Origin of the sequence: Halarchaeum nitratireducens (assembly GCF_017874695.1) — an archaeon.
In the GTDB taxonomy this organism is placed as follows: Archaea; Halobacteriota; Halobacteria; order Halobacteriales; family Halobacteriaceae; genus Halarchaeum; species Halarchaeum nitratireducens.
The window spans coordinates 1-53,035 of record NZ_JAGIKY010000002.1; the positions used below are offsets into that span (position 1 = coordinate 1).

The following is a 53,035-nucleotide window of genomic DNA, read 5'->3' on the forward strand; positions in this document are numbered from 1 at the left end:
ACGGAAGTTAAGCTCACCTGCGTATTGGGTAGTACTGGAGTGCGCGAGCCTCTGGGAACACCGATTCGCCGCCTCGCTATTCATAATCGGAGAGTTGGTGGGATGAGGGCGGATTCCACCGACTCGTTCATTCGGTATTCGTTTGCCCGGAGAGCCACAGCGCTCTTCACCCGTTTCGGGGTGGATCGCTACGTTTAAGCGCGCCTGCCCGCTACGGTGAACCGCGCCAAGGTGGCAGAGTCCGGCCTAACGCAGCGGCCTGCAGAGCCGCCCATCGCCGGTTCAAATCCGGCCCTTGGCTTCTCACCTTTTACCGTGGGCGGAAACCGGGAGTCGCGCTGCTCACTCGCTCGGCTGTTCGGGCGTCCCACGGAGGATTCCGCGGAGCCCGGTGAGCGGGTCGCCGATCTTGATCCCGTGTTGCGTAATCTCGAACTCGCGGAGGGTTCGCTGGAAGTCGCTGGTGCGTTTCTTGAGGACGCCGACGACTTTCCGTAGCTCGCCGTCCATCTCGATGTAGCGGAGGAAGACGATGTTGTCGGCCAAGTAGCTGATTTCGCCTTCGGTGGCTTGGAAGTCACCGGTAACGGAGGCGATCTCCTCGATGAGGACGACGGTGACGCCCATGTTCTTGAGGTACCGACAGAGCCGGTGGATCTCGGAGCGGAAGGTGTGCTCGTCGCCGCGGATGGAGAGTTCGTATCCGTTGATACCGTCGATCATCACGATCTGCGTGCCAGCTTCTTCGACGTCTCGGCGGACGGTGTTGGCGAACTCCTGTGGTGTGTATTCGAGGGCTTCGATCTCCTCGATGGCGAGGGTTTCGCGCTCGATCATCCGATCGACGGGGATGTTGACGTCGGTGCAGCGTTCGAGAAACGTGCGTTCGTCCTCCTCGAAGAGGTAGATCGCGGAGCGTTCGCCGCGACCGGCGGCTTCCTTCATGAACTGCGCGCCGGTCGTCGTCTTCCCGACGCCGGTCGGCCCGGAGATGATGGTGACGGTCCCGCGTTCGATTCCGCCGTGGAGTTGCTCGTCGAACTCCGGGATACCGGAGGGGATGGATTCGGACTCGAACGGCCGGTGATGATTCGGATCGAGTTCGGGGTAGACGCTGAGACCGCTATCGCGGATCCGGAGCGTGTGCGTGCCGCCGCGCGTTTTGGACCCGCGGAACTTGGGGACAGAGATCGTTCGCCCGGTTTCGCCGTTGTCGATCTCGATGACGCCGTCAGCCATGAACTGGAAGTCCTCGTCGCTGTGATCGCTGGTCGCCTGCGTCGTGAAGACGAGAGTCGCGCCGACCTGTTCGAGGAAACGGGTGAGCGCGAGGATCTGCTTTCGGAGCTGGTACTCGTCGGGCGCGAGGTATCGTAACTGCGTCATCGGATCGATGACGACGCGGGTCGGCTCGACCTCACGGACGCGTTGGGTGATGGTCTCCGTGAGCGAACGCTCCTCGACGGTCCCGGGATCGAAGACGTCGTACGTCCCGTCGTCGGTGAACGCGCTGGATTCGGGCGTGAGATCGAGGACGGTGATCCCCCCGATGTCGAGGCCGACGGCTGCGGCGTTGCGCCGGATGTCGGCCTCGGTCTCTTCGAGTGCGACGAGGAGGCAGTCTTCGCCCCGTTCGACGCCGTCGATGAGGTACGCGAGCGCGAGGAGTGATTTCCCCGTCCCGGGCCGGCCGCGGAGCATGTAGCTTCGCCCGGGGATGAAACCGCCGTCGAGGACCTCGTCGAGACCGGCTATCCCAGTGCTCGTGCGACCGTCACGGTCGTCGGTCGGTGACACGTCCCTGTATGAGTGGACGGCTCGAATAGCTCTTACCCCGCTTCGGTCGCGTTCAGGTGGATCGTGACGGTGGGGTGGTCGTCGCTCGCGTCGACCTCGAATTCGCCGCTCGACTGTTCGACGGCCCAGCGGAGCAACCAGAGTTCGAGCCGATCGAGGTGGTCGAGTGGCGTTTCGGCGTCACGGGCGACGATCTCGACGCCGTGACGCCGTAGCGTGCCGCTCCGGTCGGTGGCGGTGAGACGCACTTCGCCGTCGCGCTCACGGACCGCGACGTCGAGATCGATCTTCGAGACGTCCTCGAAGAGGGAGAAGAACCCGCGGAGAGCGGCGCGTAACGACGGATGTCCGGAGACGACCGCCCGGTCGGGGAGGTCGGTGACGACGTCGGCGCGCGGGACCTGTCTTCTGAGCGCGTCCGCCTCGTTCTCGACGATCTCGACGACGTCGAACGATTCCCCCTCGGCGTCGCCGTCGGCGACGAGGGTGTCGAACTCGTACATCTGGGTGCCGATCTGGAGGAGCTCGTCGGCGGCCCGACGGATCCGCTTTGCGTCCTCGGACGTGCTTTCCCCCGCTTCGATCCGCTCTGCGTACCCCTTGATCACCGTCATCTTGTTCCTGAAGTTGTGTCGGAGGACGCGATTGAGCACGGAGAGCCGGAGCTCGTGGCGCTTGCGCTGGGTGACGTCCTGCTGGAACCCGAGGTAGTGGGTGATATCGCCCTCGTCGTCGCGGATGGGGACGATGTCGAGTCGGTTCCAGAACGGCGTTCCGTCCTTTCGGTAGTTGAGGATCTCGGCGGAGACCGGGGCGTTGCGCTTCATGGCCTCGCGGATGGTCTCGACGGTCGATTCGTCCGTGTTCCGCCCTTGGAGGAAGCGGCAGTTCCGCCCGATCACCTCGTCGGTGTCGTAGCCGGTGATCCGATGGAAGGCCTCGTTCGCGTAGATGATGGGCGTGTCGTCCGCCTCCGCGTCCGCGATCGTGATACCTTGGGAGGCGGCTTCGATCCCCCGTCGGAAGAGTCGGAGGCGCTGTTCGCGTTCGGCGAGGCGAAGCGAGGCGCGACGCGTGCGGAGGTGGTTCTCGATGCGGCGGTGCAGTTCGTCGCGTCCGACCGGGAGCGACACGACGTCGTCAACGCCCACCACGTCCCAGACGCTCTCGTCGTCGCGGGTCGTCAAGAGTACGTGCGGGAGATAGACGGGGTCGGCGTCGCGGCTGTGTTCGACGATGGACTCCCGGTCCGATCGAAGCGCCCGATCGTCGAGGAGGCAGATGTCGTATTCGGCGGGGAGGCCGCTCGCGTCGCTCGCGGATTCGACGGCGTAGTCGGCGGCGTCTTCGAGCCAGTCGGCGAGTAGCTCGCGGTCCCGGCCGGGCGACATGAGGAGGATCACCCGTTCCGTGACGTCTGGCTCGTGAAACACCCCCGTCGCCGCGTCGTCCATGGCTTTGTTTTTGTCCCCCTGATACTTCTCTCTGTGGCTCGCCGGGCGTCCGCGGTGGGATCAGACCCCGCTGACGGTCTCCCGGTAAGCTCGGATCGACGCGAGCGCGTCGTCGACGGCCGCGGCGATATCGTCGTCGTCCGCGTCCGACGCGATGTCTTGAAGCGCGTGCGTGTGTCGTGCGAGGCGGCCGTGGTCCGGCCCCTGATCACGCGTCGCGAGCGACGCGAGCGCGTCGGCCTGCGTGGCCAGCCGTTCGCGCAGGTCGTCGTCGTCGCAGTCGTTCGCGGCGGCTTCGAGCGTCTCGCTCGCGTCTCGGAGTTCGTCGATCACCATACCCGAAACTGAGCGAACGACCGCCTAAACGTTTCGACGCGTTCCCGGCACGCCACTTACGTAGCCGCGTCGCCAAACGCGTCCAATGAGTGACGCCGGCCCGCTGCAACCGGATCGCCCGGACGCCGAACGTGAGTTCCGCGTCGACGCGCCCTTCGACCCGGCGGGGGATCAACCGGACGCGATCGAGGCGCTCGCGTCGGGGTTCGAGGCGGGGATGGACGCCCAGACGCTCCTCGGCGTGACGGGCTCGGGGAAGACGAACACCGTCTCGTGGACGATCGAGGCGCTTCAGAAACCCACGCTCGTCATCGCGCACAACAAGACGCTCGCGGCGCAGCTCTACGAGGAGCTGAAGAACCTCTTTCCCGACAACGCCGTCGAGTACTTCGTCTCCTACTACGATTACTACCAGCCGGAGGCGTACGTCGAGCAGACGGACACGTACATCGACAAGGACGCCTCGGTGAACGAGGAGATCGACCGCCTCCGCCACTCGGCGACGCGCTCGCTTCTCACGCGCGACGACGTGATCGTCGTCGCCTCCGTCTCGGCCATCTACGGCCTCGGTGACCCGTCGAACTACGTCGACATGTCGCTCTCCGTCGAGCGCGGTGAGACCATCGAGCGCGACGAACTCCTCTCCCGGCTCGTCGATCTGAACTACGAGCGCAACGACGTGGAGTTCACGCAGGGCACCTTCCGCGTCCGCGGCGACACCGTCGAGGTGTACCCGATGTACGGGCGCTACGCGGTCCGCGTCGAGTTCTGGGGCGACGAGGTCGATCGCCTGACGAAGCTCGACCCGCTGGAGGGCGAGGTCGTCTCGGAGGAGCCCGCGGTGCTCTTCCACCCGGCCGAACACTACTCGATCCCCGAGCAGCGTCTGGCGGACGCGATGGCGGAGATCGAGGCGGACATGGAGGAGCGCGTCGCCCAGTTCGAACGCGAGGGCGACCTGCTCGCCGCCCAGCGGATCGAGGAGCGCACCACCTTCGACTTGGAGATGCTCCAAGAGGCCGGCTACTGTTCCGGGATCGAGAACTACACGCTCTACTTCTCCGATCGGGAGATGGGGGACGCCCCCTACACCCTGTTGGACTACTTCCCGGACGACTTCCTCACCGTCATCGACGAGTCCCACCGGACCGTCCCGCAGATCAAGGGCCAACTCGCGGGTGACAAGGCGCGCAAGGAGAGCCTCGTCGACAACGGCTTTCGCCTCCCGACGGCGTACGCGAACCGCCCGTTGAGCTTCGAGGAGTTCGAGGCGAAGACGGATCGAACGCTGTACGTCTCAGCGACGCCGGGGGACTACGAGCGCGAGGTCTCCGGACAGGTCGTCGAGCAGGTCGTCCGTCCGACGTACCTCGTCGACCCCGCCGTGGAGATCTCGCCCGCCGACGGACAGATCGACGACCTCCTCGCACGCATCCGCGAGCGCGCGGATCGCGACGAGCGGACGCTCGTGACGACGCTGACGAAGCGGATGGCGGAGGATCTCACGGAGTACTTGGAGGAAGCGGGCGTCGCGGTCGAATACATGCACGACGAGACGGACACCTTGGAGCGCCACGAACTCGTCCGCGGGCTTCGCCTCGGCGAGTTCGACGTCCTCGTCGGCATCAACCTCCTCCGCGAGGGCCTCGACATCCCCGAAGTCTCGCTCGTAGCCGTCCTCGACGCCGATCAGCAGGGGTTCCTCCGCTCGCGGACGAGCCTCATCCAGACGATGGGGCGCGCGGCGCGCAACGTGAACGGCAAGGCCGTCCTCTACGCGGACGAGACGACGGACGCGATGGCGGACGCCATCGCGGAGACCGAGCGCCGCCGCGAGATCCAACAGGCGTTCAACGAGGAGCACGGGACGACGCCGACGACGATCGACAAGGCGGTCTCGGACGCGAACCTCCCCGGCTCGAAGACGGACACCGGGGGCGCGACGGGCGGCGAGACGCCCGCGGACGCCGAGACCGCGGCCGAGCGCGTCGCCGAGCTCGAAGCCAGGATGGAAGACGCCGCCGCGAACCTGGAGTTCGAGCTCGCGGCCGACATCCGCGATCGGATCGCCACCCTTCGGTCGGAACACGACCTCGACGCCGACGACGAGGGGGTGACACCCGAACCGGACGCGGACTGGTAGTCGCGGCTACTCGATCTCGACGTCGATCGCGTCGGCGTCCGCGGGCGTCTCGATCACGTCCTCGAAATCGAGCTCGACGAGGTCGACGGGGTTCGAGGTGAGCCCGCTCGCGTCGGTGCCGCGACCGCCGCGTTCGCCGTCGATCCCTCGGCCGTAGCGGCCGACGAGCGACGTGAGCTCTTGGGGGACGACGTACGTCGTCGCCGCGCCGGCCCCGACGCGTTCGAGTGCGCGAAAGCCGCGCTCGATGAGCGCACGCTCGCCCATCGCCTCGGCCGCGCGGGCGCGGAGGATGGTCGCGGCGGCGTCGCCCTGCGCCTCCAAGACGCTCGCGCGCTTTTTGCCCTCGGCGCGGAGCACCGCGGCCGTCCGCTCGCCGAGCGCGCGTTCGACCGCGGCACCGCGCACCCCCTGTGCGTCGAGGATGGCGGCCCGGCGGTAGCGCTCGGCGGCGGCTTGGCGCTCCATCGCGCTCACGACCCCCTCGCTCGGCATGACGCGCTTCACCTCGACGGCCTCGACGGCGACGCCCCACGTCGCGACCGTCGCGTCGAGTTGCTCGTGGATCCGCTCGTTCATCGCCGTCCGGTCGCTGAGCGTCTCGTCGAGCGCCATGTCCCCGATGGTCGCGCGCAGCGACGTCTGTGCGAGGTAGGCGACGGCGTCGCGGTAGCCGTCGATTTCGAGGAACGCCTTCTCGGCGTCGACGACGCTGAGGTAGACGACGGCGCTCGCGCGCACCGGCGAGTTGTCGCGCGTGATCGCCTCCTGCGTCGGCACCTCGACGGTCTGGGTGCGCGTGTCGAAGACCGCCGTCTCGGTCACGAACGGGACGACGAGGTTGATCCCGGGCCCGAGGATCCCCTTGTACGCCCCGAAGACGGTGTAGGGCCGGCGCTCGTAGGCCTGCACGATCTCCACGCTCTCGACGGCGACGACGACGAGGGCGCTCAGTGCGAGGACGAGGAGGACGGCGCCCGTCCCGATGCTGGCGGCGAGGGAGAGCGCGACGACCGCGAGGAGGCCGACACCGAGGTGCCAGCGTCCCACGCGGGCGCTCGCGCGCCCGAGCGAGCGGAAGAACCGCCGCATCGTCTCGTCCCCGGACATACACCGACCGTCCCGTTCAGTGCCCTTAGCCGTTGCCCCGTTCTCGTCCCCGCTCTCTCAGAGCCGCCGATCGATGCGCTCGGCGAGCGCGGGACCGACCCCCTCCACGTCGCGGAGCTCCGTGACGCTCGCCGCCCGGACGCCCTCGACGCTCCCGAACCGTCGGAGGAGCCGCGTTCGGGTTTTGGGGCCGATCCCGTCGACGTCGTCGAGCGCGGTGTCGACGCTGTCGCGGAGGCTCTGGTGGTACTGAACGGCGAAGCGGTGGGCCTCGTCGCGGACGCGTTGGAGGACGTGCAACTGCGGGGCGTCCGACGCCCAGTCGTGCGTGCCTTCAGGCGTGATCACGACCTCCTCGCGCTTGGCGAGCGCGACTGCCGGGACGTCCCACTCCGCGTCGTCGAGGGCGTCCAGCGCCGCGTCCAACTGGCCGCGCCCGCCGTCGACGAGGAGGAGATCGGGGTCCGGCCGGTCGTCCCGTCCCGCGACGGCCCGCCGGGCGCGCCACGAGACGAGCCGATACATGTTCGCGTAGTCGTCGTTCTCCTCTTCGAGCTTCTTCCGCCGGTAGTCGCCCTTCTCGGCGCTCCCCTCGACGAACGTCACGTCGCTCCCGACGACCGCCTTCCCCTGCGCGTGGCTGACGTCGACGCCCTCGATCCGCGCCGGCCGTCGGTCCAGTCCGAGCGCGTCACGGAGCGCCGAGAGCTCGTCCCGGCCACCCGCGCGCCGGTGGGCGTTCTTCAGCGCGAGATCGACGAGCTTCGCCTCGCGGCCCGCGCCGGGGACGCGGACGGCGACGCCCTCCGCGTCGAGCCACGCCCGCAGGTCGTCGTCGCTCGGGTCCTCGGGGAGCAAGAGCGCGTCCGGAAGCGCGCGCTCGGCGTAATACTGCGGGACGAACGCCGCGAGGACGTCCGCGACGCGCTCGTCGCCGTCCGGGGCGTCCATGCGGTGCTGATCGCGCTCGACGAGCTGGCCGCCCTCGCTGTGGAGTCGGGCGACCGTCGCGGCGTCGCCCTCCACGGCGACTCCGAGGACGTCCACGTGGCGCTCGCCGCCTCGCGAGGCGACGGCTTCCCCGCCGCCGCCGTGGAACGCCTCGACGGCCGCTAGGCGGTCGCGGAGGTTCGCGGCCCGCTCGAACTCCTGCGCTCGGGCCGCCGCCTCCATCTCGCGCTCGATCGGGTCGGCGAGCGCGCCGGTCTCGCCCTCGAAGAAGCGACTCGCGGCCTCGACGGCCTCCGCGTACGACTCGCGGTCGATCGCGCCCGTGCAGGGCGCCGAACAGAGTCCGATGTCGTGATCGAGACAGGGCCGCTCGCGGCCGTCGAACTTGTGGTCGGAACACCCGCGGAGGCCGTACGTCTCGCGGATCGCCTTCACGACCGTCTCGACGCGCCCGCGGTCCGTGTAGGGGCCGTACGCCGTCGCGCCCTCGTCGGGATCCCGCGTCACCTCGATCCGCGGGAACGGGTGGTCGGTGAGTTGGACGAGCGGGTACGACTTGTCGTCCTTCAGCCGGACGTTGTACTTCGGCTGGTGGCGCTTGATCAGGTTCGCCTCCAGCAGGAGGGCCTGGGTCTCCGTGTCCGTCACCGCGAAGTCGAGCTCGTCGGCCCGCTCGACCATCCGCGCGATACGTGCGCTCCGCGGATCGGCGTACGAACGCACCCGCGCGCGCAGGTCGACGGCCTTCCCGACGTAGAGCGTCGTGCCGTCGTCGCGCTGGAACTGGTAGACGCCGGGATCCGCCGGGAGGGACCGTGCGGCCCCGCGCACCGCCTCGTCGTCCATCACCCGCGTTAGCACCCGCGGCCGTTTGAACGTCGCGTTCGCCCCGGACGCGCCCCCGTACCCACAGAGCCAAACGCCCGCGGTCCCACGGGCGACGTATGAGCGACGACGACAGCGTCCGCGTCTGGTTCGTCGGCCGCGAGTACACCGATAAGGGGATGCTCACGGTCCGCTACGCGACGCCGGACGGCGAGGCGCGATTCGAGAAACAGCAGTCGCTGAACGCGCCCGACCCGACCGCTGCCCGCGACGTCGACCCCGCGAAACTCACGCCGGTCGAGGACGCCGATCGCGCCGAGCGATACCGGCGCGAGGTCGAGCGCGTCCGCGAGTCGAACGCACCGGACGACCCCATCTGACGTGGCCGATGACGATCCGGTGTACGCGACGCGCGCGCTCGCCGAGGCGCTCTGCGACCTCGCCGCCGACGCCGATCCGAAGACGCTCTCGATCGCGCTCACGACGCGGCCCGCCGGCGAGCTCGACGCCGACGACGGAGCGGGCACGCCGCTCGCCGACGTGCCCGCTGATACCCCCGTGTTCGCCGAGTTCTACCTCCCCGACGCCGGCGGCGCTATCGCCGCGGTCTTCGGCGTCGACCTCGCTACGCCGTCCGGTCGGACGCGCGGTCGGTTCCTCTCCCACCCGGAGGGCGACCCGAACCCGTCGCTGACCGACGACTTGGCGGCGCGGCTGCTCGTCGCCGTCCCGCCGTGGATCGCAGAAGACGTCCGCGCGTACGACCGACGCGGGCGCCGTGAGATCGTCCTCCTCGCCGCGAGCGCCCCCGAAGAGTCGATCTGACGGTTTACCGATAAACGCCTCTCCTAGCCGCGCGTACGTCGAGCCGCCTTCGTCAGCGCTCGGTACGCGCGGGCCCCGCCGCCGCTCGGGCCGGTCTTACTCCAATCCGAGGAGGTCGTCGACGAGCTCCTCGGGGTCGAAGCGCTGCAGGTCGTCGTACCCCTGTCCCGTCCCGAGGAAGAGGATGGGCTTCCCGGTGACGTACGCGACCGAGATCGCGGCGCCGCCCTGCGAATCGGCGTCCGCCTTCGTCAGGATCGCGCCGTCGATCTCCGCGGCGTCGTCGAACTCCCGGGCGCGGTTGACCGCGTCCTGTCCGGCGACGGCCTCGTCGACGAACAGCGTCATGTCGGGATCGACGACGCGGTCGATCTTCGCCAGCTGCTCCATCAGGTCGTCAGAGGTGTGGAGGCGGCCCGCGGTGTCGCCGAGGACGACGTCGACATCGTTCGCCTCCGCGTACTCGACCGCGTCGTAGATGACGGCCGCCGGGTCGCCGCCTTGCTCGTGGGCGATGAGCTTCGTGTCGAGCGTCTCGGCGTGCTCGCGCATCTGCTCGTTTGCCCCCGCGCGATAGGTGTCGCCGTTGGCGATGACCGACGAGAACCCCCGCTCGTCGAGGTAGTTCGCGAGCTTCGCGATGCTCGTCGTCTTCCCGACGCCGTTGATCCCGGTGAAGACGATCACCAGGGGCTTCTCGGCCTCGGTGACGCGCCGATCGAAGTCGAACTGGCCGACGCCGATGACCGAGAGTAACGCGTCGCGCAGCGCCTCGTCGACGAGATCGCCCGTCGACTCCGTGAACTTCCGCTCCTGTCCGACGAGCTCCGTCCGGATCTGATCGAGGATGGCCTCGGCGACGCTCATCTCGACGTCGCTCTCCAAGAGCGCCATCTCGAGCTCCCAGAGGGGGTCCTCGAGGTCTTCCTCCTCGATGACGACCCGCCCGCGGACCGCGGACTTGGCCTTCTTCGCGAGGCCGAAGCCCGTCGTGGACTCCTCGGACTCGCGCTCGTCGTCGCCGTCGCTCCCGCGTTCGGTGTCGGTCGCAGTCTCAGTCTCGCGCTCGACGTCCGCGGCCGCACGCTCGTCGGCCGACGTCGCTTCGGGTGCGGGCGTCGCGTCCGAGCCGGTGCCGACCTCGCCCTCGACGACATCCGCGTCGTCCGTCTCGGACGCGGCGTCCGTCGTCGGTGCTGCCGCCGCGGTCGCATTCGTGTCCGCGTCCGCCGTCGCGGGCCCGCTCGACCCCCCGCTCTCGGTGGCCGGCGTCTCCGAGTCTCCGCGTTCCTCGGTCGCGGCCTCGACAGCCTCCGCGTCCGGCTCGGCGGCGCCCGCCGTCGCTTCGCTCGGCTCCGCGGTCTCGGCGTCGGCCTCAGCGTCGGCGTCGGCCTCAGCGTCGGCGTCGGCCTCAGCGTCGGCGTCGGCCTCAACGTCGGCTTCGACCGCCTCGGCGTTCTCCTCTGCGACCTCCTCGGCGTCCTTGCGGAACCGACCGAGCTTCTCCTTCAGCCCGTCGAACATGTCGGGTTATTCGCCGTCGCCGCCCTGCCCCTGCGACTGCTGCATCTGCTGTTGCATCATCTGTTGTTGGGCCTGCTGGGCCTGCTGTTCGAGCTGTGCGCTCTCCTCTTCGACCTCCGCGAGCTCCTCGCGGACGTCCTCGATGCGCTCGTCGAGCGTCTCCTTTTTGGCTTCCAGACTCTCGACGGCGCCCTCCTGGGTGCGCTCGGCCGAGTAGTCGGCGCCGAGCTCGACGATGACCTCGTCGATGTCCTCGACTTCCGCGCGGACGTACGCGCCGCCGCCGACCGGTACCTGCACCGTCGAGCCGGTCTCGATGGTGTTCAGGGCCTCGATGGCCTCGTCTGCCTCGCGCTTCTCCTCTCGCAGGCTCTCGACTTCCGCCTCGAGTTCGGCCTGTTCCTCTTCGAGGGCCTGAATCTGTTGGGAGAGTTCCTGCAGCTGCTGTCGACCGCCACCGCCGCCTCCGAGACTCATGCGTGGAAGGGGGGCCGCGAGCGGGAAGTATCTTAGGATGTGGGTCCCGACGCCTCGCGGGCCGGCGAAAACGGGGTGCGTCGGCGTGAGCGAAGTCTCAGATGTAGCCGAGGGCGTCCTCGATACGGCCGAGCTCGGGGCCGGTCGTGTCCTCGCCGACCACGTAGCCGTGCGTGTTGGCGATGAGGCCGGAGCCGACGAGCGGCGCGCCGTAGTTGATCGTGCCGATGTCGGCGGGGACCCCGAGGACCTCCTCCAGCCGATCGAGCTCGTCGTCGGTCGTCTTCGGGTGACAGAGCACGCCGTCGTTCGTCGCGACGGCGGCCGTGCCGACCGTCTCGACGTCCGCGATGCGCCCGCGCGTCACGGGCACGTCGAGGGTGTCGGTCACCACTTCGACGGCCTCACGGCCGAGGTCCGGGTGGACGTACGCCCCCTGATCGTTGGCGAGGACGACGTTGCCGGCGGCGTTGACGCGTCCCGGGAGCGCCCCGACGGGGAGATCGGTCGCGTCGGCGATGCGCTCGCGCTCTCGGTCGCGGACGCGGCCGCTGACGAGGATTCCCGACGCGTTGCCGGTGGCGAGGGACCCGACGGTGCTCGACCCGCCGATCCGGGTGGGGACGGCGGGCACGTCGAGCTCGTCCGCGACCGACTCGACGAGGTCGTCGTCGAGGTCCGGGCGGACGAGGACGCAGCCGTCGGTCGCGCGGGCGAACACGCCGACGTACGGTGATCCGGAGAACGAAGCGCGGAGCAAGGTGGTGTTACTCGTCTGCGTGCTCGGCCTCGACGACCGTCTCGCCCTCCTCCTCGAAGCGGGCGGCACGTACGCGAAGCTTCCGCGGCGGGTTCTTGTTCGAGCGCGACCAGATGGCCTCGTTGATCGAGGGATCGAGGCGGACCTCCTCCTCGTCGACGGCGAAGTGCTTGGCGAGGTGCCCGCGAACGAGCGTCGCGGCCTTCCCGGCGCGTTCGTGCTTGGCGACGGCCTGCAGGTCGCGCAACGGGACGGTGACGATGCGCTCCTCGAAGTCGCTGGCGCTCATTATTCGTCCGTGTCGCTACGCCGCCAGTGGCGGCGCTTCGGGTTTCGCTGCACGTCACGGTCCGTCTTCATCATGACCCACGCCGGGACGCGGCTGTTCTGGCGCTCCAGCTTCGCCAGCCGCTTCTTTTTGGCCTTGGACTTCTTGCCCATAGTGGTACGAACGTTTCGCCGCCGCACTTAAAACGTTGTTCTTCTCGACCCGGAACGCGCCGCCGCCCGACCAGTTAAGGACCTGTACGCGGACACCCCCAGTATGGCCAACGAAGACGCCGAGCTGGAACACGACCTGCTCTCAGAGGAGGCCCGCGAGCGGCTGCGCATCATCGCGCGCACCGCGCTCGGGGACAGCCTCCGCTCCGTGACGTACTTCACGCACACCGACTACGAGCAAGTCTACCTCCGCTCGGACCTCGAACGCGACGCCGACCTCTCCGCGTTCATCGGCGCCGAGTGGCAGTCGTTCCAGCTCACCCAGGACGCCTACGCGGGCAGCGAACTGGGCGAGTACGACTACACGATCCGAGCGTTCAGTAACGGCTACCTCCTGCGCGTCACGACCGACCGTGAGGGGGTCTTCCTGACGACGGACGGCCTGACCATGACGGACGTCGAGTCCTGCGCCGCCGCCCTGGAGGAGACCCTCGATCACTGGCGGGAGGGGAACCTCGGCGAGGACGCGGACGACGCGGAGTAGCGGACGACGCGGCGTCCCGCTACAGCGCGAATCGCTCGCGCGTCTCGTACTCCGGGCCCTCGTGCGTCAGCGTGCTCTCCGTCACCCGCACCTCCTCGACGCGCGCCGTCCCGACCTCGGGATCGCGCTCCCGGACGAGACGCCGCACTAGCTCCTTCCCGCCGCCGTGTCGCATCCGTGCGAGCGTGACGTGGGGCGTGAACTCGGTCCCGTCGGGGTCGAATCCCGCGGCCACGCACTCGCGCTCGACGGCGTCGTGGAGCGCCGCGAGCTCGACTGCGCCCGCCGTGAGGCCGAGCCACAGCACGCTGATGTAGTCGAGGCTCGGGAAGACGCCGAGCCCGCCGAACGTCGCGTCGAACGGCCCGACGCGCGTCGACGCGACGGCGCGCTCGACCGCCGCCACCGTCTCCGAGTACGCCGACTCCTCGACGTCGCCGAGGAACTTCAGCGTCACGTGCGCCGTCGCGGGGTCGACGAAGTCGAGGCCGTCCGCGTCCGCGAACTCGGCCTGGAGCGCCCGTATCGGCTCGACGAGCGCGTCGGGGAGGTCGACGCTGACGAACAGCCGCATACCGGCCTCTCGCACGGCGTAGCCCTTAACCCCGCGGGCCGCTAAACGGGACCATGACCGACCGCGAGCCACGCGAGGGCGCGGATCACCGCTTCTCCGAGGGGCAGGGCTTCGACGACCCCTACGAGGGGTTCGATCTCGACCCGCCGGAACTCGACGTCGACCCGACCGAGGTCGACCCCGTTGACGACCGCGTTCTCGTCGACCTGCTCGACGACGCGAACATCGCCGCCGACCGCGTCGACGCCGACGCGCTCATCGACGTCGGGCTGAGCTACATGGGCATCAATCGCTTCGAGGAGGCCGTCGACGCCTTCGAGCGCGCCGCCCGCTTCGCCGACGACGAGACGGACGAGCAGGAGGCGCGGGTGAATCAGGGCGTCGCGCACGCCGAACTCGAGGAGTGGGACGCCGCCGCGAGCGCCCACCGGGAGGCGCTCTACATCGACGAGGACGGCCCGTTCGCCGCCGAGGCGCAGACGAACCTCGCGTACGCCCTCTGGGAGTACGGGAAGACCGAGGAGGCCTACCAGCACGCCGAGGACGCCGTCCGAAAGGACAAGCGCCTCCCGCACGGCTGGTACAACCTCGGCTTCATGGAGAACGAGCAGGGCCGCCACGAGCAGGCCCTCGACGCCCTCGATAACGCGATCCGCCTCGGCTTCAAACAGGCCGATGTCTACGAGGAGAAGGCCCGCGCGCTCGACGAGCTCGGGCGCGAGGAGGAGGCGACGGACGTCGTCGAACACGCCGAGGAGATCCGCGAACGCCAGGAGGAACGCCTCGTGGATCAGGAACGACAGCGCGAATGAGCGTCCGGCTCACCGAGCGCAACACCGACCGCGGTCTCCTCGTCGCCGCCGCGGACGCGGCGATCGTCGGCGAGACGTACGACAACGGCACCGTCTCCGTCACCGTCGAGCCGTCCTTCTACGGCGACGCCGACAGCGAGACGGACGCCGACGCCCTCGCGGCGAGCCTCGGGCGCGCGAGCGTCGCCAACCTCGTGGGCGATATCGCCGTCACGACCGCCATCGACGCCGGCTACGTCGCGGAAGCGAACGTCGTCGACCTCGGCGGCGTCCCGCACGCCCAGTACCTCCGGCTGTAGGTTCGTCGCCGACGACGGCAACCGCTCGCGGTTCCGAAGCTACCAAACGTTCTCACGCGCTAGTACGCTCAACATGGGGACGCAGGAACAGAGCCCGCTCGACGTCGAGGCGCTCCGCGCGGACTTCCCGATTCTGGAGCGCGAGGTCGCCGACGGCGTGCCGCTCGTCTACTTCGATAACGCCGCGACGACCCAGACGCCCACGCGGGTCGTCGACTCCATCACCGACTACTACTACGAGTACAACTCGAACGTCCATCGGGGGATCCACCAGCTGAGTCAGGAGGCCTCGATCGCGTACGAGGAGGCCCACGATCGGATCGCCGAGCTCGTCGGCGCGTCGGGCGCACGCGAGGAGATCGTCTTCACGAAGAACACGACGGAGGCGTTCAACCTCGTCGCCTACGCGTGGGGGCTGAACGAACTCGGCGAGGGCGATACGGTCGTCCTCACCGAGATGGAACACCACGCCTCGCTCGTCACGTGGCAGCAGATCGCCAAGAAGACGGGCGCGACGGTCGAGTACATCCCGATCACCGAGGACGGCACGCTCGACATGGACGCCGCGGGCGACCTCATCGACGACGACACGGCGATGGTCTCCGTCGTCCACGCCTCGAACGTCCTCGGGGCCATCAACCCCGTGGGGGACCTCGCCGAGATGGCTCACGAGCAGGACGCGCTGATATTCGTCGACGGCGCGCAGGCCGTCCCCAACCGCCCCGTGGACGTCGAGGCCATCGACGCCGACTTCTACGCCTTCAGCGGGCACAAGATGGCCGGCCCGACCGGCATCGGCGCGCTCTACGGGAAACGCCACCTCCTCGACGCGATGGATCCCTACCTCTTCGGGGGCGAGATGATCAAGAAGGTCACCTACGACGACGCGACGTGGAACGACCTCCCGTGGAAGTTCGAGGCCGGCACGCCGAGTATCTCCGAGGGCATCGCGTTCGCCGAGGCCGCCGACTACGTCGACGACGTGGGCCTCGAGAACATCCGGGCTCACGAGGAGTACGTCACGGAGTACGCCTACGACGAGCTCTCGAAGCTCGACGGCGTGGAGATCTACGGCCCGCCCGCGGACCGTCGCGGCGGTCTCGTCGCGTTCAACGTCGAGGGCATCCACGCCCACGACCTCTCCAGCATCCTCAACGACTATGGCGTCGCCGTCCGGGCCGGCGATCACTGCACCCAGCCGCTCCACGACACCCTCGGCGTCCCCGCGAGCATCCGCGCTTCCTTCTACCTCTACAACACCCGCGACGAGGTCGACACCCTGATCGAGGGCGTCGAGGGAGCCATCGACATCTTCCACTGAGCCGGCGGCTCGCGCCCCGGTGGCGCTCGTTCGACCCCGACCTTTATGCCGCCTCGCGGATTACGTCGTACCGTGAAGGACAAGATCACGCGCGCCGTCAACCGCGCCAAGTACGCGGCGGTCGGAGCGGCGCTCGGTGCCGGTATCGGCGGACTGGTCAGTCGGAACGCGGCGAGCACGGGCGGCGCGCTCGGCGCGCTCGCGGGGGCCTTCCTCGGCGAGACGAGCGCCGGCGCGAAGAGCGCCTACGAGACGCTCACGGACCGCGCCACCGAGGAGTAATCACTTTTTACCGCCGTCGTTCCCCTCTGACTGCGTCGCGTCCCCGTCGATCCAGCGCTCGCCGACGTACTCCTCGACGAGCAACAGGAGGCTGTAGCCGACGGTCGCCCAGCAGCCGACGGCGCTGAAGACGACCGGTTCGGGAACGGGGAACGCGTCCACGAGCCTGATCGCGGCGAGCGCGCCGAGCAGATTGCAGAACGTGGCGAAGAGGTGTACCATCTCGACGGCCGAGCGGACGTCGCGGCTGTCGCGCTCGACGCGCACGAGGAAGCCACCGAAGCCGTACCACGTGAGCGCGGCGAAGCCGACCAGCGATCCCGTGACGTAGCCGAGGACGTCGAGGTGCGTCGGGACGCCGAACTCGGCGATGAGGAACGCTCCCGCGCCCCAGATCGTGAGCGTGTAGCCGTACGCCCACGACTCGTCGAGGAGGGTCCGCGCGAGCCGGTCCCGATAGCCCATGCGCGACTCGTGCGTGTCCCACGGGGTAAAGCGCGGTGGGGCGAGCGTGACGCCGTGATGCGCCCACCACCGTCCGTCGTCAGCCGCCCGCCGCGATCGTCACCCGCGGCCGCCGGCCCGTCGCGTCCCGTACCGCCCGAGAACGCCGGCGACGGAACGTTTTTCCGCCGTACGTCCGTACGTACGGTCATCATGAGCATGGGTTCGGATATGTACCGACAGCAGATCCTCGACCACTACCGGAACCCCCGGAACCACGGGGAACTCGACGAGCCGACGTTCAGCCACGAGGGGTTCAACCCCTCCTGCGGCGACGAGATCGAGTTCGACGTCCAGCTCGCCGACGACGGGGAGACGGTCGAGAACGTCGCCTTCCACGGCGACGGCTGCGCGATCAGTCAGGCCTCGGCGAGCCTGCTCTCTCAGGAGCTCCCCGGGATGACGCTCGACGAGATCGACGAGCTCGACCGCGACGACGTGCTCGACCTCCTTGGAGTCGAGGTGACGCCGATGCGGATCAAGTGCGCGGTGCTCGCCGAGAAGGTCGTGCAGGACGGCGCGGACATCTACCGCGGCGAGAAGGAACTCGAAGCGACGTCGACCGAGGACGACGAGTAAGCCTCCGGTCGATCCGACCGCAGTCGTTTTGCCGGCGGCGGCGGGAGTACGACCCATGGACGACGCTATCGCGTTCGGCACGGACGGCTGGCGTGCGACGCTCGACGTGTTCACGACGCCGCGGGTCCGCGCGGTCGCGCAGGCGACCGCCGATCACCTCGCGGACGCCGGACACGCGGACGGGACGGTCGCCGTCGGCTACGACGCCCGCCCCACCTCCCGCGAGTTCGCCGAGGAGATCGCCGACGTCCTCGCCGCGAACGGCCACGACGTCCTCCTCCCCGAGCGCGACTGCCCGACGCCGCTCGTCGCGCACGCCATCGTCGAGCGCGACCTCGCGGGCGCGCTCGTCGTGACGGCGTCGCACAACCCCCCGGAGTACAACGGCGTGAAGTTCATCCCGGCCGACGGTGCGCCCGCCCTCCCGCACGTCACCGAGGCCATCGAGGCCCACCTCCGACCGCCGGAGGCGGACCCCGACGCCGAGCGCGGCGAGATCACCGAGGTCGATCTCGTGACGCCGCACGCCGAGCACTGCCGGGCCCTCGTGGACGCCGACCTCGACGGCTTGGACGTGATCTACGACGCGATGCACGGGAGCGGCCGCGGCGTCACGGACCGCCTCCTCGAAGCCGCGGGCGCGACCGTCGAGCGCCACCGCTGCGAGCGCGACGACGACTTCGGCGGGACGCCCCCGGAGCCCGACGAGGCGAACCTCCAGGCGCTCGCGCTCGCCGTCCAAGAGCACGACGCGGACCTCGGGATCGCCAACGACGGCGACGCCGACCGGATCGCGGTCGTCACGCCCGAGCGCGGCTTCCTCGACGAGAACAGCTTTTTCGCCGCGACGTACGACTACCTCCTCGACGACCGGTCCGGGCCCGCCGTCCGCACCGTCTCGACGAGTTCGCTCGTCGACCGCGTCGCGGAGGCGCACGGCGAGACCGTCTACGAGACCGCGGTCGGCTTCAAGTGGATCGCGGAGGAGATGAAACAGCGCGACGCCCTGATGGGCGGTGAGGAGTCCGGCGGCTTCTGCGTCCGCGGCCACGTGCGCGAGAAGGACGGCGTCCTCATGGCGCTCCTCGCCGCCGCCGCGGCCGCCGAGGAGTCCTACGACGATCGCGTCGCCAGACTCCGCGAGGCGTACGGGAACGTCGTCCAGTCGAAGACCTCGGTGCGCTGTCCCGACGACCGGAAGGCCGCCGTCGTGCGCGACCTCGCCGACTCGCTCCCCGACGCCGTCGCGGGCGTCGACGTCGCCGGCGTGAACGACGCGGACGGCTTCAAGGTCCGCCTCGTCGACGACTCCTGGGTGCTCGTCCGTCCCTCGGGGACGGAACCGAAGATGCGCGTGTACGCCGAGGCCGACAGCGAGGCGCGCGTCCGCGAGCTCCTCGACGCCGGGCGCGACCTCGTCGAACCGCTGGTGTAGTTAGCGTAGGCGCCCGCGAAAGCGCCCCTCGTCGATCGCCGCGATCTCGAACCCCAGCGCCTCGTAGAACGGCCGGACGTCCGCGTCGAAGTCGGCGCTGAGCGGCCGCCAGCGCTCGGCCGCGGCCGCGATCAACGCGGTGCCGATCCCCTGCGCCCGACGGCGACGCCGCACGGCGATCGCGGCGACGTGCGCGCCCGACCGGTCGCCGTCCGCCGCGTCTTCGTTCCGAGCCGCCGCGCCTCCCGTGGTGTCGCCGTCGTCTCCCCGCCCGTTCGTCCCGCCGGGCCGTGCGCCCGCGGTGTCGGCGACGAGCGCGCCGATCACTCGGTCGTCGCTCACGGCGACCAACACCCCGTCCCCGTCGCCGTCGAGCTCGCGGTCGAGCAGGGCGTCGTCGACGGCGAGCACCGCGGCGTCGAGCACGCGTCGCACGGCGACGTGCTCGTCGGATCGCGCCGCGCGGACCGCGACGTCGCGTTCAGCCACCCTGGACGAGCCGGAGGACGGTCACGTGCTCGCTCTCCACCGGTTGGTCCTCCGGAACGGGGCGGCCGTCGACCATCACCGACACCTCGTGGGGGCTGAGGTCCACGCGCTCCAAGAGATCCGCGTAAGACGCCCCCTCGACGTCGAACTCGTGGACGTCCTCCCCGACGACTTCGACGGTGACGCGCATACGTGTGCGTGGACGCCGGCGCGTATCAGCGTGTCGTCCGCCGCCCACCGTCGCGCCCGGTGACGCCCGCTCGCCGCCCCGTCGACGTCCCCCGTTCGGCGCTTCGCGGCGCTTATGGGACGCGGGCGTCTTCGAACCGACATGGCAGACGCGGGGCGACAGGACATCTGGGTCGAGAAGTACCGGCCGGAGACGCTCGACGACATCGTCGGCCACGAGGACGTCGTCTCGCGGTTGCGGAGCTACGTCGCGGAGGACGACCTCCCGAACCTCCTCTTCGCCGGCCCGGCGGGCACGGGCAAGACCACTGCGGCGACCGCCATCGCGCGCGAGCTCTACGGCGACGACTGGCGGGAGAACTTCCTCGAACTGAACGCCTCCGACGAGCGCGGGATCGACGTCGTGCGCGATCGGATCAAGAACTTCGCGCGCGCCTCCTTCGGCGGCTACGACTACCGCGTGATCTTCCTCGACGAGGCCGACGCGCTCACGAGCGACGCCCAGAGCGCGCTCCGGCGCACGATGGAGCAGTTCTCCAACAACGTCCGGTTCGTCCTCTCCTGTAACTACTCCTCGCAGATCATCGACCCCATCCAGTCCCGCTGTGCGGTCTTCCGCTTCGCGGGCCTCAAGGACGACGCCGTCGCGGAGCGCGTCCGGCACGTCGCGGAGGCGGAGGGTGTCGACTACACCGAGGACGGCGTCGACGCGCTCGTCTACGCGGCTGACGGCGATATGCGACGCGCGATCAACGCCCTGCAGGCCGCCGCCGCCACGGGCGAGGCGGTGACGGAGGAGACCGTCTACGCGATCACGAGCACCGCCCGTCCCGAGGAGATCGAGGAGATGGTGACGGAGGCCATCGACGGCGAGTTCGTCGCCGCGCGCGCCACCCTCGACGACCTCCTGACGGAGCGCGGTCTCGCCGGCGGCGATATCATCGACCAACTGCACCGCTCCGTCTGGGAGTTCGATCTAGCCGAGAGACAGGCCGTGCGCCTCATGGACCGCATCGGCGAGGCGGACTACCGGATCGCCGAGGGCGCGAACGAACAGGTGCAGTTGGAGGCGCTGTTGGCGTCGGTGGCGCTGGAGAGCGAATAACGCGGCGCCGAGCGCGGCGAGGGTTCGCGGGAACGCCGAGCGCGAACGGAGCGAGACGCGAGGGATGACGCGGCTCCGCAGGCGCCCCCGAACTACCGAACGGGGAGCCATGCGGGACCGGAGGTCCCGCGTGTCCGTACGGGCGACTCTGGGGTCGCCCGTACGACGAATGCGACCCGTGCGGGTCGCACCGAGTCGCCTACGCGAGGTCGGCGGGCGGCCCGCCCGGGAGGTCGTCGCGGCCGTGCGGCGCGAAGAAGTCCGGATCGGGACCCACCGGGACGAGGTTCGAGGGGTTGACGTCCGGGTGGCTCCGGTAGTAGTGGTTCTTCACGTGGTCCATGTGGAGCGTCGCCTCGACGCCCGAGAGCTGGCAGAGCTCGCGGAGGTAGCCCCAGAGGTGTTCGTACTCCGCGATCTGTCGGCGGTTGCACTTGAAGTGGGTGTGGTACACCTCGTCGAACCGGTAGAGCGTCGTGAACATCGCCACGTCGGCGAGCGTGAGTCGGTCGCCGGCGGCGTAGCGCTGGTCGGCGAGGCGTTCGTTCCACGTGTCGAGCGCGTCGAAGAGGTCCGCGACGGCGTCGTCGTAGGCCCCCTGCGATTTCGCGAAGCCGGCGCGATAGACCCCGTTGTTGATCACCGGGTAGATGGCGTCGATGACGTCGTCGATCTCCGCCCGGTAGCCCTCGGGGTAGAGTTCGACGTCGTTCTCGGCGTACGCGTCGAAGCCGGTGTCGAGCATCCGCATGATCTCCTCGGATTCGTTGTTCACGATGGTCTCCTCTTCCGTGTCCCAGAGGACGGGCACCGTGACGCGTCCCGTGTAGCCCTCGTCGGCCTCGGCGTAGATCTCGCGGAGGTAGTCGTGGCCGTACTGGGACTCCGCGGTGCACCCCTCCTTCTCGGAGGTGAACTCCCAGCCCTCGTCCTTTCGCACCGGATCGACGACGTCGACGCTGATCGCGTCCTCCAGTCCCTTCACGGCCCGCGTGAAGAGCGTGCGATGCGCCCACGGGCAGGCGTAGGAGACGTAGAGGTGGTAGCGTCCCGCCTCGGGTTCGGGACCGTCCGTCACGACGTCGTCGGGGCCGCGTCGCGTTCCGGCGATCCAGTCCCGGAAGGACGTGGTGTCGCGCTCGAACTCCCCCGACTCGTCGCTCTGTATCTGCTCGACGTCGTATCGCCACTCCCCGTCGATCATTCGGGCCATACGCGTGTGAAGGCGCGCGCGGCGCAAAAGCGCGGGGGACTCGGCGGGGCACGTGAATGGCCGGCGATAGCGGCTGTGCGAGGGCGATACGGTGGCGTGGCGTGACGGCGTCCGTCGCGGTGACGTGGCGGAGAGGGGACGACAACGCGGCGGTGGCGGCGGGCCGCCCGTCCGCGCCCCGCGCTACGGTCGGACGGCTTCGCGGCTCGGACGGGACCGGCGGACCCGGCGGAACACTGAGCGTCGTTCGAACGACGGCGACGCCGTCGTTCGCGATGACGAGAGAGCGAAGCTCTCTCGAACCACGAGCGCCGGAGGCGTGAGGGCTTAGTGCGGAAGCGTTTTGCCGTTCGGTCGGTCAGAAAGAGGCAATGAGCGACCTCGAAGCGGAGTACCGCCTCGACTATTTCGAGGAGGAGGGGTTCCGTCGCGGGCAGTGTACGGAGTGCGGGGCGCACTTCTGGACCCGCGATCCGGACCGGGAGACGTGCGGGGAGCCGCCCTGCGAGGAGTACGGGTTCATCGACGACCCGGGCTTCGACGAGGCGTACGAGCTCGGCGAGATGCGCGAGCGCTTCCTCTCCTTTTTCGAGGCGCACGATCACGAACGGATCGACCCGTACCCGGTCGCGGCGAACCGGTGGCGCGACGACGTCCTCCTGACGCAGGCCTCCATCTACGACTTCCAACCGCTCGTCACGTCGGGTGAGACCCCGCCGCCGGCGAACCCGCTGTGCATCAGCCAGCCCTGCATCCGGATGCAGGACATCGACAACGTCGGCCGGACGGGTCGGCACACGATGGCGTTCGAGATGATGTCGCATACGGCGTTCAACGCCCGCGAGGACGTCGACGACGAGTACGCCTACGAGGGCGAGGTCTACTGGAAGGAGGAGACGGTCGCGTACTGCGACGAGTTCTTCGTCGACATGGGCGCGGACCCCGAGGAGATCACGTACATCGAGGATCCGTGGGTCGGCGGCGGGAACGCCGGCCCGGCCTTCGAGGTCATCTACAAGGGCGCGGAGCTGGGAACGCTCGTCTTCATGTCGATGAGCGAGGACCCCGACGGCGAGTACGAGATGAAGGACGGGAACACGTACTCGCCGATGGACACGTACATCGTGGACACGGGGTACGGCCTCGAACGGTGGACGTGGGTCTCGCAGGGGACGCCGACCGTCTACGAGGCGGTCTACCCGGACACGATCGCCTACCTGAAGGACGCGGCGGCGATCGACCACGGCGAGGAGGAAGAGGAGCTCATCCACCGCGCGGCGAAGCTCGCCGGCCACCTCGACATCGACGAGGTGGAGGACATGGACGCGGCGCGCGACAACATCGCGGACAAACTCGGCGTCGAGCCCGCGCGCCTCCACGAGCTGATGCGCCCGCTGGAGGACATCTACGCGATCGCGGACCACGTCCGAACGCTGGCCTACATGTTCGGTGACGGCATCGTGCCCTCGAACGTCGGGACGGGCTACCTCGCGCGGATGGTGTTGCGCCGCACGGCACGCCTGATCGACGGCCTCGACGCGGACGTTGCACTCGACGACCTCGTGGATCGGCAGGCCAAGCGCCTCGACTACGAGAACCGGGAGACGATCCGCGACATCGTCCGCTCGGAGGTCCGTAAGTACGAGGAGACCTTAGAGCGCGGCTCCCGGAAGGTCGAGCAGCTCGCGGAGGAGTACGCGGAGCGCGGCGAGCCGATCCCGGCGAGCCAGCTCGTCGAGTTCTACGACAGCCACGGCCTCCAGCCGGACATGGTGACGGAGATCGCGGAGGACGTCGGCGCGCGCGTCGACGAGCCCGACGACTTCTACTCGCTCGTCGCCTCCCGCCACGACTCGGGCGACGCCTTCGACGAGACCGAGGAGACGGACGCCCGCCTCGGCGACCTCCCGGACACGGAGGAACTCTACTACGACGATCAGTACCGCGCGGAGTTCGAGGCCGTCGTGCTCGACGTCTTCGAGCGCGACGGCGAGGGCGAGGACGGCGGCCCGGCGTACGACGTCGTCCTCGATCAGACGATGTTCTACCCGGAGGGCGGCGGTCAGCCGGCCGACCACGGGACGCTCTCGACGGACGATATGACCGTTCAGGTGTCGGACGTGCAGATGCGCGACGGCGTCGTCCTCCACCGGACGGACGAGGACCCGGGGAAGGGGGAGTTCGTCCGCGGCCAGATCGACATGAGCCGGCGGCGGCGGCTGATGCAACACCACACGGCGACGCACGTGATCGGACACGCGGCCCGCGAGGTGCTCGGCTCGCACGTCCGGCAGGCGGGCGCGCAGAAGGGGACCGACTCCTCGCGGATCGACATCAGCCACTACGATCGGCTCTCGCGCGACGAGGTGAAGGCGATCGAGCGCGTGGCGAACGAGATCGTGACGGACAACACGGTCGTCGAACAGGAGTGGCCCCACCGCAACGAGGCCGAATCGGAACACGGCTTCGACCTCTATCAGGGCGGGATCCCGCCCGGCGAGACCATCCGGCTGATCCACGTCGCCGAGGACGTGCAGGCGTGTGCGGGGACGCACGTCAAGCGCACCGGCGACATCGGCTCGATCCGGATCCTGAACACCGAGCGCATCCAGGACGGCGTCGAGCGGATCACGTTCGCGGCCGGGATCGCCGCGCTCCAACACGACCAGACGCAGGAGGACTACCTCCGCGAGACCGCCGAGACGTTCGACGTCGCGCCACCCGAGGTGCCCGAGACCGCCGCGCGCTTCTTCACGGAGTGGAAGGAGCGCGGCAAGCGGATCGAGGAACTGAAAGAACAGCTCGCCGAGGCCCGCGCGTCGGGCGGTGGCGGCGGCGAGGAGATCGAGATCGGCGAGTGGACGGCCGTGATCCAGCGCGTGGACGCGGACATGGACGAACTGCGCGCGACGGCGAACGCGCTCGTCGACGACGGCAAGATCGCGGTCGTCGGGGGCGGCGCGGACGGCGCGCAGTTCGTCGTCGGCGTCCCCGACGGCGCGCCGGTGAACGCCGGGCGGGTCGTCGGCGAACTCGCCTCCCTCGTGGGCGGCGGCGGCGGCGGTCCCGCCGACTTCGCGCAGGGCGGCGGACCCGACGCCGAGGCGCTCGACGACGCGCTCGAATCCGCGCCCGGCATCCTCCGCGACGCCGCAGGGGCCTGAGACGGCGCTCGCGGCCGCGAACCGGCGTCCGCGATCGCGGCGAAACCCCGACCAGCGACAACGCTTTTCGGGCTAGGAACGTTTCACAGCACCATGCAGTCGCTCCGCGTCGCGCTCCTGAACGCCGCCCACGACCCGGCGGACACCGCGCGGAACTTCCGGCGGGACGTCGACGCCGACCTCGTCGAGTTTCACGCCGCCGGCGGGGAACTCCCCGACTCGTACGACTTCGACGCCGCGATCGTCACGGGCTCGCGTTCGTCCGTGTATTGGGACGACGAGCAGGAATGGATCGCGCCGACCCGCGAGTGGGTCGCGGGCGCCGACGAGCGCGGGCTCCCCGTCCTCGGCGTCTGCTTCGGCCATCAGCTCGTCGCCGAGGCGCTCGGCGGCACCGTCGAGGGGATGGACGAGTACGAGATCGGCTATCGCGAGGTCACTCACGACGGGAGCGATCCGCTCTTCGACGGCATCGACACCGAGTTCACGGTGTTCACGACGCACTCGGACGCCGTGACCGATCTCCCGCCGGGCGCGGACCTGCTCGCGGAGAACGAGTACGGCGTCCACGCCTTTCGCCGCGGGAACGCCTACGGCGTCCAGTTCCACCCCGAGTACGACACCCGTACTGCAGAACGCGTCACCGAGCGCAAGGACGACCTCGCCGACGACCGTAAGGCCACCGTGCTCGCGGGGATCGACGCCGAGCAGTACCGGGCGGCCTGCGAGGCCAAGCGGCTCTTCGACAACTTCTGCGAACTCGCCGCCCGCGACGCGCCCCCCGCCGCGGACTGACGGCGCTCACTCTGTTCGGTCCCCCGGCCGGCGCGCCGGCGGACAGGCACGGACGATCTTCCCCCACCAGCTCCGCCGATCCGCGCCCCACCGGTAGAGCCCCTCGCGGAGCTCGCGATAGGTCTCGAACGCGCGCAGCTCCTCGACGAGCGGCTCCAGCTCGGGGTAGAGTCGGACGAGGGTCTGCTCGACGGCCTCGCCCGCGGAGTAGACGGCGTCGTCCGTGAGGAGGTGGGCCGATGTCTCGTACTCTTCAGGGAGGCGCGCGCGCTGATCGGGCGAGAGCTCGGAGAAGCCGACGGGCTCGAAGTCGCCCCGGTCGAGCGCGCGTTCGACGCACCACGTGCAGAAGCCGCAGTCGTCGTCGTAGACGAGCCGCGGCGGGTGGTCCGTCTCGCCGCCGTCGGCGCGCGGCTCGCGGCGACCTCTCCCTGCCTGCTCGCTCTCTCCTCGGCCGTCGACGCGCGACTCACGGCTTCCGGTCGCCGTTCGTTCATTCCGCGTCGATTCGTCGTCGACGCGCGTCATTCGTATCGCCCCGTGACCTCGCCGCAGGCCTGACAGCGGACGAGCACCTCGTCGCCCTCATCGGCGAGCTCGACCCCCTGAACGGTCTCCCCGCCGCACTCGTCGCACTCGCGGCGCGTGACGGTCTCGCCGGCGTCCTGTGGCGCGCCCATGGCGAGGACGACGGCGCTCTCCGCGCCGGTGTTGCGCGAGCGCTGGAACTCCCCGCGGCCGAAGCGGACGAGCTCGCCCGCCCCGACGGTGACGTCGTCGTCCGCGGTCCGGAAGGTGAGCTCGCCCGACTGGACGTAGAAGACCTCCTCCTGGGCGGCGTGGCTGTGATAGCCGTACGCGGTCGATTCGCCGGGGGCGACCTCGTAGTAGTTGAGCGCGAGGTCGGACGCGCCGAGGGCGTCCGTGAGCGCGTAGATCGTCGAGGCGGGACCCATCCGACTGCGCTGGTCGTCGAGCGAGACGGTGTGCATGGTCGATCTCTGGGGCCCCGACGCCTCAAAACTGCCGGCCCGACGGCCCGCTTTCGCGGTCCCGTCCCGGTCGTTTAAACGCGCGCGGCGACACCGTTCCGGTATGGCTATCGACCCGAACTTCGACCAGAACCGGGAGGTCGTGGACGACCACCAGGGCCACGACGTCTGGGGGCCCGTGGAGGAGCCTGAGCAGCTGGGGATCCACGGTACGCACGTCGCCGTCGACTTCGACATCTGCGACGCCGACGGCGTCTGCGTCGAGGACTGTCCGGTGGACGTCTTCGAGTGGGTGGAGACGCCCGGCCACCCGACGAGCGAGAAGAAGGCCGACCCCGCCAACGAGACGCAGTGTATCGATTGCATGCTCTGTGTCGACGTCTGTCCGGTGGACGCGATCGACGTGGATAGCACACGCGCGTGAACGCCTCGGTGAACGCGCGGGAGGGGAGCGGGGAGGGACGACTCGCGAGCCTGAGCGCCAGCGGTGACTCGGTCCGGACGAACGGCGACGCCGGGTCACGCGCGTGAACGAAGACGAACGCCGGGGGGAGCGGTGGGGAGCGCTCCGGACGGCGAGCGCGTCGCCGCTCGTGGGTGGCGCTCGGGAACGGACTCTCGCGTCGTCGCTACCGTCCGCGGCGGGATCGACGGACTCTCCCCTCGTCGCGGGTCTCGCCGGGCGGCGTCACGCCCGGTCGATGTCGAGCTGCTCGCGGAGCTGTGAGAGCGCCTCCGAGTCCGCGAGCTCGTCCAGGCGCTCCTGGAAGTGCTCCTCGCAGAGAGCGACGCGCACACCGGACTTATCGACGGAGACGTCGGCGCTCCGGTCACAGTAGTGACAGCGCATGCGCGTACCTCGGTGCCGTAGCACCTTAAGCCCGTGGCCGCCTCACCCCGGGATACGGCGGCGGAGACGGTGGTATTCGCCGCTGTCGATGCCGTCGACGCCGAGCGCGTCGTCGTGCGCGTCGCTCCCGCCGAGCGCGAGCAGGTCGTGTTCCTCGACGGCCCGTCGGACCCGCGCGTGACCGTCCGCGTGGTCGGCGGCGTCACGTCCGACCGGCCGGTCGTACGGGTAGTGGAGCTCGACGGCGTCGAGCGACGCACAGCGCGCGAGCGCGGCGTCCGGGTCGGCGTACCGGAGCGGGTGGGCGAGCCCGACGGCCCCGCAGGCGTCGGCGAGGAGGTCGCGGCCGCGCTCGAACGACGGGACGTCGCGGGCGACGTAGCACGGCGCGTCCTCGCCGATGAGGTCGGCGAACACCGGCCCGACCTCGTCGTAGGAGGTGTCGGGGTGGGCGACGACGGCGCGCGCGACGTGCGGGCGACCGAAGCCCGATCCGACGTCGAGCGCGAGGTCGATCCCCAGCTCCGCCTCGACGTTCTCGACGATCCGCCGGCCGCGCTCGATCCGGTCGCGTCCGAGGCGTTCGAGCTCTCCCCGGAGCGCGGACGTCTCGCGGACGCCGTAGCCGAGGAGGTCGACGCGTTCCGCGGGCGTCTCGACGCGCAACTCGATTCCGCGGACGATCTCGACGCCGCCGCGCTCGGTCAGCGGTGCGGGGAGGGCCGGATGGACGGTGTCGTGATCGGTGACGGCGACGGCGGAGACGCCGGCGCGCTCGGCCGCGGCGGGTACGTCGGCGAGCGCCATCGACCCGTCGGAGGCCGTCGTGTGGACGTGGAGGTCGGCGTAGGGCACACCGATCCTACGGTCGAACGCGGCAAGAACGTACTCCACACGCCGTGGTAACACGTCACCCACCAAATTCATAATGATCGTCCCCAATAGATATGGTCGTAATGACGCTCCGAACGGCGACCGACCTGCTCGAAGACGCAACCTATCCGGCGACTATCGACGACCTGCGCGCGGCGTACGGAGAGGTGCGCATCGAACACCCCACGGGCGAGGAACGTCTCGGCGAGGTCCTCGAACGAACGGGTGACGACGAGTTCGCCGACGCGACGGCCGCGATCCACGCGGTGTACGGCGCAGTCGGGCAGGACGCGGTCGGCCGCGTCGGCTACTCCGATCGCGATCCGACCCCGATGGGCGTCGACGGCCCCGATCCGGTCTCGTTCTGAGCGGACCCGGGATTTTTGCCGCCCTCCGATACCCTCTTTACAATGCGAAAGGTACACACGGGTATCGGTACCATGTCCATCGGATCATACGACGAAGACGAACACGAGCGCCGCGAACGAAAGAATGCCGACGTCGACCTCAGCGAGGACGACGACCGAATCGAGTACCACGGCTCGATCACGTACGACGCGGGCGATTCCGCCGAGGCGTTGCTCGATCAGTTCAAGCGGATGAAAGAGAACTGACTCTTTTTCCCCGACGTCACCGGACCATCGACGCGACCCCGAGCACGGCGAGCACCGCCACCACGTGCCCGACGACCGCGACCACCAACAGCGGCGCGGGCGTCACGAACGGGACGAGGAGGAGTTGCAGGAGCCCGAACGCCGCCGTCCGTCTGTCCGCGGCCGCGACCGCGCGCCGCGCGTGCTGGTCGAGGTCGAAGGCCAGCGTCCGCCAGAGCGCCGTCACGGCCGCCCACCAGCCGACGCCGATGCGATAGCAGACGTCCCAGCACACGAGGAGCGCCAGGAACGTCGCGGGCGCCGACGGTGGGTGCCCGAGCAGCGTCGTGACGAGCGCCGTCCCGTCGCGCGGGTCGACGACGAACAGGTACGTCAGCAGGGTGACGTACGCGACCACGCCCAGCACGGTCTCCACGCTCGACCCGAAGACGACGTGCGTGTAGGCGTCCGGGAGGTCCGCGCGGCGGAGGCGGCGCCCGAGGTCGAGCATGAGCGCGCTCCCCGCCGTGGCGACGATCACCGCCGCCGTCGCCGCCGGCATCGCGGTCCACAGGTCGCTTACGCCGGCGAGCGCGAGCACCGCGCCCTCGAAGAGCGCGAACTGGACGGCGAGCGCGACCCGGTCCGGAACGTCGACGCCCGGGATCGCGCCGACGATGCTCTCGTACGTCCACGCCCGCCCGTAGTCGACGTCACGCATCGCGGCGCCCGCCCGTGTCTCCGCCGTGCGTCGCGGGCGTCTCCCCGTACGCGAGCAGGGCGTCGCGCACCGCCTCGTCGAACGGCGTCAGCGGGACGGGGACGTGCTCGCGGATCGCCCCGTCGTCCGCGACGACCGGGTTCTTCAGGCCGCGCACGAGCGGCCGGACGACCGACCTGGGCGCGTCCGTCACGAGATCGATCCAGTACGCCGAGAGCGTCGGCGTGAGCACCGGTATCGGGATCACGCGGAGGCGTCGGCCCATGAGCGACGCGGTGCGTTCGAGCATCGCCTCGTACGTGAGTACCTCCGGGCCGCCGATCTCGTAGGTGCCGTCCGCGGTCGCGGGCGCGTCGAGGACGCCGACGAGATACGCGACGACGTCCCCGATCGCGATCGGTTGGCAGGGCGTCCGCACCCACTTCGGCGTCACCATCACCGGCAGGCGCTTCGCCAGCTGATGGACGACGTCGAACCCCGTCGATCCCGCCCCGACGACGATCGCGGCGCGCAGCGTGGTGAGGTCGAAGTCGGCCTCGCGGAGGACGCCCTCCACCTCGCGGCGCGAGCGCAGGTGTGCGCTCAGGTCGTCGCCGTCCGCGCCGAGCCCGCTGAGGTAGACGACGCGTGACACGCCGGCCGCGTCGCTCGCGCCCGCGGCGTTCGTTCGTTCCGCGGCGTCCCCACCGGACGCCGCGTGCGCGAAGTTCCGCGCGGCCGTCCGGTCGCGCTCCGCGAACGCGTCGCCCGCCCCCATCGAGTGGACGAGGTAGTACGCGGCGTCACACCCCTCGAAGACGCCGTCGAGGCTAGCCGGATCGAGCAGATCGCCGACGACGACCTCCACCCCCGCCGGCGGATCGTACCGCTCCGGGTCACGGACGAGGGCGCGGACGTCGTGGCCCGCCTCGACGAGTTCCGGGACGAGGTGTCCCCCGATGAAGCCGGTCGCGCCGGTCACGAGCACGCGCATACTGTCCCGTCGCACGTCACCCGCTTAAACGTCGTCCCACCCGGGCGTCGGCGGCGCGCCGCGCGCCCCCTCGATCGCCCCGGCCAGTCCCGGTTCCGCGTCGTCCCCGCCCGCCTCGCCCTCCTCCCTCCGATTTGCCCACTCCGCGGCCGCCTGCCCGACCCACGAATCCGCCCCCGCGGCGCGCTCTTCGTAGGTCTCGCGCTTCTCCGGGGCGATCGCGGCCGTCCCGGGCGCGCTCGCCGCCGCGACGCCGACAAAACGCGCGCGCTCCGCCCGCGTCAACTCGCCCGCGCGCAGGCGCTCGACCGCGCCCGTCAGCTCGTCGGGGTCCGGATAGCAGAACACCTTCTCGCCGAGCGCCTGCGGCCCGAGCAGGACGCCCGCGTCCGCCGGGGGCTCGCCGCCGACGAGGCGCTCGCCCCCGAAGGCGTCCTCGACGCGTTCGCACTCCGTCTCGGCGTCCAGCGCGAGGTTGTGCCCCGGGTAGTCGCCACACTCCGTGGGATAGAGATCCGTCTCGTGAATCCGACACTGCAGGGTCTCGGGATCGAGGAACGCACACGACGGGAGCCAGCGCGCGTCGCCGTCGAACGGCGCGACGGGCTTCGGCGGCTTTCGCAGGCCGACGAAGAAGACCGGTCGGTCGCCGATCGCGGCGAGCTCGTGGCCGTCCACCGTCACGCGGTCGTCCCCCGGGGCGGGCGTCCAGAGCCGCGGCGTCAGCGCGTCGCCGTAGCCGGCGCCGACGAACGCGCGGACGTCCTCGCGGGTCAGCGGGACGAGGTTGTACGTGTCGTCGAGCGCGGGACGCGCCCCGCGATGCTCGCGGTCCCCGGGGGCGTCGGCGAGCGGGCGCCAGTCGATGCAACACCCCGCACACCCCTCGCAGTTCACCTCCATGCCGTGGCCGTTGGCGTCACCGGACGGAAAGCCTTCTCCCCGACAGGGCGAAGGGGCCGGCGCCCCGAACGACGCCATGAGCAAGCGACGCTGCGACGCCTGCGAGGCGCGCGTCGAAGTCCCCGGTGGCGTCGGGGACTTCTGGGACTTCGGTTCGCTGGAGAAGGCCGGTCCGGGGGGACTGACGCTCGAACTCGACGACGGGAGCAAGTTCTTCCTCTGTTTCGACTGTATCGAGGCCCTCCCGGAGGACCCGACGCGCGCGGACGTCGACGCGCTCACCCCGGAGTGACGCCCGCCGCGCCCGCCACCGTCTCGCCGAGCGCGGGGGTTAAGACGCGCGACGGCGTCACGAACACGCAGTGAACCCGGTGCGCATCCACGACGAGTTCCCCGCGCCCGCCTACCGGGGCGCGCAGGAACGCGCGCTCGCGGACGTCCGCGACGCCTTCGCGGCGGGCAACGACGTCGTCCTCGTGCGCGCGCCCACCGGGTCCGGGAAGTCGCTCATCGCCCGCGCGATCATGGGGTGCGCGCGGACCGTCGACGAGGCCGATCCGCATCAGGCAACGGGCGCGTACTACACGACGCCGCAGGTCTCGCAACTCGACGACGTCGCGGACGACGACCTGCTCGACGATCTCAAGGTCATCCGCGGGAAGAACAACTACACCTGCATCCTCTCGGACGAGGAGGGGACGCCGGTCGACCGCGCGCCGTGCGCCCGCGAACGCGGCTACGACTGCGCGGTCAAACACCGCTGTCCGTACTTCTCGGCGCGCGCCGTCGCCTCCGCGCGCTCGCACGCCGCGATGACGCTCGCGTACTTCATGCGGACGGCCGGGAGCGAGGTGTTCCGCAAACGCGACGTCTGCGTCATCGACGAGGCCCACGGCTTAGCCGAGTGGGCGGAGATGTACGCGACGGTCGAACTCGGTCCGCGGACCGTCCCCCTCTGGGACGACCTCCGCGTCCCCGACGTCGACGGCGCGGAGGCGGCCGCGCGCTTCACCGACGCCCTCGTCTCGACCTGCGAGTCCCGCAAGGACGAACTGCTCGGCGCGGACGAACTCGACGCCGAGGAGGCCGCCGAGCGCGACCGACTGCAGGAGCTCATCAGCGAGGCGTCGTGGTTCGCGGAGGACTACCGCGACCCCGAGTCCGCGACGACGTGGGTCGTCGATCAGGCCGACGACGGCACCATCACCGCGAAGCCGATGAACCCCGCCCGGTACCTCCGTCACACCGTCTGGGACCGCGCGAACCGCTTCGCGCTCCTCTCCGCGACCATCCTCGATAAGGAGTCGTTCTGCCGCGCCGTCGGCCTCGACCCCGCGACCGTCGCGCTCGTCGACGTCGAGCACACCTTCCCCGTCGAGAACCGCCCCCTCTACGACGTGACTCGGGGGAAGATGACCTACGAGGAGCGCGACGACACCCTCCCGAAGGTCGCGCGCACCCTCGCGCGGATCATGGCCGCGCACCCCGACGAGAAGGGAATCGTCCACTGTCACTCCTACGCGATACAGGACGCCCTCGTCGACGAACTCGCCTCGCTCGGCGTGTCGGATCGGGTCCGCGCGCACGGCAGCGACACCCGCGACGCCGACTTGGAGGCGTGGAAGGCCAGCTCGGAACCCGAGGCGTTCCTCTCGGTGAAGATGGAGGAGGCCCTCGACTTGGAGGGCGACTTCGCGCGCTGGCAACTGCTCTGCAAGGCGCCGTTCCTCAACACGAACGACTCGCGCGTCGCGCGCCGCCTCGAAGAGGGCCAGTGGGCGTGGTACTTCCGCAGCGCGCTCCGCACGGTCATTCAGGCGGCGGGCCGCGTCGTCCGCGCGCCGGACGACCACGGCGCGACGTACGTCGCCGACGACTCGATCCTCGACGTCTTCGAGCGCGCACGCACCGACATGCCGCCGTGGTTCCGCGAACAGGTCGATCGCATGACGACCCCCGACCTCCCCGCGCTCGACGCTGACGCCGCCACCGCGAACGTCTCCCCCGGTTCCCCGACCCCCGTCGGTGGCGGGACGTCCACTCGAACCGAGGGTGGGGCGGGCGGTCGCGGCCGACGCTTGGGCGGCGGTGGCGAGCGACCGTCGAGCGACCCCGCCGGCGGCGCGAGCGGCGACGGCGACGCCGACGACACCGAGCGACGGAGTCCGATGGCGGACGTCTGGGACGTCGACTGACTCCCGCGCGGCCTCGGGAGGCCGATCAGACCGCGGAGAGGACGTACGCGACGGTCGAGAACAACATCAGGGCGGCGAGGAACAGCGCGATGTACTGTTGGCGCTCCATATCGACGGTACGGTGCTCAACGCCTAAAAACGACGGGACCCGTTCTACCCGAGCGCCCAGACGACCGCCGCGCCGACGACGAGCAGCGCCAACAGGAGCGCGAGCCAGACGTGGCGTTCGCCCTCACCCATCGCCGATCGTGGCGTCCAGCACGCCGTGAACGACGCCCTCGCTGTGCGTCTTCACGACGCGCGATTCGACGTTCGAGACGCCGACACCGCGCTCGTCGCAGACCGCGCGGACGCACTCGATCGACCGCGCGGGGAACAGCCCCTCGGGACACGCCGTGTGGACGTGCACCGTCCCCGACCCGTCGAGGGCGTCGAGCGCCGCCGCGAGGTAGTCGCTTCGCGGGTCGGTTCCCCCGCCTCTCCCACGTTCGCCCCCTGCACGCCCATCCCACTCGCTCTCGTCTCCTGCACGTCCGCTCATCTCGCGTCCGTCCGCAGCTTCGCCCGGCTCTGTGCCGCTCGTCGCCCCGCGGTCGCCGCCCGCCGGCGCGTCGGCCGCCGCGTCGCTTCGCCCCGCGCTGTATCCGCCGAGGCTGTCGTAGTACCCCATCACGACGCGCTCGACGGGGTCGACGCTCTCGTACTCGCGGCAGTCGCCGAGCACGCACTCGACGCGCCCCGCGACGCCGTTCAACTGGGCGTTCTCCGCGAGGTATCGGAAGGCGGTCGGGTTCCGCTCGACGGCGGTCACGCTCGCGCCGGCGCGCGCCATCGGGAGCGCGAAATACCCCACGCCGGCGAACATGTCGAGGACGCGCTCGCCCTCGCGCACGACCTCGCCCATCCGGGCCCGCTCGGCCTTGTTGCCCGGCGAGAACATGACTTCCGCGAGGTCGAGGGCGTACTTCGTGCCGTGCTCGGTGTGGATCGTCTCCGTGTCGCCGCTCCCCGCGACGACCGTCACCGCGGGCTCGCGCGCCTCGCCGCGCACGCCGTCGCGCGCGAGCACCGTCTCGGCCTCGCCGTGGAGGTCGAGGAGGACCTCGCCGACGGTCGTCCTGTCGGCCGGGTCGTAGCCGTCCGGGAACGTGACGAGGACGACGTCACCGACCACCGCCCACGACGACGGCGCGGCCGCGATCGCCTCCTCGTCCCACCCGCGCTCGCGGAGGCGGTCGTCGAGGCCCGCCGTCCTGAACGCGGGGTCGTCCTGCTCGATCAGGGCGTCGAACGTCGTCGCGCGCGGTTCGGCGAGGACGGGCAACTCGACGCGCTCGGCGTCGTGCGCCGTGACCCTCCGGGCGTCGTCGTAGACCCCCTCGGCTTCGAGGCCGTCGAGTTTCGCCTCGGTCTCGGTCTTCGGAACGACGACGGCGAGCGCGTTCACGACGGCAGGACGTGGAGACCCGCGCACGATTTCAGCACCGGTACCTCGGCGTCGTCCGTGTCGAGGTAGTCCGGACGCGCGACCGTCACGGACGCGTACGTCTCGGGGTCGAGGACCTGCACGGCGTTCTCGTCCTCGACGGCGACGAGCGTCGTCTCCGCCGCGTCCTCCCGCGTCCCGAGCTTCCGGGCCTCGGGGGCGTCCCCGACCTCGTGATTCGCCTCGTAGGGCTCGCCGGTCGTCAGGCGCACGCCCTTCAGGTTCCCCTGCACGGAGCGCACGAGCACCGGCCCCCCGTCGTCGTCCGCGAGGTCGATGACGTCGCCGGGAACGAACGCCGGGAGCCGAACGGCGAACGTCACCCGATACACCTCGTTGCCGTCCTCGTCCTCCGTCACGAGCGTCTCCGAGGAGTCGTACGCTCCGCCGAGCTCCTCCGTGAGCTTTCGCGCGACGTTCTTGCCGATCTTGGTGTCGGAGAGCTTGAGATCGAGGCCCTCGGGCTTCTCCGAGACCTCCGTAACGAACGCGTTCCGATCGCCGGTGGCCTCCATCGAATCGGTGATCTCCTCGGCGATCTCCCGGGCGCGCCCCGTCTCCTCGCTCGTCGGCGTCCGATCCCCGACGGCGCGTACCTGCACGACGCTCGCGTAATAGTCGCCCGCGATCCGACCGCATCGCTGACAGGTCTGCCTCCCGATCTTCACCGGAACGGTGAACTCCTCGACGCGGGGTTCGCCGCGGACGACGCCGGAGAACTGACAGTGCATCCGGATCGTCGTCTCGTCGACCTGCTCGGGGTCGACGCCCCACGAGACGTCCTCCGCGTCGACGTGGACGCCGAGCGCTTCCGAGACGGACTCGATGGCGACGTCCGTGTAGTCGCGCGCGCCGACGTCCTCCCAGCGGTTGTCGCGTTCGACGGCCCCGCAGTGCGCGCAGACCGTTACCTCCACGCGGTCGGGCCGATCGACGAGGTCGAAGTCCTCGAAGTAGCAGTCGTTGCAGAGCGCCCGCTCGCGGCGAGTGTGCCCCGTCGCCCCCTCGGGGGCGGGATCGCCACAGCGCGGGCAGAAAACGGCATCGCTCATGTTGGCCCGAATACGGCGCGAGAACGGTTAAACTCGGCCCTTCCGTGTCCGCCCTCGGTGGCGCCCCGCTTCGAGCACGGCGCCACGGGACTGGCCGCCGTTTCGCTCGCCGTCGCGCCCCGTTGCTCGCCGCGTCGTCCACGGTGCCGGCGCGAGTGGCGTCCGCGTCTCTACCGACACCGGCGGTGGTCTCCCGTCACCGATCCACCGTGGGGACGGCTTTTAGTCTCACGTCGCCAACGTCGAGTGTATGGAGTGGCACACGGACTGGGGCCTGCGGGCCCGGATGGTCCTGACGATGGTCCTGCTGTTCGTCCTCTACCTCGTCTTCGCGGGAGCGCTCGTCACGTACCTCGGCGGCGGTCTCCTCTTGATGGCGCTCTTCATCGGGGGGTTCTCGATCGTCCAGTACTTCTTCAGCGATCGGCTCACGCTCTGGAGCATGGGCGCACGCGAGGTCACGGAGGACGAGTACCCTCACTTACACGGTACCGTGGGACGACTCGCGCAGGGCGCGGACCTCCCGAAACCCGATGTCGCCGTCGTCGACTCGCGCGTCCCGAACGCGTTCGCCACGGGGCGCTCGAAGAACCACGCCGCGGTCTGCGTCACGACCGGCCTGCTCGAGACGCTGAACGACGAGGAGCTCGCGGGCGTCCTCGCGCACGAACTCGCGCACATCAAACACCGCGACATGGCGGTGATGACCGTCGCGTCGTTCCTCTCGACGATCGCGTTCGTCATCGTGCGCTGGGGGTGGCTCTTCGGCGGCAACAGCCGCGACCGGAACGCCGCGCCGGTGTGGGTCGCCATCGTCGTCTCGCTCGTCGTCTGGATCGTCTCCTACCTGCTCATCCGCGCGCTCAGCCGCTACCGGGAGTACGCCGCGGACCGCGGCGGGGCGCTCATCTGTGGCAACCCCGCGGCGCTCGCCTCCGCGCTGCTCAAGATCGACGGCCGGATGGACCGCGTGCCGACGGAGGACATGCGCGAGCAGGCCGAGATGAACGCGTTCTTCATCATCCCGCTCTCGGGGGGGACGCTCACCAAACTGTTCAGCACGCACCCGTCGACCGAGAAGCGCGTCGAACGCCTCCGCGCGCTGGAACGCGAGATGGAGACCCGAACGAGCGCGTGATGGGGCTCTTCGACACCGTCCGTGACGTCCTCGGTCTCAGCGCCGAGGCGGACGCGACGCGACCCGCGGACCCCGAGGACTTCTTCCAGTTGAACGCGGCGTCCGTCACGATGGAGGCCGATCTCGACTACCGACCCGCCGATCGGGCCGGCCTCTGTCTCTCCGCCATGGACTCGACGGACTTCCGGAGCACCCTCCGCGACGTCGAGGACGTCCTGGAGGGCGGGGGGTTTAGCGAGATCCGCACGGACGATCACGGCTACACGTGGGCCGTCGTCGACCGCGACGACATCACCGACCTCACGACCGAACTCTACGTCGCCGCGGACACGCTCGCCGACCGCGGCTACGGCGATCGGCTCCTCGCCGCCGTCTTCCCGTTCGATCCCCTCGACGGCGGTCGCCCGATCTACTGGGTCTACTCGTTCAAGCGCGGGTCGTTCTACCCGTTCGCGCCCGCCGGCGATCACGAGCGTGATTCGAGCACCGAGGTGACGCTCCAATCCGTCCTCGACGGGGAACTCGACGTCGAATCCGACACCGCGTACTGGTACCCTCTCTGGTCCGACGCCCCCGGTGGCCACCCCTGGGAGTAGCGGATCTGCTCTTCTCGCTTGAACGTTCGCCTCGACCCGACGAGCGACCGGTTCACGCCTCGTAGTTTCACTTTCACCCTCCTGTGTACGAGGGTTTATCCCCACGGGCGCACAACGGAGGGGTACATGCCCGATGTAGACCTCGAGGAGCTCTCCGGCGTCGGCCCCGCGACCGCCGAGAAGCTCCGTGACGCCGGCTACGATTCCTTCCAGAGCATCGCCGTCGCCAGTCCCGGCGAGCTCTCCAACACCGGTGACGTCGGCGAGTCCAGCGCCAGCGACATCATCCAGAGCGCGCGAAAACACGCGGACATCGGCGGCTTCGAGAGCGGCACGTCCGTCCTCGAACGCCGCGAACAGATCGGCAAACTCACGTGGGGCGTCCCCGAGGTCGACGACCTCCTCGGCGGCGGCGTCGAGACGCAGTCCATCACCGAGGTGTACGGCGAGTTCGGCGCTGGGAAGTCCCAGGTGACCCACCAGCTCTCCGTCACCGTCCAGCTCCCCGAGGAGCACGGCGGCCTCGAAGGATCCGCCATCTTCGTCGACTCCGAGGACACCTTCCGCCCCGAGCGGATCGACGACATGGTGCGCGGCCTCGACGACGACGTCCTCGCCGACACCATGGAACTCCACGGTATCGAGGAGGGCGATCCGACCGACGACGCGGACCTCGACGAACTCGTCCAGCGCGTCCTCGACAAGATCCACGTCGCCAAGGCGTTCAACTCCAACCACCAGATCCTCCTCTCCGAGAAGGCCAAGGAGGTCGCCCAGGAGAACGAGGACACCGACTGGCCGGTCCGCCTGCTCTGCGTCGACTCGCTCACCGCGCACTTCCGCGCGGAGTACGTCGGTCGGGGCGAACTCGCCGACCGCCAGCAGAAGCTCAACAAGCACCTCCACGACCTCCTGCGGATCGGCGACCTCCACAACACCGCGGTCGTCATCACGAACCAGGTCCAGTCGAACCCCGACTCGTTCTTCGGCGACCCGACGAAGCCCATCGGCGGGAACATCCTCGGACACACCTCCACGTTCCGCATCTACCTCCGCAAGTCCAAGGGGGACAAGCGGATCGTTCGGCTCGTCGACGCGCCGAACCTCGCGGATGGCGAGGCGATCATGCGCGTCCAGGACGGCGGCCTGAAACCCGAGTAACGCGCGTCGCTACTCGATCAGGCGCTCCTTTCGCGCCCGCGAGAACTGCTTGATCTCGTACTCCCGGCTCATCGCCGCGCTCTTGGTCTCGTACGCCTCGGTGTGTCGGAGTTCCACCGGCGTCCGCCCGCGCGTGTATTTCGCACCCTCGCCGGCGTCGTGCTCTCGCACGCGGCGCTCGACGTCCGTCGTGTACCCCGTGTAGAGACTTCCGTCGGCACATTCGAGGACGTAGACGTAGTGCACGTCGCCTACTCCCCGCCGCGTCGGATTGACCGTTTCGCTCGTCGTCACTCCGCGCGCGCCGCCGCGATCCGCCGGGCGATCAGGCCGGCCTGTGCGCCCGCGACGAATCCCGCGTCGACGTTCACGGCCGACAGTACCGTACAGGACTGCAACATCCCGAGCATCGCGGCCTCGCCGCGTCCGCCGTGGCCGTATCCCGTGGAGACGGGCAGCCCGATCACGGGCGCGTCGAGCAGTCCGGCGACGACGGTCGGAAGCGCGCCCTCCCTCCCGGCGGCGACGACGACGACGTCGCACGCGCGCAGTTCGTCGACCCGATCGAGGAGGCGTGCGATGCTGGCGACGCCGACGTCCTCGACCCGCATCGTTCGCGCCCCCATCTCCGTCGCCACGGCGTCGGCCTCCCCCAGCGCCGCGGCGTCGCTCGTCCCGCCCGAGACGAGGCCGACAGTGGCGTCCAACGCGGGCGGCTCGAACGCCGGCGCGTGGGCGACGACCACCCGTGCGCGCTCGTCCACGGTCACGTCGGCGTCGGGGTGTTCTTCCGCCATCGCCGCGCGGACCGCGGCCCGCCGCTCGTCGTCAGCGCGCGTGACGAGCGCGCGGCCGGCCGTCTCCACCGCGGTCGCGGCGAGCGCGCCGACCTCCGCCGGGGTCTTGCCCTCGGCGAGAATCGCCTCCGAGACGCCGCGACGGGTCTCTCGGGCGGCGTCGAACCGCCCCGCGTCCGTCGTCGCGTACCCCGCGAGCTCGGCCTCGGCTTCCGCGACCGACAGCTCGCCGGCCGCGAGCCGTTCGAGCACGTCACGCATAAACGACCCGTCGCCCCCCAAATACAGGTGGGTTTCGCTTCCCGATCCCCGGACAGAAGCCCCTCTCACGTCAGTTTATGGGAAGCCTTATTAACAAGGCAAGTAAAGCAAACGCCGTATGGCAGACCTCATCGTTAAGGCCGCCGTGAAGGAAGCGCTCGAGGAGAAGAACGTCGCGTCCGACTTCTACGATGCGCTCGACGAGAAGGTCGAGGACCTCCTCGACGACGCCGCCCGCCGCGCCGAGGAGAACGGTCGCAAGACCGTTCAGCCGCGCGACCTGTAAACCAGACCTCTCCGTTCCTCCGTTTTATTCGACCGCGTAGTCGTATCGCTCGACGCCGTCGTCCGTTCCCACCAGCACCGCGTCGGCGAGGCCGACGAACAGGCCGTGCGCGACGACGCCCGGGATACCCGCGATATCGACCGCGAGCGCGTCCGGGTTGGCGAGCGCGCCGAACGCACAGTCGAGCACGAGGTTCCCGTTGTCCGTCACCACCGGTCCGTCCTTGTGCACCGCGGCGCGGAGCGTCGGCTCGCCACCGAGGTCGTCCAGCGCGGCCTCGACGGGCCGGCGGGCGGACGGGAGCACCTCGATCGGGACCGGGGCGTCGAGTCCGCGCGCGGCCTTCGTCGGGTCCGCGACGACCAGGAACCGGTCCGCGGAGGCGTCGACCACTTTCTCGCGGGCGTGCGCCGCGCCGCCGCCCTTGATCAGCGCGCCGGTCGCCCGGTCGAACTGGTCGGCGCCGTCGATGGCGACGTCGACGCTCTCGACGTCGTCCAGCGTCGTCAGGGGGACGCCGACCTCGCGGGCGAGCTCGCGCGATTGGAAGCTCGTCGCCACGCCCGTCACGTCGAGGCCGGCGTCCACCCGACGCCCGAGCGTGCGGATCGCGTGCGCCGCCGTACTCCCCGTTCCGAGGCCGACGACGTCGCCGTCGTCGACCGCCTCCGCCGCCCGCTCGCCAGCGTGTCGTTTCGCCGTCTCGCCCCCGCCAGTGCGCTTCATACCCGCCACCTACGACCGGGAGCCCAAAAACGGTCCGAAGGGGCCGAACCCGAATCGTTCACTCTCCTCCACTACAGCCGGCGCTCGACGGCGTCGGCGTCGTGTGCGAGCGTCAGCGTCCGCGAGCGTCCGCGCCCCTCGAGGCTCTCGTAGCGCGCGTCGATGAGGTCGAGTCGGTCGAGCTTGTTCACGAGCTCGGTGTACCGCGTGTACCCCAGGTCCGTCCGCTCGGCGAACGCGTCGTAGACGTCCCCCGCCCGGTCGCCGTCGTGCGCCGCGACCGTTTCGAGGAGGGCGCGCTCGACGTCGCTCAGCGCTTCGATGTCGCGCGTGAGCCGGTGGTTGCGCGCGCGCTCGCTCACCGCCTCGATGTCCTCGATCGAGACCGTCTCGGAGGCCCGCGATTCCGCGTGGAGGCCGGCGCGGCGCAGCATGTCGATGCCGACGCGGAGGTCACCCGCCTCGGCGGTCTGCTCTGCCACCCGATCAAGGACGCTCATCGGGAGCGCGCCGTCGCGGAAGCCGACGCGGACGCGCTCACCGAGGATGTCCGCCACCTCCTCGCGGTCGTAGATCGGGAAGTACGCCTCCTCCGGCCGGAAGACGGACTGAACGCGCCCGTCCAAGGCTTCCACGACGTCGAGGTCGGTGTCCGAGGAGACGAGGACGACCCCGACCTTCGCCCCCGGATGCGTCTCGTGGGCGCGCAACAGCGAGTAGAGCGTATCGCTCGCCTCGTTCTCGTAGAAGAGGTAGTTGACGTCGTCGAGCGCGACGACGAGCACCTCCTCCTCGTCAACGAGGCGGTCCGCGACCTGCCCGAAGAGCTTCTTGAACGACACCCCGGACGAGGGCGGTTCGTAGTCGAAGATCGACTGGAACACCCGCGAGAAGACGCCGTAGCGCGTCCCGTCCACCTGGCAGTTGACGCGGACGGGCCGGACGCCCGGCTGCCCGCCGAGCTCGCCGAAGAGCTTCTGGATCGCCGTGGTCTTACCCGTCCCCGGGGGCCCGCGGACGATGGCGTTCAGCGGTCGGTTCCCCCGGACGGCGGGGCGGAGGGCGTACTGGAGCGTCTGGAGTTGCGACTCGCGGTGACGGAACGCCTCGGGCACGTAGTCGATCTCGAAGACGTGCTCGTCGCGGAACACCGACTCGTCCCACGACAGCATCCCGTCCGAGTCGTCGGCCATCGCCGTGACGTGGGTCCGCACGCCACATAAGCCTTCGCGGGCGATCGCCGCCGCCGCATCACCCCGCTTTCCCGACGCCCCTCACGGTCCGTCCCCGTTGAACTTCGCCAGCAGGTCCTCGTAGAACGCCGCGTCGTCCGCTTCGCCGGCGAGCTTTTCGACGATGAGCTCCGGGGTCGAGCGCGCGAGCAGGTCCTTCACCGGCGAGCGCTCGACGACGAGCTCGCCGTCCTTCAGACCGACCGCCCGGATCCCGTCCACGTCGACCTCGTACTCCGCGGCGTCGCGGATCTCGCCCGCGAGGTGGGAGACGAAGACGCCCGTCGCGCCCGCGCCGTGGAGCGCTTCGAGGATGCCCGCGACGATCTTCGCGGACGCGCCCGGCTCGGTGATCGACTCCAGCTCGTCGACGAGCACGCACTTCGCGTCCGCGCCCCGCGTGAGCGCCGCGAAGTCGCGCAGCGTCGACTCGAAGGCCCCGGCGTCGAGCGTCCCCTGGCTCTTCGCGTGGTAGTGGAGCTCCTCCACCGCGGGGACGCGCGCCGACTCGGCGGGCACCGGCAGTCCCATGTGCGCGAGCACGACGACGACGGCGACGAGGTCGAGGGTGCTCGTCTTCCCGCCCGAGTTCACCCCGGAGAGGAGCGCGACGCCGTCCACCGCGTAGTCGACCGGCTCGACGTCGTTGAACGGTACGTCGAGCAGCGGCGAGCGCCCGCCCTCGATCTCGAAGCCCACGCCGCCGCGCTCCGCGGGCGTGCAGTCGAAGTCCGCGCAGAAGCGCGCGACGGCGAGCTCGACGTCCAGCTCGAGGGCGTCCCGCACGAGCACGCTCGCACCCGCTCTCAGGTCCGCGAGCCGCCCCGCGAGGTCGCGCTTGCGTTTGGCCGCGCGCCGATCGCGTTCGGCGACGAGCGCCTCCCGCAGCCGCGAGACTGCCTCATCGCGGCGCTCGACGGGATACGTCGGCTCGTCGCCGAAGATCCGCACCGCGCGCTCGGCCTCGTCGTTCCGGAGCGCGAGCGCGTCGCGGACGTGCTCGCGCGCCGCCGCCACCGCCGCCGCGTACTCGTCGGCGAGCTCGCGCGAGAGCAGCGAGTCGACCCCCGCGCCGCGTTCGACGAGCGAGAGGAGGTCCGCGCCCTCGATGGTGACGTCCCGCTCCTCGATCGCCGCCCGCAGCCGGTCGTTCGCCACCGACTCGGCGGTCGAGACCGCGGCGTCGAGGTCGTCGACGGCGACGTTCAATCGCTCCAGCTCCTCGTCGCCCGCGACGCTCCCGTCCGCCGCGAGGTCGTCGAGCGCGTCCTCCAGCTCGTCGAGGTCGAGCGGCGCGTCGACGCCCGCGCGTCGGTGGACGGCGGCGGCCGCGCGCAGCGACGCGCGATTCGTCGCGAAGAACGCGAGCGCGCGCTCCGGGATGTGCTCCGCCGGGTGGTCGAACGCGCTCGGGTCGACCGTCACGTCCCCCTCGATGGCGACGCCCGCGAACGCCTCGTCGAGCGCGACCACCGACGAGTAGCCGCGCGCGAGGTCCGCGAGCCCGCGCGCGTCGTCGACGATCTCCACGGGGAGCTTCGGGAACGCCGCCGTCGCCGCCTGATACGTCTCGGCGTCGGCGGTGGCGAGACAGCGATCCCGGACGGTGACGTCGTCCGGCCGCTCGATCGGCTCGACGTCCGCGAGCGCCTCCGCCACCGAGGGGTCGAGCGACCGCTCGTGCGCCCGCTCGGCGAACGCCGCGACCTCCTCGATCCGCGAGGCCGACGCCGTCGGGTAGAGCGTCGCCAGGCGGTGCTCCGCGTACGTCGTCGTCGCGCGCTCCTGCAACAGCCCGAGCACCGCGTCGTACACCTCGCGGGCGCGGTCGGTGGCGAGGAACCCGCCGGGATCGTCGTGGCGCGCTCGGATCGCGCCGCGGACGATGCGCGCCGCGCGTCCGGTCGAGATCCCGGGCGCGGACGCCACGGCGGCGACGTCCTCGCGTTCGAGCGCCCCCGCCGGGTCGTCGAGCTCGCGGAGCCGCTCGGCCGTCTTCGCGCCGACGCCGGGCACGTCCTCCAAGTCCATCGCCGGTGAATCGGGCGGCATCGGAAAAAAGCCCTCGCCCTCAGTAGTGCGCGTACTCCTCCGGGTAGAGCAGTGCCTTCCGCCAGCGCCACGCCGCGCCGACGGCCCGCACCACCGCCCCGACGACGAGCGCGGGGACGTAGCAGGCGAGTACGAGACCGAGCGTCCACGTCGCGCCGTCGCTCGCGAGGCCGAGCGCCTCGAACGCCGTCGTCGCGGCGTCGACGAGTAGCGCTCCCGGAACACCGAGCACGCCGAGCGTGGCGTTCGTGCCGACGAGTGCGTGCGTCAGGACGAGCAGTGCGAGCGTCGCGAACGACCACCAGACGGCGCGTCCGCTCACCCAGCGCGCGACGTCGTCGATGTCGAACATCGGGCGTTCGGACGCGCCCCGACGGCTTAAAACGCCCGTCACGGCTCGCCTGACCGGTACACGGAAGGCGGTGGCGACCGGAGACGAGAGACATGACCGTCGAGGCCAAACTCGACGCGGCCCGCGACGCCCTCGCCGAGCGCGACGGCGTGCTCGTCGCGTTCAGCGGCGGAGTCGACTCCGCCGTCGTCGCCGCCATCGCGCACGACGCGCTCGGCGACGACGCCGTCGCCTGCACCGCGAAGAGCGAGACGCTCCCCGAGGCCGAACTCGCGGACGCGAAACGCGTCGCCGAGGAGATCGGGATCCGCCACGAGCTCGTCTCCTTCAGCGAACTCGACGACCCAAAATTCGTCGAGAACGACGGCGAACGCTGCTATCACTGCCGCTCGATGCGCCTCTCCGAGATGTTCTCGGCGGCGCGCGACCTCGGCATCGACACCGTCTGCGACGGCACGAACGCCTCCGACCCCGGCGAGAGCCACCGCCCCGGCCTCCGCGCCGTCGACGAACTCGACGCCTACTCGCCGCTACGCGCGGCCGATATCACGAAGGACGAGGTCCGGGAGATCGCCGAGCGATACGACCTGAGCGTCGCCGAGAAGCCCTCGATGGCGTGTCTCTCCTCGCGTATCCCGACCGGTCTCGAAGTCACCGAGGAGAAGCTCTCGCGCGTCGAGAGGGCCGAGAAACTGCTCCGAACCTGGGGGTTCGAGCAGTTCCGCGTCCGCGACCACGACGGCCTCGCGCGCATCGAGGTCGCCCCCGAGGAACTCGACGTCGCCCTCACCACGGAGTTCGCCGCGGCCGCCCGCGAACACCTCTCGGACGTCGGCTTCGAGCACGTGACGCTGGACCTACACGGGTATCGGACGGGATCGGTGTCGTCGGGGAGTGAGACGGCGGACGCCGACGACTGACACATCCATCTTTTTCCCGCTCGGGTTCGCCTGCGGCGAACCGCTCGCGCCAAAAACATGGGTGAAAAAGGCCGCGACGCTACGCGTCGCGGGGAATCGCGCTCACTACCGGGTCCTTCGGACCGCTCGTTCGCGCGAACAGCAACGTTCAGCACATCCGCTACAGCTAACGTCGCGGTTCGGTCTGCGGTCCAGCGTACTCGCGCGAAGCGCGAGTTTCACCGAGCGACGAAGTCGCTCGGCCTTTTTCACCCATGTTTTTGCGAGTCGAGGGTCGCGCGGAGCGCGACCCCTCCGCGCAAAAAGATGGTCTAGTTCCCGGTCCACCTGAGGAGCCCCAGCGTCCCCTCGAAGAGGACGATCATCGTGGCGGCGACGACGACGGGCGCGACGCCGGTCGGGTCGGGCGTGGCGAGGAAGGCGACGCCTGCGAACGCCCCCCAGAAGAGGAGGCGGCGTTCGGCGAGCCACCGCCGCGTCGTGAGCCCCATCATGATGGCGAGCATGACGAACAGCGGGATCTGGAAGACGATGGCGAGATACGCCATCAGGACGAGGATGAGGTTGAACGTCGAGCCGAGCGCGAGCGCGGCGTTGGCAACGCTCGTCGAGTAGTAGAGGAAGTACGACATCACGCTCGGGACGACGACGAAGTAGGCGAAGACGATGCCGACGACGGCGAGCACGAGGCTGGTCGGGATCGCCGCGAGGTAGTAGCGCCGCTCGTGGGGGTAGAGACCGGGGCGCATGAACGCGTACGTCTCGTAGACGATGACGGGGAGCGCGACGACGACGCCGGCGATGGAGGCGACCTTGAACTGCGTGACGATGAGTTCGAGCGGCGCGTAAACGTGCGGTTGCGCGGTCGAACTCGCCGGCAGGACGCCGTCCCAGATGAACGTGATGAGAGTGTCGCCCCACGGGAAGCAGAGCGCGCTCACGACGCCGGCGACGAGGACGACGATCCCGAGGCGGCGCACCATCTCCTCGACGTGGACGGCGATCGGCTGCTCCTGATCGGTCTCCGGCGCCCCGCCGAGCACGCCCCCTTCCTCCTCTGCGGGAGGCGTTTCCGCGCCGTCGTGTTCCTCGATCGGGGAGCCCTCGTCCGCGACGGTCGGGCCCTCGTCGGGAACGGACGGATCGCCGGTGTCCGGGACCGAGTCGGGCGGATCCGCGTAGCCGCCGTCGGCCGCGCCGTCCGCACTGTCAGCCGAGCCGCCCGCGCCGTCGGTCGAGTCGCCCTCGGAGGCGCCGTCGGCGTTCGTGGCGTCACCGTCGGTCGTCGCACCGTCGGAGGCCGTCGAGTCGCCCTCGCTCAGGTCGGTGGCGTCCGGCTCGGTCGAACCGGCGTCCACCGCCTCGGCGCGGGCGACGTCCTCGCCGTCGGCGTCGTCCCCGTCGTCGGACGGCCCGTCCGGTGCGTCTCCCATTCTCTGCCTACGATTGGCGACGCGGGCGTTATAGGCTTTCTTTTGGGTGCCGACGGGAAGATTGATAACGGGAAACCGGCTACCGGACACAAATGAGCGACCCGGGGGTCATCAGCGAGGACACGGCCCGCGCTGTCGACACGGGCCGCGAGACGATCGGCGTCGTCGTCGGGGCCGCGCGCAAGCGCCTCCAAGTCGTCTTCATCGCGTTCGTCGTCGGGCTCTTCGGCGGCATCATGGCGATGCGGACGTACATCTGGCCCGCGTTGAAACGCGACCTCATCACGAAGCTCGGTCTCGATTCGAGCGTCGAGGTCATCTTCCAGACGCCGTTCGACGTCATCCTCCTGCAGGTGAAGATCGGGATGGTCGTCGGCGTCCTGCTCGCCCTCCCGATCCTGCTCTACTACGCGAAGGGGCCGCTCGCGGAGCGCGACATCGTCCCCGACGTCTCGCTCTCCGTCTGGCACCTCGCGGGCGGCGCGCTCGTCGCGCTCTTCCTCGCGTTCGTCGGCGTCGCGTACGCCTACGAGCTGTTCTTCCCGCTGATGTTCGAGTTCCTCGCGGGGAACGCGATGAGCGCGAACATCAAGCCGATGTACTCCATCGTCGCGTGGACGCAGTTCATCCTCGTGCTCGCCATCTCCTTCGGCGTCGCCGCCCAGCTCCCGCTCGTGATGACGGCGCTCTCCTACCTCGACGTCGTCCCCTACGAGACGTTCCGCGACTACTGGAAGCACGCCGTCGTCGCCATCTTCGTCTTCGGCGGGCTGTTCTCCCCGCCCGATCCGTTCACCCAGATCATGTGGGCGGTGCCGCTGCTCCTCCTCTACGCGGTCAGCCTCTACCTCGCGAAGGTCGTGACGCTCGCCCGCCGCGGGAGCGAGCGGGTCGACCTCCGCGCCGAACTCCGCGGGCGCTGGAACGTCCTCGCGGGGAGCGCGGTCCTCGGCTTCCTCCTCGGCTACGGCTTCTTCGGCTACGGCGGCGCCGCCGCGGTGAACGACGCGCTCGCCCGCGCCGCGGCCGCCGACCTCCCGCTCGTCGGCGGGGCGCTCGACGCGTTCGCCGCCCGCGGCGTCCCGACCGCGACCGCTCTCGTCGGGCTCGGCCCCGACGCCTCGCTCGCCGTCGTCGGCGCCGTCGTCGCGCTCCTCGCGCTCGTTCTCGTGCTCGCCTACGCGGTCTACGACGCCATCGCCGCGGCCGCCCGCGCCGAGTCCGCGGTCTACGGCGGGCGCGCCCCGAAGCCCGAGAACATAAACCTCGACGTGCTCGACGCCGCGGGCGTGCGCGCCGCCCCGGACGAGCGCTTCGACGCGATGGAGGAGGACGACGCCCTCCGCCTCGCCAACGAGGCGATGGCGGACGACGAGAAGGAGAAGGCCGGTGCGATCCTCGATCGTTTCGACGAGGCCGAGGCCCGCGCCGCGGCCGAGAGCGAGGGCGAGGAGAGCGGGGACGGCACCGACGGGGCGGACGAGGCCGCGGCGGCCGAGGAGTCCGGCAACGTCTTCTCCCGGACGAGTGCGGGGATGCTCGACGCCTTCACCGAGGAGGAGACGACCGAGGACGACATCGGCGGCTACTACCACGACCTCCAGTTCATCCTCGGAAGCCTGCGTTCGCGGCTCTTCTGGCTCGTCGGCTGGTTCATGCTCGTCCTCGCGGTCGTCTTCGGGTTCCTCTACCGGGGCGGCCTCGGGTTCGTCCGCGACGACTTCATCGGGCGCATCCCCGCCGGGGCCCTCCAGGGGAACCCGGAGGCGCTCGGCTGGCCGGTCGCCCTCCACCCCGTCGAGGCGCTGATCTTCTCCGTGAAGCTCTCGACGGTGGTCGCCGCGATCGCCACGATCCCTCTCGTCCTCTTCTTCATCTGGCCGGCGCTGCGCGAGCGCGGGTTCATCGCGGCGCGTCGCGGCGTCGTCACCGTCTGGGCGGGCGCGATCGGCGTCACGATCGTCGCGGGGAGCGTCCTCGGCTACATCTACGTCGCGCCGACGATCATCTCCTACCTCGTCTGGGACGCCCTGCAGGCGCAGGTCATCATCAGCTACCGGATCAGCGACTTCCTCTGGCTCGTCTTCATGACCACGGCCGGGATCGGCCTCCTCGCCACGGTCCCGGTGACGATGTGGCTCGCGCACTGGTCCGGCGTCGTCGGCTACCCGAGCATGCGCCGGCGCTGGCGGGTCTTCGTCCTCGCCGCGTTCGGCTTCGCCGCGCTCGTCACCCCCGACAGCCTCTACACGATGGTCGTCGTCGGTGCGCCCATCGCCGTCGCCTTCTTCGTCGGTCTCGCCGGCCTCTGGATCGTCACCCTCGGCGGCCGGCGCGGCGGCGGTGGCGCGACCGCCGACGAACCCGCGCCCGAGCGACGCCCGGCGTAACGAACACGTCGTTTAACTATTCGGGTTCGAATACTCGACTATGCCCAAGATATCCGTCGACGTCCCGCAGGAGCTCCTCGACGACCTCGACGACCACGTCGGCGACGACGGGAAGTTCGTGAACCGATCGGACGCCGTGCGCGCCTCGCTCCGTAAGACGCTCGACGTCCTCGACGACATCGACGCTCGGCACGGTCGCCTATCGGACGAGCACGACGTCGGGGACGATGCCTGAAGGTGAAACGCCGCTCGCCACCGGCCGGGTCGTCCTCGTCGCGCTCTTCGTCACGGCGCTCGTCACCGCGCAACTGACCGCCGCGAAGATCCTCGCCTTCGACGTCCCCGTCTCCCTCCCCGTCACCGGGAGCACGCTCGTGATGCCGGGCGCGGCGCTCGCCTACGCGCTCACGTACTTCGCGAGCGACTGCTACAGCGAACTCTACGGTCGCCGGGCCGCCACCGTCGTCGTCAACACCGGCTTCGCCATGAACCTCGTGTTGCTCGCCCTCGTCTGGTCGACGATCCTCGCGCCCGCCGCGGCCTCCTCCATCGACCCCGGCACGTTCGCCGCCGTCCTCGGCTCCTCGACGAGCATCGTCGCCGGCTCGCTCTGTGCGTACCTCGTCAGCCAGAACTGGGACGTCTTCGTCTTCCACGCCCTCCGCCGGCGCACCGACGGCGCGTACCTCTGGCTACGCAACATCGGCTCGACGGCGACGAGTCAGGCCATCGACACCGTCCTCTTCGTCGGCGTCGGCTTCTGGCTCGCCCCGACGCTCCTCGGTGGCCGCCCGCTCCCCGGGAGCGTCCTCGCGTCGCTGATGGTCGGACAGTACCTCCTCAAAATCCTGATCGCGCTCTGCGATACGCCGTTCGTCTACGCCGTCGTCGCCCTCCTCGGCGACCGCGGGCGGGGCGGACGCGTCACGCCGACGGACTAATCACCCCGTCTCGTCCGCTTCCTCTCTCGCCGTCGACTCCGCCGACGTCGCCTCGGCGTACGACCGCGCGTCGCCGCCCGCTGCCGCGCTCAGTTTCTTCCGCCGGACGGTCATCCGATCGGTGTCCGTCCCCGTCCAGTCGAGGTCGGTCGCGTCCACGGGCTCCATACCGATCCCTCGCTCGGCGGCGTCAAAAAGACCGCACGGCCGCTACTCCTCGATCGGCTCCGCGAACCCGAAGCGCGGCTTCACGTCCGTCACTTCCACGCGGAGCTCGTCGCCCGCCGCCGCGCCGTCGACGAACAGGGTGAACCCGTCGACTTTGGCGATGCCGTCGCCCTCCTCGCCGACGTCCGTGACCTCGACGGTGAGTTCGTCCCCGACGCGTACCGGGCCGGTCAGTTTGTTCTTCCCGACGACGTACACCTCGGAGGACGACTCCCGCGAGGCGTCCGGGCTCGTCGTCCGAGAGAACGCGAACTCGCGTTCGACGTCCGCCTGGAAGTCCGCGAGGTCCTGCCCCTGGAAGACCTTCACGGCGAAGTTCCCGCCCTCGCCGAGGAGGTCGTCCGCGGTTTCGAGGGCTTGGCGGGCGAGGTGGACCGATCGGGCGTGATCGAGGTTGTACTCGCCGGTCATGTTCGGCGCCATGTCGGAGACGACGACGTCCACGCGACCGTCGGCGGCCTCGCGGATCGCCGCTCTCGTCTCGTCCTCGGTCATGTCGCCCCTGATCGTCTCGACGGGCGCGTCGCCGCGCTCCACGTCGTCGATCCGCTGGAGGTCGACGCCGATGACCCGTCCGTGCGCCCCCGCCTCCTCCGCGGCGACCTGGAGCCACCCGCCCGGCGCCGCGCCGAGGTCGACCACCGTGTCGCCGCGCTCGATGAGGTCGAACGACCGATCGAGCTGTTTCAGCTTGTACGCCGAGCGCGCGCGATACCCCTGCTGTTTCGCCCGGTTGTAGTAGTCGTCTTTTCCGGCCATGATGGCCGAAACGAGGGCGCCGCGCCGTTTACCCCCTTCGCTCGGCCGCGCCGCCGCGCCGGGAGGGCGACCGGATCGACCGCGCGCCCGATCGCTTAACATCCCGTCGTTCGTGGGTCCCGTATGGCTCACATCGGTATCGTCGGCGCCGGCCCGGCGGCGGCCGCGCTCGCACACGTCGTCGACGGGGAGACGGACGCCGACGTGACGGTACTGGAGAAGTCCGGCGGCGTCTGCGGGCGGGCCGCGACCAGACGCCGCGACGACGTCACGTACGACTACGGCGCGAACTACCTCCGCGACGACGACGCGCGCGTCAACGACCTCGTCGCCGACGTGCTCGGGACCGACGGCCTCGCGGACGTCACCGACCCGGTCTACACCTTCGACGCCGACGGCGACGTCTCGCCCGGCCGCGACGACGATCGGCGTAAGTGGAGTTACGCCGCGGGGCTGACGCAGATCGCAAAGCGGCTCTTCGCGGGGACGGACGCGACCGTCCACCGCCACACGCGCGCCGAGACGCTCGACCGGAACGCCGAGACCGAGACGTGGTCGGTCGTCGACACCGACGGCGAACGCTGGGGTCCCTTCGACGCGCTCGTCTGCGACCCACCCGCACCCCAGACCGCCGCGCTCCTCCGCGACGCGGCGTGGGACGCCGAGGCCCGCGAGACGCTGCACGCCGCCGCGGCCGCCGTCCCCTTCGATTCCATCTACACCGCCGTCCTCCACTACCCCTTCGAGATCGAGGCGCCGTACTACGCCCTCGTGAACCCCGAGAAGGAACACGCGGTCGGCTGGATCGCCCGCGAGGCGTGCAAGCCCGGCCACGTCCCCGACGGCGAGAGTGTCCTCGTCGTCCAGGCGAACGCCGACTGGAGCGCGGCGCACTTCGAGGACTCGCCCGACGAGAACGCCGCCGCGCTCGCCCGGATCGCCGCCGACATCCTCGACGACGACCGACTCGCTGACCCCGATTGGACGGACACGCAGGGGTGGCGTTACGCCCTCCCGCGCGACGGCGTCGCCGACGCCCCCGTCGCCGCCGCGCGCGAGCACGACCTCCACGTCGTCGGCGACTGGGTGGCCGGCGCGCCGCGACTCCACGCCGCGCTCCGCTGCGGGCTCGACGCCGGCGATCGGCTCGCCGCGCGGTACTGAGTCCGCTTCGCTC

Annotated in this window: 60 protein-coding genes, 1 tRNA gene and 1 rRNA gene; 29 read left to right on the forward strand and 33 right to left on the reverse strand. The window is 70.1% G+C overall.

Annotated elements, in window-relative coordinates; translation table 11 throughout:
- Nucleotides 1-77 (forward strand): 5S ribosomal RNA (gene rrf, locus J2754_RS01985); the annotation flags it as partial.
- A 148-nt stretch (nucleotides 78-225) separates the two neighbouring features.
- Nucleotides 226-301 (forward strand) — tRNA-Cys (locus J2754_RS01990).
- Between the two features lie 41 nt (nucleotides 302-342).
- Here the strand turns inward: J2754_RS01990 and J2754_RS01995 are convergent.
- The 3 genes from J2754_RS01995 to J2754_RS02005 are packed head-to-tail and all read right to left on the reverse strand — an operon-like array spanning nucleotide 343 to nucleotide 3,587.
- Nucleotides 343-1,797: a DUF7125 family protein gene (locus J2754_RS01995; protein ID WP_229772790.1), complete on the reverse strand. Its 1,455-nt coding sequence runs from the start codon at nucleotides 1,795-1,797 to the stop codon at nucleotides 343-345.
- Nucleotides 1,798-1,829: 32 nt separating this feature from the next.
- Nucleotides 1,830-3,251, reverse strand: a complete 1,422-nt coding sequence (locus J2754_RS02000) for a PAS domain-containing protein (RefSeq protein ID WP_188877371.1) — start codon at nucleotides 3,249-3,251, stop codon at nucleotides 1,830-1,832.
- A 60-nt stretch (nucleotides 3,252-3,311) separates the two neighbouring features.
- On the reverse strand, nucleotides 3,312-3,587 hold the full coding sequence (locus J2754_RS02005; protein ID WP_188877372.1) for a DUF7553 family protein: 276 nt from the start codon (nucleotides 3,585-3,587) through the stop codon (nucleotides 3,312-3,314).
- 85 nt (nucleotides 3,588-3,672) lie between these two features.
- Between J2754_RS02005 and uvrB the strand changes: the two genes are divergently transcribed.
- Nucleotides 3,673-5,730, forward strand: coding sequence for an excinuclease ABC subunit UvrB (uvrB, locus tag J2754_RS02010; RefSeq protein WP_211086547.1), 2,058 nt, complete (start codon nucleotides 3,673-3,675; stop codon nucleotides 5,728-5,730).
- Between the two features lie 6 nt (nucleotides 5,731-5,736).
- Here uvrB and J2754_RS02015 read toward each other — a convergent pair whose 3' ends face one another.
- The gene (locus tag J2754_RS02015; protein ID WP_211086548.1) at nucleotides 5,737-6,840 is read right to left on the reverse strand and encodes an SPFH domain-containing protein; all 1,104 of its coding nucleotides are present in this window, start codon (nucleotides 6,838-6,840) and stop codon (nucleotides 5,737-5,739) included.
- Between the two features lie 57 nt (nucleotides 6,841-6,897).
- Nucleotides 6,898-8,637, reverse strand: coding sequence for an excinuclease ABC subunit C (locus J2754_RS02020; protein WP_211086549.1), 1,740 nt, complete (start codon nucleotides 8,635-8,637; stop codon nucleotides 6,898-6,900).
- A gap of 98 nt (nucleotides 8,638-8,735) precedes the next feature.
- Here J2754_RS02020 and J2754_RS02025 point away from each other — a divergent pair, with 98 nt between their 5' ends.
- Nucleotides 8,736-8,996 carry a DUF7967 family protein gene (locus J2754_RS02025; protein WP_188877375.1) on the forward strand — a complete coding sequence of 87 codons (261 nt, stop codon included), beginning with the start codon at nucleotides 8,736-8,738 and terminating at the stop codon, nucleotides 8,994-8,996.
- Nucleotide 8,997: 1 nt separating this feature from the next.
- Nucleotides 8,998-9,441, forward strand: coding sequence for a JAB/MPN domain protein-containing protein (locus J2754_RS02030; protein WP_211086550.1), 444 nt, complete (start codon nucleotides 8,998-9,000; stop codon nucleotides 9,439-9,441).
- 96 nt (nucleotides 9,442-9,537) lie between these two features.
- Here J2754_RS02030 and ftsY read toward each other — a convergent pair whose 3' ends face one another.
- The 5 genes from ftsY to J2754_RS02055 form a co-directional block, all read right to left on the reverse strand.
- Entirely contained in the window at nucleotides 9,538-10,965 is a 1,428-nt protein-coding gene (gene ftsY / locus J2754_RS02035; RefSeq protein ID WP_211086551.1) for a signal recognition particle-docking protein FtsY, read from the reverse strand.
- 6 nt (nucleotides 10,966-10,971) lie between these two features.
- Nucleotides 10,972-11,442 carry a prefoldin subunit alpha gene (gene pfdA, locus J2754_RS02040; RefSeq protein WP_188877378.1) on the reverse strand — a complete coding sequence of 157 codons (471 nt, stop codon included), beginning with the start codon at nucleotides 11,440-11,442 and terminating at the stop codon, nucleotides 10,972-10,974.
- A gap of 97 nt (nucleotides 11,443-11,539) precedes the next feature.
- Complete coding sequence (locus J2754_RS02045; RefSeq protein ID WP_188877379.1) at nucleotides 11,540-12,202, reverse strand: translation initiation factor IF-6; 663 nt, start codon at nucleotides 12,200-12,202, stop codon at nucleotides 11,540-11,542.
- A gap of 7 nt (nucleotides 12,203-12,209) precedes the next feature.
- A complete protein-coding gene (locus J2754_RS02050; protein ID WP_188877380.1) occupies nucleotides 12,210-12,491 on the reverse strand; it encodes a 50S ribosomal protein L31e in 282 nt (93 codons plus the stop codon).
- Nucleotides 12,491-12,643, reverse strand: a complete 153-nt coding sequence (locus J2754_RS02055; protein ID WP_020221372.1) for a 50S ribosomal protein L39e — start codon at nucleotides 12,641-12,643, stop codon at nucleotides 12,491-12,493. The genes J2754_RS02050 and J2754_RS02055 overlap by 1 nt, the downstream gene beginning before the upstream one ends.
- A 103-nt stretch (nucleotides 12,644-12,746) precedes the next feature.
- Here J2754_RS02055 and J2754_RS02060 point away from each other — a divergent pair, with 103 nt between their 5' ends.
- Nucleotides 12,747-13,187, forward strand: a complete 441-nt coding sequence (locus tag J2754_RS02060) for a DUF7522 family protein (protein ID WP_188877382.1) — start codon at nucleotides 12,747-12,749, stop codon at nucleotides 13,185-13,187.
- A gap of 19 nt (nucleotides 13,188-13,206) precedes the next feature.
- Here the strand turns inward: J2754_RS02060 and thpR are convergent, their stop codons facing one another.
- Complete coding sequence (gene thpR, locus J2754_RS02065; RefSeq protein ID WP_211086552.1) at nucleotides 13,207-13,761, reverse strand: RNA 2',3'-cyclic phosphodiesterase; 555 nt, start codon at nucleotides 13,759-13,761, stop codon at nucleotides 13,207-13,209.
- Between the two features lie 53 nt (nucleotides 13,762-13,814).
- Between thpR and J2754_RS02070 the strand changes: the two genes are divergently transcribed.
- The 4 genes from J2754_RS02070 (at nucleotide 13,815) to J2754_RS02085 (ending at nucleotide 16,475) form a co-directional block, all read left to right on the forward strand.
- The gene (locus J2754_RS02070) at nucleotides 13,815-14,573 is read left to right on the forward strand and encodes a tetratricopeptide repeat protein (protein WP_188877384.1); all 759 of its coding nucleotides are present in this window, start codon (nucleotides 13,815-13,817) and stop codon (nucleotides 14,571-14,573) included.
- On the forward strand, nucleotides 14,570-14,872 hold the full coding sequence (locus tag J2754_RS02075; protein ID WP_211086553.1) for a DUF424 domain-containing protein: 303 nt from the start codon (nucleotides 14,570-14,572) through the stop codon (nucleotides 14,870-14,872). The genes J2754_RS02070 and J2754_RS02075 overlap by 4 nt, the downstream gene beginning before the upstream one ends.
- Nucleotides 14,873-14,945: 73 nt before the next feature.
- Entirely contained in the window at nucleotides 14,946-16,193 is a 1,248-nt protein-coding gene (locus J2754_RS02080; RefSeq protein ID WP_188877386.1) for an aminotransferase class V-fold PLP-dependent enzyme, read from the forward strand.
- A gap of 72 nt (nucleotides 16,194-16,265) precedes the next feature.
- Entirely contained in the window at nucleotides 16,266-16,475 is a 210-nt protein-coding gene (locus J2754_RS02085) for a hypothetical protein (RefSeq protein ID WP_188877387.1), read from the forward strand.
- On the opposite strand, the gene J2754_RS02090 is transcribed toward J2754_RS02085, so the two are convergent.
- A complete protein-coding gene (locus J2754_RS02090) occupies nucleotides 16,476-16,940 on the reverse strand; it encodes a hypothetical protein (protein WP_188877388.1) in 465 nt (154 codons plus the stop codon). It abuts the gene before it with no gap.
- A 192-nt stretch (nucleotides 16,941-17,132) separates the two neighbouring features.
- Here J2754_RS02090 and J2754_RS02095 point away from each other — a divergent pair, with 192 nt between their 5' ends.
- Both J2754_RS02095 and J2754_RS02100 read left to right on the forward strand, forming a co-directional pair.
- A complete protein-coding gene (locus J2754_RS02095; protein ID WP_188877390.1) occupies nucleotides 17,133-17,558 on the forward strand; it encodes an iron-sulfur cluster assembly scaffold protein in 426 nt (141 codons plus the stop codon).
- A 55-nt stretch (nucleotides 17,559-17,613) separates the two neighbouring features.
- A complete protein-coding gene (locus J2754_RS02100; protein WP_188877392.1) occupies nucleotides 17,614-18,993 on the forward strand; it encodes a phosphoglucomutase/phosphomannomutase family protein in 1,380 nt (459 codons plus the stop codon).
- On the opposite strand, the gene J2754_RS02105 is transcribed toward J2754_RS02100, so the two are convergent.
- A complete protein-coding gene (locus J2754_RS02105) occupies nucleotides 18,994-19,482 on the reverse strand; it encodes a GNAT family N-acetyltransferase (protein ID WP_229772792.1) in 489 nt (162 codons plus the stop codon).
- On the reverse strand, nucleotides 19,475-19,672 hold the full coding sequence (gene samp2, locus J2754_RS02110) for a ubiquitin-like small modifier protein SAMP2 (protein ID WP_188877393.1): 198 nt from the start codon (nucleotides 19,670-19,672) through the stop codon (nucleotides 19,475-19,477). Before samp2 ends, J2754_RS02105 begins: the two co-directional genes overlap by 8 nt.
- Before the next feature lie 141 nt (nucleotides 19,673-19,813).
- Between samp2 and J2754_RS02115 the strand changes: the two genes are divergently transcribed.
- The gene (locus tag J2754_RS02115; RefSeq protein ID WP_188877394.1) at nucleotides 19,814-20,776 is read left to right on the forward strand and encodes a replication factor C small subunit; all 963 of its coding nucleotides are present in this window, start codon (nucleotides 19,814-19,816) and stop codon (nucleotides 20,774-20,776) included.
- Nucleotides 20,777-20,975: 199 nt separating this feature from the next.
- On the opposite strand, the gene J2754_RS02120 is transcribed toward J2754_RS02115, so the two are convergent.
- On the reverse strand, nucleotides 20,976-21,989 hold the full coding sequence (locus J2754_RS02120; protein ID WP_188877395.1) for a glutathione S-transferase family protein: 1,014 nt from the start codon (nucleotides 21,987-21,989) through the stop codon (nucleotides 20,976-20,978).
- A 371-nt stretch (nucleotides 21,990-22,360) separates the two neighbouring features.
- Between J2754_RS02120 and alaS the strand changes: the two genes are divergently transcribed.
- Both alaS and J2754_RS02130 read left to right on the forward strand, forming a co-directional pair.
- Complete coding sequence (alaS, locus tag J2754_RS02125; protein ID WP_211086554.1) at nucleotides 22,361-25,153, forward strand: alanine--tRNA ligase; 2,793 nt, start codon at nucleotides 22,361-22,363, stop codon at nucleotides 25,151-25,153.
- Nucleotides 25,154-25,246: 93 nt separating this feature from the next.
- Nucleotides 25,247-25,948, forward strand: a complete 702-nt coding sequence (locus J2754_RS02130; protein ID WP_211086555.1) for a type 1 glutamine amidotransferase — start codon at nucleotides 25,247-25,249, stop codon at nucleotides 25,946-25,948.
- A gap of 6 nt (nucleotides 25,949-25,954) precedes the next feature.
- Here the strand turns inward: J2754_RS02130 and J2754_RS02135 are convergent, their stop codons facing one another.
- Together J2754_RS02135 and J2754_RS02140 are read right to left on the reverse strand one after the other, a co-directional pair.
- Entirely contained in the window at nucleotides 25,955-26,476 is a 522-nt protein-coding gene (locus tag J2754_RS02135) for a DCC1-like thiol-disulfide oxidoreductase family protein (protein ID WP_211086556.1), read from the reverse strand.
- Entirely contained in the window at nucleotides 26,473-26,940 is a 468-nt protein-coding gene (locus J2754_RS02140; protein WP_188877400.1) for a cupin domain-containing protein, read from the reverse strand. Before J2754_RS02140 ends, J2754_RS02135 begins: the two co-directional genes overlap by 4 nt.
- A gap of 103 nt (nucleotides 26,941-27,043) precedes the next feature.
- On the opposite strand from J2754_RS02140, the gene J2754_RS02145 reads away from it, so the two are divergent.
- Nucleotides 27,044-27,364, forward strand: coding sequence for a 4Fe-4S dicluster domain-containing protein (locus J2754_RS02145; protein WP_188877402.1), 321 nt, complete (start codon nucleotides 27,044-27,046; stop codon nucleotides 27,362-27,364).
- 264 nt (nucleotides 27,365-27,628) lie between these two features.
- On the opposite strand, the gene J2754_RS02150 is transcribed toward J2754_RS02145, so the two are convergent.
- Complete coding sequence (locus J2754_RS02150) at nucleotides 27,629-27,790, reverse strand: DUF6757 family protein (RefSeq protein ID WP_188877404.1); 162 nt, start codon at nucleotides 27,788-27,790, stop codon at nucleotides 27,629-27,631.
- Between the two features lie 42 nt (nucleotides 27,791-27,832).
- Nucleotides 27,833-28,645 (reverse strand): PHP domain-containing protein, encoded by an 813-nt coding sequence (locus J2754_RS02155; protein WP_188877405.1) that lies wholly within the window; start codon nucleotides 28,643-28,645, stop codon nucleotides 27,833-27,835.
- Nucleotides 28,646-28,746: 101 nt separating this feature from the next.
- Here J2754_RS02155 and J2754_RS02160 point away from each other — a divergent pair, with 101 nt between their 5' ends.
- Both J2754_RS02160 and J2754_RS02165 read left to right on the forward strand, forming a co-directional pair.
- Nucleotides 28,747-29,031 carry a DUF5789 family protein gene (locus J2754_RS02160; protein WP_188877406.1) on the forward strand — a complete coding sequence of 95 codons (285 nt, stop codon included), beginning with the start codon at nucleotides 28,747-28,749 and terminating at the stop codon, nucleotides 29,029-29,031.
- A gap of 72 nt (nucleotides 29,032-29,103) precedes the next feature.
- Nucleotides 29,104-29,277, forward strand: coding sequence for a DUF5786 family protein (locus J2754_RS02165; protein WP_188877407.1), 174 nt, complete (start codon nucleotides 29,104-29,106; stop codon nucleotides 29,275-29,277).
- Between the two features lie 16 nt (nucleotides 29,278-29,293).
- On the opposite strand, the gene J2754_RS02170 is transcribed toward J2754_RS02165, so the two are convergent.
- From J2754_RS02170 to J2754_RS02180, 3 genes are read right to left on the reverse strand one after another with little or no spacing between them, the layout of a single operon-like run.
- Complete coding sequence (locus J2754_RS02170; RefSeq protein ID WP_211086557.1) at nucleotides 29,294-29,977, reverse strand: DUF7530 family protein; 684 nt, start codon at nucleotides 29,975-29,977, stop codon at nucleotides 29,294-29,296.
- Entirely contained in the window at nucleotides 29,970-30,950 is a 981-nt protein-coding gene (locus J2754_RS02175; RefSeq protein WP_188877409.1) for an NAD(P)H-binding protein, read from the reverse strand. The genes J2754_RS02170 and J2754_RS02175 overlap by 8 nt, the downstream gene beginning before the upstream one ends.
- Nucleotides 30,951-30,974: 24 nt before the next feature.
- A complete protein-coding gene (locus J2754_RS02180; RefSeq protein ID WP_211086558.1) occupies nucleotides 30,975-31,853 on the reverse strand; it encodes a YkgJ family cysteine cluster protein in 879 nt (292 codons plus the stop codon).
- Nucleotides 31,854-31,929: 76 nt separating this feature from the next.
- Between J2754_RS02180 and J2754_RS02185 the strand changes: the two genes are divergently transcribed.
- Nucleotides 31,930-32,145: a DUF7561 family protein gene (locus J2754_RS02185; RefSeq protein ID WP_188877411.1), complete on the forward strand. Its 216-nt coding sequence runs from the start codon at nucleotides 31,930-31,932 to the stop codon at nucleotides 32,143-32,145.
- A gap of 70 nt (nucleotides 32,146-32,215) precedes the next feature.
- Entirely contained in the window at nucleotides 32,216-34,048 is a 1,833-nt protein-coding gene (locus J2754_RS02190) for a helicase C-terminal domain-containing protein (protein WP_211086559.1), read from the forward strand.
- 232 nt (nucleotides 34,049-34,280) lie between these two features.
- Here the strand turns inward: J2754_RS02190 and J2754_RS02195 are convergent, their stop codons facing one another.
- Nucleotides 34,281-35,495 (reverse strand): class I SAM-dependent methyltransferase, encoded by a 1,215-nt coding sequence (locus J2754_RS02195; RefSeq protein ID WP_342590099.1) that lies wholly within the window; start codon nucleotides 35,493-35,495, stop codon nucleotides 34,281-34,283.
- Nucleotides 35,492-36,586, reverse strand: a complete 1,095-nt coding sequence (locus J2754_RS02200) for a 60S ribosomal export protein NMD3 (protein ID WP_211086560.1) — start codon at nucleotides 36,584-36,586, stop codon at nucleotides 35,492-35,494. The genes J2754_RS02195 and J2754_RS02200 overlap by 4 nt, the downstream gene beginning before the upstream one ends.
- 250 nt (nucleotides 36,587-36,836) lie before the next feature.
- On the opposite strand from J2754_RS02200, the gene htpX reads away from it, so the two are divergent.
- The 3 genes from htpX (at nucleotide 36,837) to radA (ending at nucleotide 39,481) form a co-directional block, all read left to right on the forward strand.
- Complete coding sequence (gene htpX, locus J2754_RS02205) at nucleotides 36,837-37,724, forward strand: zinc metalloprotease HtpX (protein ID WP_211086561.1); 888 nt, start codon at nucleotides 36,837-36,839, stop codon at nucleotides 37,722-37,724.
- The gene (gene pspAB / locus J2754_RS02210; protein WP_188877416.1) at nucleotides 37,724-38,320 is read left to right on the forward strand and encodes a PspA-associated protein PspAB; all 597 of its coding nucleotides are present in this window, start codon (nucleotides 37,724-37,726) and stop codon (nucleotides 38,318-38,320) included. Before htpX ends, pspAB begins: the two co-directional genes overlap by 1 nt.
- A gap of 126 nt (nucleotides 38,321-38,446) precedes the next feature.
- Entirely contained in the window at nucleotides 38,447-39,481 is a 1,035-nt protein-coding gene (radA, locus tag J2754_RS02215) for a DNA repair and recombination protein RadA (RefSeq protein ID WP_211086562.1), read from the forward strand.
- Nucleotides 39,482-39,490: 9 nt separating this feature from the next.
- Here the strand turns inward: radA and J2754_RS02220 are convergent, their stop codons facing one another.
- Nucleotides 39,491-39,727, reverse strand: coding sequence for a GIY-YIG nuclease family protein (locus J2754_RS02220; RefSeq protein ID WP_188877420.1), 237 nt, complete (start codon nucleotides 39,725-39,727; stop codon nucleotides 39,491-39,493).
- A gap of 44 nt (nucleotides 39,728-39,771) precedes the next feature.
- Nucleotides 39,772-40,539, reverse strand: coding sequence for a nickel pincer cofactor biosynthesis protein LarB (larB, locus tag J2754_RS02225; protein WP_211086563.1), 768 nt, complete (start codon nucleotides 40,537-40,539; stop codon nucleotides 39,772-39,774).
- 118 nt (nucleotides 40,540-40,657) lie between these two features.
- Here larB and J2754_RS02230 point away from each other — a divergent pair, with 118 nt between their 5' ends.
- The gene (locus tag J2754_RS02230; RefSeq protein ID WP_020222877.1) at nucleotides 40,658-40,825 is read left to right on the forward strand and encodes a DUF1931 family protein; all 168 of its coding nucleotides are present in this window, start codon (nucleotides 40,658-40,660) and stop codon (nucleotides 40,823-40,825) included.
- 24 nt (nucleotides 40,826-40,849) lie between these two features.
- On the opposite strand, the gene rpiA is transcribed toward J2754_RS02230, so the two are convergent.
- The 4 genes from rpiA to J2754_RS02250 all read right to left on the reverse strand — a co-directional run bounded on the left by rpiA (nucleotide 40,850) and on the right by J2754_RS02250 (nucleotide 45,187).
- On the reverse strand, nucleotides 40,850-41,551 hold the full coding sequence (gene rpiA, locus J2754_RS02235) for a ribose-5-phosphate isomerase RpiA (protein WP_211086564.1): 702 nt from the start codon (nucleotides 41,549-41,551) through the stop codon (nucleotides 40,850-40,852).
- Nucleotides 41,552-41,622: 71 nt separating this feature from the next.
- Complete coding sequence (locus tag J2754_RS02240) at nucleotides 41,623-42,744, reverse strand: ORC1-type DNA replication protein (protein WP_211086565.1); 1,122 nt, start codon at nucleotides 42,742-42,744, stop codon at nucleotides 41,623-41,625.
- 81 nt (nucleotides 42,745-42,825) lie between these two features.
- Complete coding sequence (locus tag J2754_RS02245; protein WP_211086566.1) at nucleotides 42,826-44,814, reverse strand: MutS-related protein; 1,989 nt, start codon at nucleotides 44,812-44,814, stop codon at nucleotides 42,826-42,828.
- Nucleotides 44,815-44,854: 40 nt separating this feature from the next.
- The gene (locus J2754_RS02250; protein WP_188877426.1) at nucleotides 44,855-45,187 is read right to left on the reverse strand and encodes a hypothetical protein; all 333 of its coding nucleotides are present in this window, start codon (nucleotides 45,185-45,187) and stop codon (nucleotides 44,855-44,857) included.
- Between the two features lie 92 nt (nucleotides 45,188-45,279).
- Between J2754_RS02250 and larE the strand changes: the two genes are divergently transcribed.
- A complete protein-coding gene (gene larE, locus J2754_RS02255) occupies nucleotides 45,280-46,107 on the forward strand; it encodes an ATP-dependent sacrificial sulfur transferase LarE (protein WP_188877428.1) in 828 nt (275 codons plus the stop codon).
- A gap of 311 nt (nucleotides 46,108-46,418) precedes the next feature.
- On the opposite strand, the gene tatC is transcribed toward larE, so the two are convergent.
- A complete protein-coding gene (gene tatC, locus J2754_RS02260) occupies nucleotides 46,419-47,540 on the reverse strand; it encodes a twin-arginine translocase subunit TatC (RefSeq protein ID WP_211086567.1) in 1,122 nt (373 codons plus the stop codon).
- A gap of 92 nt (nucleotides 47,541-47,632) precedes the next feature.
- Between tatC and J2754_RS02265 the strand changes: the two genes are divergently transcribed.
- Genes J2754_RS02265 through J2754_RS02275 form a run of 3 tightly spaced genes read left to right on the forward strand, consistent with a single transcriptional unit; the run spans nucleotide 47,633 to nucleotide 50,871 of the window.
- On the forward strand, nucleotides 47,633-49,930 hold the full coding sequence (locus tag J2754_RS02265; protein ID WP_211086568.1) for a twin-arginine translocase subunit TatC: 2,298 nt from the start codon (nucleotides 47,633-47,635) through the stop codon (nucleotides 49,928-49,930).
- A gap of 40 nt (nucleotides 49,931-49,970) precedes the next feature.
- Nucleotides 49,971-50,165, forward strand: coding sequence for a CopG family transcriptional regulator (locus J2754_RS02270; protein ID WP_211086569.1), 195 nt, complete (start codon nucleotides 49,971-49,973; stop codon nucleotides 50,163-50,165).
- Nucleotides 50,158-50,871 (forward strand): queuosine precursor transporter, encoded by a 714-nt coding sequence (locus J2754_RS02275; RefSeq protein WP_211086570.1) that lies wholly within the window; start codon nucleotides 50,158-50,160, stop codon nucleotides 50,869-50,871. The genes J2754_RS02270 and J2754_RS02275 overlap by 8 nt, the downstream gene beginning before the upstream one ends.
- Here the strand turns inward: J2754_RS02275 and J2754_RS02280 are convergent, their stop codons facing one another.
- Both J2754_RS02280 and J2754_RS02285 read right to left on the reverse strand, forming a co-directional pair.
- A complete protein-coding gene (locus J2754_RS02280) occupies nucleotides 50,872-51,039 on the reverse strand; it encodes a hypothetical protein (protein WP_211086571.1) in 168 nt (55 codons plus the stop codon).
- Nucleotides 51,040-51,081: 42 nt separating this feature from the next.
- A complete protein-coding gene (locus J2754_RS02285) occupies nucleotides 51,082-51,858 on the reverse strand; it encodes a 23S rRNA (uridine(2552)-2'-O)-methyltransferase (RefSeq protein ID WP_245332864.1) in 777 nt (258 codons plus the stop codon).
- A gap of 123 nt (nucleotides 51,859-51,981) precedes the next feature.
- On the opposite strand from J2754_RS02285, the gene J2754_RS02290 reads away from it, so the two are divergent.
- Nucleotides 51,982-53,022 carry an NAD(P)/FAD-dependent oxidoreductase gene (locus J2754_RS02290; protein WP_211086572.1) on the forward strand — a complete coding sequence of 347 codons (1,041 nt, stop codon included), beginning with the start codon at nucleotides 51,982-51,984 and terminating at the stop codon, nucleotides 53,020-53,022.
- Nucleotides 53,023-53,035: the final 13 nt, after the last annotated feature.

Excerpts from the sequence above, each read along its gene's own strand:
- larB (WP_211086563.1), bottom strand. The coding sequence starts at position 40,539 with ATGCGTGACGTGCTCGAACGGCTCGCGGCCGGCGAGCTGTCGGTCGCG.
- J2754_RS02150 (WP_188877404.1), bottom strand. The coding sequence starts at position 27,790 with ATGCGCTGTCACTACTGTGACCGGAGCGCCGACGTCTCCGTCGATAAG.
- J2754_RS02055 (WP_020221372.1), bottom strand. The coding sequence starts at position 12,643 with ATGGGCAAGAAGTCCAAGGCCAAAAAGAAGCGGCTGGCGAAGCTGGAG.
- J2754_RS02140 (WP_188877400.1), bottom strand. The coding sequence starts at position 26,940 with ATGCACACCGTCTCGCTCGACGACCAGCGCAGTCGGATGGGTCCCGCC.
- J2754_RS02275 (WP_211086570.1), top strand. The coding sequence starts at position 50,158 with ATGCCTGAAGGTGAAACGCCGCTCGCCACCGGCCGGGTCGTCCTCGTC.
- alaS (WP_211086554.1), top strand. The coding sequence starts at position 22,361 with ATGAGCGACCTCGAAGCGGAGTACCGCCTCGACTATTTCGAGGAGGAG.
- J2754_RS02115 (WP_188877394.1), top strand. The coding sequence starts at position 19,814 with ATGGCAGACGCGGGGCGACAGGACATCTGGGTCGAGAAGTACCGGCCG.
- J2754_RS02230 (WP_020222877.1), top strand. The coding sequence starts at position 40,658 with ATGGCAGACCTCATCGTTAAGGCCGCCGTGAAGGAAGCGCTCGAGGAG.
- J2754_RS02290 (WP_211086572.1), top strand. The coding sequence starts at position 51,982 with ATGGCTCACATCGGTATCGTCGGCGCCGGCCCGGCGGCGGCCGCGCTC.
- J2754_RS02240 (WP_211086565.1), bottom strand. The coding sequence starts at position 42,744 with ATGGCCGACGACTCGGACGGGATGCTGTCGTGGGACGAGTCGGTGTTC.
- J2754_RS02270 (WP_211086569.1), top strand. The coding sequence starts at position 49,971 with ATGCCCAAGATATCCGTCGACGTCCCGCAGGAGCTCCTCGACGACCTC.
- J2754_RS02185 (WP_188877411.1), top strand. The coding sequence starts at position 31,930 with ATGAGCAAGCGACGCTGCGACGCCTGCGAGGCGCGCGTCGAAGTCCCC.
- J2754_RS02175 (WP_188877409.1), bottom strand. The coding sequence starts at position 30,950 with ATGCGCGTGCTCGTGACCGGCGCGACCGGCTTCATCGGGGGACACCTC.
- J2754_RS02250 (WP_188877426.1), bottom strand. The coding sequence starts at position 45,187 with ATGTTCGACATCGACGACGTCGCGCGCTGGGTGAGCGGACGCGCCGTC.
- ftsY (WP_211086551.1), bottom strand. The coding sequence starts at position 10,965 with ATGTTCGACGGGCTGAAGGAGAAGCTCGGTCGGTTCCGCAAGGACGCC.
- J2754_RS02070 (WP_188877384.1), top strand. The coding sequence starts at position 13,815 with ATGACCGACCGCGAGCCACGCGAGGGCGCGGATCACCGCTTCTCCGAG.
- pfdA (WP_188877378.1), bottom strand. The coding sequence starts at position 11,442 with ATGAGTCTCGGAGGCGGCGGTGGCGGTCGACAGCAGCTGCAGGAACTC.
- J2754_RS02165 (WP_188877407.1), top strand. The coding sequence starts at position 29,104 with ATGTCCATCGGATCATACGACGAAGACGAACACGAGCGCCGCGAACGA.
- J2754_RS02245 (WP_211086566.1), bottom strand. The coding sequence starts at position 44,814 with ATGGACTTGGAGGACGTGCCCGGCGTCGGCGCGAAGACGGCCGAGCGG.
- tatC (WP_211086567.1), bottom strand. The coding sequence starts at position 47,540 with ATGGGAGACGCACCGGACGGGCCGTCCGACGACGGGGACGACGCCGAC.
- J2754_RS02005 (WP_188877372.1), bottom strand. The coding sequence starts at position 3,587 with ATGGTGATCGACGAACTCCGAGACGCGAGCGAGACGCTCGAAGCCGCC.
- J2754_RS02135 (WP_211086556.1), bottom strand. The coding sequence starts at position 26,476 with ATGACGCGCGTCGACGACGAATCGACGCGGAATGAACGAACGGCGACC.
- J2754_RS02050 (WP_188877380.1), bottom strand. The coding sequence starts at position 12,491 with ATGAGCGCCAGCGACTTCGAGGAGCGCATCGTCACCGTCCCGTTGCGC.
- J2754_RS02060 (WP_188877382.1), top strand. The coding sequence starts at position 12,747 with ATGGCCAACGAAGACGCCGAGCTGGAACACGACCTGCTCTCAGAGGAG.
- J2754_RS02130 (WP_211086555.1), top strand. The coding sequence starts at position 25,247 with ATGCAGTCGCTCCGCGTCGCGCTCCTGAACGCCGCCCACGACCCGGCG.
- J2754_RS02090 (WP_188877388.1), bottom strand. The coding sequence starts at position 16,940 with ATGGGCTATCGGGACCGGCTCGCGCGGACCCTCCTCGACGAGTCGTGG.
- thpR (WP_211086552.1), bottom strand. The coding sequence starts at position 13,761 with ATGCGGCTGTTCGTCAGCGTCGACCTCCCCGACGCGCTCGTCGAGCCG.
- samp2 (WP_188877393.1), bottom strand. The coding sequence starts at position 19,672 with ATGCGCGTCACCGTCGAAGTCGTCGGGGAGGACGTCCACGAGTTCGAC.
- J2754_RS02145 (WP_188877402.1), top strand. The coding sequence starts at position 27,044 with ATGGCTATCGACCCGAACTTCGACCAGAACCGGGAGGTCGTGGACGAC.
- J2754_RS02170 (WP_211086557.1), bottom strand. The coding sequence starts at position 29,977 with ATGCGTGACGTCGACTACGGGCGGGCGTGGACGTACGAGAGCATCGTC.
- rpiA (WP_211086564.1), bottom strand. The coding sequence starts at position 41,551 with ATGAAGCGCACTGGCGGGGGCGAGACGGCGAAACGACACGCTGGCGAG.
- pspAB (WP_188877416.1), top strand. The coding sequence starts at position 37,724 with ATGGGGCTCTTCGACACCGTCCGTGACGTCCTCGGTCTCAGCGCCGAG.
- J2754_RS02080 (WP_188877386.1), top strand. The coding sequence starts at position 14,946 with ATGGGGACGCAGGAACAGAGCCCGCTCGACGTCGAGGCGCTCCGCGCG.
- radA (WP_211086562.1), top strand. The coding sequence starts at position 38,447 with ATGCCCGATGTAGACCTCGAGGAGCTCTCCGGCGTCGGCCCCGCGACC.
- J2754_RS02200 (WP_211086560.1), bottom strand. The coding sequence starts at position 36,586 with ATGAGCGATGCCGTTTTCTGCCCGCGCTGTGGCGATCCCGCCCCCGAG.
- htpX (WP_211086561.1), top strand. The coding sequence starts at position 36,837 with ATGGAGTGGCACACGGACTGGGGCCTGCGGGCCCGGATGGTCCTGACG.
- J2754_RS02025 (WP_188877375.1), top strand. The coding sequence starts at position 8,736 with ATGAGCGACGACGACAGCGTCCGCGTCTGGTTCGTCGGCCGCGAGTAC.
- J2754_RS02100 (WP_188877392.1), top strand. The coding sequence starts at position 17,614 with ATGGACGACGCTATCGCGTTCGGCACGGACGGCTGGCGTGCGACGCTC.
- J2754_RS02265 (WP_211086568.1), top strand. The coding sequence starts at position 47,633 with ATGAGCGACCCGGGGGTCATCAGCGAGGACACGGCCCGCGCTGTCGAC.
- J2754_RS02015 (WP_211086548.1), bottom strand. The coding sequence starts at position 6,840 with ATGTCCGGGGACGAGACGATGCGGCGGTTCTTCCGCTCGCTCGGGCGC.
- J2754_RS02075 (WP_211086553.1), top strand. The coding sequence starts at position 14,570 with ATGAGCGTCCGGCTCACCGAGCGCAACACCGACCGCGGTCTCCTCGTC.
- J2754_RS02160 (WP_188877406.1), top strand. The coding sequence starts at position 28,747 with ATGACGCTCCGAACGGCGACCGACCTGCTCGAAGACGCAACCTATCCG.
- J2754_RS02180 (WP_211086558.1), bottom strand. The coding sequence starts at position 31,853 with ATGGAGGTGAACTGCGAGGGGTGTGCGGGGTGTTGCATCGACTGGCGC.
- J2754_RS02000 (WP_188877371.1), bottom strand. The coding sequence starts at position 3,251 with ATGGACGACGCGGCGACGGGGGTGTTTCACGAGCCAGACGTCACGGAA.
- J2754_RS02020 (WP_211086549.1), bottom strand. The coding sequence starts at position 8,637 with ATGGACGACGAGGCGGTGCGCGGGGCCGCACGGTCCCTCCCGGCGGAT.
- J2754_RS02285 (WP_245332864.1), bottom strand. The coding sequence starts at position 51,858 with ATGGCCGGAAAAGACGACTACTACAACCGGGCGAAACAGCAGGGGTAT.
- J2754_RS02280 (WP_211086571.1), bottom strand. The coding sequence starts at position 51,039 with ATGGAGCCCGTGGACGCGACCGACCTCGACTGGACGGGGACGGACACC.
- J2754_RS02095 (WP_188877390.1), top strand. The coding sequence starts at position 17,133 with ATGAGCATGGGTTCGGATATGTACCGACAGCAGATCCTCGACCACTAC.
- uvrB (WP_211086547.1), top strand. The coding sequence starts at position 3,673 with ATGAGTGACGCCGGCCCGCTGCAACCGGATCGCCCGGACGCCGAACGT.
- larE (WP_188877428.1), top strand. The coding sequence starts at position 45,280 with ATGACCGTCGAGGCCAAACTCGACGCGGCCCGCGACGCCCTCGCCGAG.
- J2754_RS02120 (WP_188877395.1), bottom strand. The coding sequence starts at position 21,989 with ATGGCCCGAATGATCGACGGGGAGTGGCGATACGACGTCGAGCAGATA.